At 59.7% G+C, this 52,488-nt stretch carries 69 protein-coding genes (2 of these 69 cut by a window edge); 17 read left to right on the forward strand and 52 right to left on the reverse strand.

Annotation, left to right across the window (positions count from 1 at the left end; translation table 11 throughout):
* From K3F44_RS09610 to K3F44_RS09625, 4 genes are all read left to right on the forward strand, one after another.
* Positions 1–370: the final stretch of an IclR family transcriptional regulator gene (locus K3F44_RS09610; RefSeq protein WP_101320711.1), read on the forward strand. The gene continues 440 nt to the left of window position 1, outside the view; only the last 370 of its 810 coding nucleotides appear in the window; the start codon falls outside the window, past its left edge; the stop codon is at positions 368–370.
* 250 nt (positions 371–620) lie between these two features.
* Positions 621–1,964, forward strand: a complete 1,344-nt coding sequence (locus K3F44_RS09615; protein WP_220633892.1) for an aromatic acid/H+ symport family MFS transporter — start codon at positions 621–623, stop codon at positions 1,962–1,964.
* Positions 1,965–1,987: 23 nt separating this feature from the next.
* On the forward strand, positions 1,988–2,797 hold the full coding sequence (locus K3F44_RS09620) for a sugar phosphate isomerase/epimerase (RefSeq protein WP_101320716.1): 810 nt from the start codon (positions 1,988–1,990) through the stop codon (positions 2,795–2,797).
* Positions 2,798–2,910: 113 nt separating this feature from the next.
* Complete coding sequence (locus K3F44_RS09625) at positions 2,911–4,620, forward strand: FAD-dependent oxidoreductase (RefSeq protein WP_259407050.1); 1,710 nt, start codon at positions 2,911–2,913, stop codon at positions 4,618–4,620.
* A gap of 69 nt (positions 4,621–4,689) precedes the next feature.
* On the opposite strand, the gene K3F44_RS09630 is transcribed toward K3F44_RS09625, so the two are convergent.
* The gene (locus tag K3F44_RS09630) at positions 4,690–6,150 is read right to left on the reverse strand and encodes an L-lactate permease (RefSeq protein ID WP_220633893.1); all 1,461 of its coding nucleotides are present in this window, start codon (positions 6,148–6,150) and stop codon (positions 4,690–4,692) included.
* Between the two features lie 131 nt (positions 6,151–6,281).
* Between K3F44_RS09630 and K3F44_RS09635 the strand changes: the two genes are divergently transcribed.
* The 3 genes from K3F44_RS09635 to K3F44_RS09645 all read left to right on the forward strand — a co-directional run bounded on the left by K3F44_RS09635 (position 6,282) and on the right by K3F44_RS09645 (position 8,776).
* Positions 6,282–6,770: an Lrp/AsnC family transcriptional regulator gene (locus tag K3F44_RS09635; protein WP_150571736.1), complete on the forward strand. Its 489-nt coding sequence runs from the start codon at positions 6,282–6,284 to the stop codon at positions 6,768–6,770.
* A 180-nt stretch (positions 6,771–6,950) separates the two neighbouring features.
* Positions 6,951–8,369 (forward strand): ATPase domain-containing protein, encoded by a 1,419-nt coding sequence (locus K3F44_RS09640; RefSeq protein WP_150568824.1) that lies wholly within the window; start codon positions 6,951–6,953, stop codon positions 8,367–8,369.
* Between the two features lie 44 nt (positions 8,370–8,413).
* Positions 8,414–8,776 (forward strand): response regulator, encoded by a 363-nt coding sequence (locus K3F44_RS09645; protein ID WP_101320727.1) that lies wholly within the window; start codon positions 8,414–8,416, stop codon positions 8,774–8,776.
* A gap of 540 nt (positions 8,777–9,316) precedes the next feature.
* On the opposite strand, the gene K3F44_RS09650 is transcribed toward K3F44_RS09645, so the two are convergent.
* A complete protein-coding gene (locus tag K3F44_RS09650) occupies positions 9,317–9,967 on the reverse strand; it encodes a TetR/AcrR family transcriptional regulator (protein ID WP_220633894.1) in 651 nt (216 codons plus the stop codon).
* Positions 9,968–10,078: 111 nt separating this feature from the next.
* Here K3F44_RS09650 and K3F44_RS09655 point away from each other — a divergent pair, with 111 nt between their 5' ends.
* Positions 10,079–10,972 carry an NAD(P)/FAD-dependent oxidoreductase gene (locus K3F44_RS09655; protein ID WP_220633895.1) on the forward strand — a complete coding sequence of 298 codons (894 nt, stop codon included), beginning with the start codon at positions 10,079–10,081 and terminating at the stop codon, positions 10,970–10,972.
* 21 nt (positions 10,973–10,993) lie between these two features.
* Entirely contained in the window at positions 10,994–11,467 is a 474-nt protein-coding gene (locus K3F44_RS09660) for an isoprenylcysteine carboxylmethyltransferase family protein (RefSeq protein WP_220633896.1), read from the forward strand.
* Between the two features lie 397 nt (positions 11,468–11,864).
* Here the strand turns inward: K3F44_RS09660 and K3F44_RS09665 are convergent, their stop codons facing one another.
* The 26 genes from K3F44_RS09665 to K3F44_RS09790 form a co-directional block, all read right to left on the reverse strand.
* Entirely contained in the window at positions 11,865–12,158 is a 294-nt protein-coding gene (locus K3F44_RS09665; RefSeq protein WP_220633897.1) for a hypothetical protein, read from the reverse strand.
* Complete coding sequence (locus tag K3F44_RS09670; protein ID WP_220633898.1) at positions 12,146–12,520, reverse strand: LexA family transcriptional regulator; 375 nt, start codon at positions 12,518–12,520, stop codon at positions 12,146–12,148. The genes K3F44_RS09665 and K3F44_RS09670 overlap by 13 nt, the downstream gene beginning before the upstream one ends.
* The gene (locus K3F44_RS09675; RefSeq protein WP_220633899.1) at positions 12,508–12,723 is read right to left on the reverse strand and encodes a hypothetical protein; all 216 of its coding nucleotides are present in this window, start codon (positions 12,721–12,723) and stop codon (positions 12,508–12,510) included. Before K3F44_RS09675 ends, K3F44_RS09670 begins: the two co-directional genes overlap by 13 nt.
* Before the next feature lie 67 nt (positions 12,724–12,790).
* Positions 12,791–13,294 carry a DUF2514 domain-containing protein gene (locus K3F44_RS09680; protein WP_220633900.1) on the reverse strand — a complete coding sequence of 168 codons (504 nt, stop codon included), beginning with the start codon at positions 13,292–13,294 and terminating at the stop codon, positions 12,791–12,793.
* Positions 13,291–13,734 carry a structural protein P5 gene (locus tag K3F44_RS09685; RefSeq protein WP_220633901.1) on the reverse strand — a complete coding sequence of 148 codons (444 nt, stop codon included), beginning with the start codon at positions 13,732–13,734 and terminating at the stop codon, positions 13,291–13,293. Before K3F44_RS09685 ends, K3F44_RS09680 begins: the two co-directional genes overlap by 4 nt.
* Before the next feature lie 56 nt (positions 13,735–13,790).
* Complete coding sequence (locus K3F44_RS09690) at positions 13,791–14,384, reverse strand: tail fiber assembly protein (protein WP_310794634.1); 594 nt, start codon at positions 14,382–14,384, stop codon at positions 13,791–13,793.
* A complete protein-coding gene (locus K3F44_RS09695; protein WP_220633902.1) occupies positions 14,384–15,175 on the reverse strand; it encodes a phage tail protein in 792 nt (263 codons plus the stop codon). Before K3F44_RS09695 ends, K3F44_RS09690 begins: the two co-directional genes overlap by 1 nt.
* Positions 15,176–15,188: 13 nt before the next feature.
* Entirely contained in the window at positions 15,189–16,061 is an 873-nt protein-coding gene (locus K3F44_RS09700; protein ID WP_220633903.1) for a hypothetical protein, read from the reverse strand.
* Positions 16,061–16,375, reverse strand: coding sequence for a hypothetical protein (locus K3F44_RS09705; RefSeq protein ID WP_220633904.1), 315 nt, complete (start codon positions 16,373–16,375; stop codon positions 16,061–16,063). The genes K3F44_RS09700 and K3F44_RS09705 overlap by 1 nt, the downstream gene beginning before the upstream one ends.
* Entirely contained in the window at positions 16,372–20,346 is a 3,975-nt protein-coding gene (locus K3F44_RS09710; RefSeq protein ID WP_220633905.1) for a phage tail protein, read from the reverse strand. The genes K3F44_RS09705 and K3F44_RS09710 overlap by 4 nt, the downstream gene beginning before the upstream one ends.
* A gap of 59 nt (positions 20,347–20,405) precedes the next feature.
* Positions 20,406–21,008 carry a tail assembly protein gene (locus tag K3F44_RS09715; RefSeq protein ID WP_220633906.1) on the reverse strand — a complete coding sequence of 201 codons (603 nt, stop codon included), beginning with the start codon at positions 21,006–21,008 and terminating at the stop codon, positions 20,406–20,408.
* 458 nt (positions 21,009–21,466) lie between these two features.
* Positions 21,467–21,907 (reverse strand): superinfection immunity protein, encoded by a 441-nt coding sequence (locus K3F44_RS09720; protein WP_220633907.1) that lies wholly within the window; start codon positions 21,905–21,907, stop codon positions 21,467–21,469.
* 925 nt (positions 21,908–22,832) lie between these two features.
* Positions 22,833–23,588 carry a C40 family peptidase gene (locus tag K3F44_RS09725; protein ID WP_220633908.1) on the reverse strand — a complete coding sequence of 252 codons (756 nt, stop codon included), beginning with the start codon at positions 23,586–23,588 and terminating at the stop codon, positions 22,833–22,835.
* 2 nt (positions 23,589–23,590) lie between these two features.
* On the reverse strand, positions 23,591–24,340 hold the full coding sequence (locus K3F44_RS09730) for a phage minor tail protein L (RefSeq protein WP_220633909.1): 750 nt from the start codon (positions 24,338–24,340) through the stop codon (positions 23,591–23,593).
* A gap of 9 nt (positions 24,341–24,349) precedes the next feature.
* On the reverse strand, positions 24,350–24,688 hold the full coding sequence (locus K3F44_RS09735; RefSeq protein ID WP_220633910.1) for a phage tail protein: 339 nt from the start codon (positions 24,686–24,688) through the stop codon (positions 24,350–24,352).
* Complete coding sequence (locus K3F44_RS09740) at positions 24,688–28,128, reverse strand: phage tail tape measure protein (protein ID WP_220633911.1); 3,441 nt, start codon at positions 28,126–28,128, stop codon at positions 24,688–24,690. Before K3F44_RS09740 ends, K3F44_RS09735 begins: the two co-directional genes overlap by 1 nt.
* A gap of 3 nt (positions 28,129–28,131) precedes the next feature.
* On the reverse strand, positions 28,132–28,398 hold the full coding sequence (locus K3F44_RS09745; RefSeq protein WP_259407051.1) for a DUF1799 domain-containing protein: 267 nt from the start codon (positions 28,396–28,398) through the stop codon (positions 28,132–28,134).
* 47 nt (positions 28,399–28,445) lie between these two features.
* On the reverse strand, positions 28,446–28,829 hold the full coding sequence (locus tag K3F44_RS09750) for a phage tail assembly chaperone (RefSeq protein WP_220633912.1): 384 nt from the start codon (positions 28,827–28,829) through the stop codon (positions 28,446–28,448).
* Positions 28,830–28,838: 9 nt separating this feature from the next.
* Entirely contained in the window at positions 28,839–29,498 is a 660-nt protein-coding gene (locus K3F44_RS09755) for a phage tail protein (protein WP_220633913.1), read from the reverse strand.
* A 39-nt stretch (positions 29,499–29,537) separates the two neighbouring features.
* Positions 29,538–29,966 (reverse strand): phage tail terminator-like protein, encoded by a 429-nt coding sequence (locus K3F44_RS09760; RefSeq protein ID WP_220633914.1) that lies wholly within the window; start codon positions 29,964–29,966, stop codon positions 29,538–29,540.
* The gene (locus K3F44_RS09765) at positions 29,963–30,637 is read right to left on the reverse strand and encodes a hypothetical protein (RefSeq protein WP_220633915.1); all 675 of its coding nucleotides are present in this window, start codon (positions 30,635–30,637) and stop codon (positions 29,963–29,965) included. The genes K3F44_RS09760 and K3F44_RS09765 overlap by 4 nt, the downstream gene beginning before the upstream one ends.
* A gap of 1 nt (position 30,638) precedes the next feature.
* Positions 30,639–31,031, reverse strand: a complete 393-nt coding sequence (locus K3F44_RS09770; RefSeq protein ID WP_220633916.1) for a hypothetical protein — start codon at positions 31,029–31,031, stop codon at positions 30,639–30,641.
* Between the two features lie 3 nt (positions 31,032–31,034).
* Positions 31,035–31,412, reverse strand: coding sequence for a hypothetical protein (locus K3F44_RS09775; protein ID WP_220633917.1), 378 nt, complete (start codon positions 31,410–31,412; stop codon positions 31,035–31,037).
* A gap of 3 nt (positions 31,413–31,415) precedes the next feature.
* Complete coding sequence (locus K3F44_RS09780; RefSeq protein WP_220633918.1) at positions 31,416–31,856, reverse strand: hypothetical protein; 441 nt, start codon at positions 31,854–31,856, stop codon at positions 31,416–31,418.
* A gap of 47 nt (positions 31,857–31,903) precedes the next feature.
* Positions 31,904–32,881, reverse strand: coding sequence for a major capsid protein (locus K3F44_RS09785; RefSeq protein ID WP_220633919.1), 978 nt, complete (start codon positions 32,879–32,881; stop codon positions 31,904–31,906).
* A 3-nt stretch (positions 32,882–32,884) separates the two neighbouring features.
* Positions 32,885–33,658, reverse strand: coding sequence for a hypothetical protein (locus K3F44_RS09790; RefSeq protein WP_220633920.1), 774 nt, complete (start codon positions 33,656–33,658; stop codon positions 32,885–32,887).
* 123 nt (positions 33,659–33,781) lie between these two features.
* Here K3F44_RS09790 and K3F44_RS09795 point away from each other — a divergent pair, with 123 nt between their 5' ends.
* The gene (locus K3F44_RS09795) at positions 33,782–34,306 is read left to right on the forward strand and encodes a hypothetical protein (RefSeq protein WP_220633921.1); all 525 of its coding nucleotides are present in this window, start codon (positions 33,782–33,784) and stop codon (positions 34,304–34,306) included.
* Positions 34,307–34,312: 6 nt separating this feature from the next.
* Here K3F44_RS09795 and K3F44_RS09800 read toward each other — a convergent pair whose 3' ends face one another.
* From K3F44_RS09800 to K3F44_RS09820, 5 genes are read right to left on the reverse strand one after another with little or no spacing between them, the layout of a single operon-like run.
* A complete protein-coding gene (locus tag K3F44_RS09800) occupies positions 34,313–35,404 on the reverse strand; it encodes a minor capsid protein (protein WP_220633922.1) in 1,092 nt (363 codons plus the stop codon).
* Positions 35,322–36,785, reverse strand: coding sequence for a DUF4055 domain-containing protein (locus tag K3F44_RS09805; RefSeq protein ID WP_220633923.1), 1,464 nt, complete (start codon positions 36,783–36,785; stop codon positions 35,322–35,324). Before K3F44_RS09805 ends, K3F44_RS09800 begins: the two co-directional genes overlap by 83 nt.
* Complete coding sequence (locus K3F44_RS09810; RefSeq protein ID WP_220633924.1) at positions 36,785–38,113, reverse strand: terminase; 1,329 nt, start codon at positions 38,111–38,113, stop codon at positions 36,785–36,787. Before K3F44_RS09810 ends, K3F44_RS09805 begins: the two co-directional genes overlap by 1 nt.
* A complete protein-coding gene (locus K3F44_RS09815; protein WP_220633925.1) occupies positions 38,088–38,564 on the reverse strand; it encodes a DUF2280 domain-containing protein in 477 nt (158 codons plus the stop codon). The genes K3F44_RS09810 and K3F44_RS09815 overlap by 26 nt, the downstream gene beginning before the upstream one ends.
* 31 nt (positions 38,565–38,595) lie before the next feature.
* Positions 38,596–39,219, reverse strand: coding sequence for a putative metallopeptidase (locus K3F44_RS09820; protein ID WP_220633926.1), 624 nt, complete (start codon positions 39,217–39,219; stop codon positions 38,596–38,598).
* A gap of 74 nt (positions 39,220–39,293) precedes the next feature.
* On the opposite strand from K3F44_RS09820, the gene K3F44_RS09825 reads away from it, so the two are divergent.
* Positions 39,294–39,500: a hypothetical protein gene (locus K3F44_RS09825; RefSeq protein WP_220633927.1), complete on the forward strand. Its 207-nt coding sequence runs from the start codon at positions 39,294–39,296 to the stop codon at positions 39,498–39,500.
* Between the two features lie 31 nt (positions 39,501–39,531).
* Here K3F44_RS09825 and K3F44_RS09830 read toward each other — a convergent pair whose 3' ends face one another.
* From K3F44_RS09830 to K3F44_RS09915, 18 genes are all read right to left on the reverse strand, one after another.
* Positions 39,532–39,780: a hypothetical protein gene (locus K3F44_RS09830; protein ID WP_220633928.1), complete on the reverse strand. Its 249-nt coding sequence runs from the start codon at positions 39,778–39,780 to the stop codon at positions 39,532–39,534.
* Positions 39,777–39,959, reverse strand: a complete 183-nt coding sequence (locus K3F44_RS09835) for a hypothetical protein (RefSeq protein ID WP_220633929.1) — start codon at positions 39,957–39,959, stop codon at positions 39,777–39,779. The genes K3F44_RS09830 and K3F44_RS09835 overlap by 4 nt, the downstream gene beginning before the upstream one ends.
* Positions 39,960–39,968: 9 nt before the next feature.
* Positions 39,969–40,160, reverse strand: a complete 192-nt coding sequence (locus K3F44_RS09840; RefSeq protein WP_220633930.1) for a hypothetical protein — start codon at positions 40,158–40,160, stop codon at positions 39,969–39,971.
* Between the two features lie 48 nt (positions 40,161–40,208).
* Positions 40,209–40,526 carry a hypothetical protein gene (locus K3F44_RS09845; protein ID WP_210015046.1) on the reverse strand — a complete coding sequence of 106 codons (318 nt, stop codon included), beginning with the start codon at positions 40,524–40,526 and terminating at the stop codon, positions 40,209–40,211.
* Positions 40,526–40,897: a hypothetical protein gene (locus K3F44_RS09850; protein ID WP_054915223.1), complete on the reverse strand. Its 372-nt coding sequence runs from the start codon at positions 40,895–40,897 to the stop codon at positions 40,526–40,528. Before K3F44_RS09850 ends, K3F44_RS09845 begins: the two co-directional genes overlap by 1 nt.
* 62 nt (positions 40,898–40,959) lie before the next feature.
* On the reverse strand, positions 40,960–41,469 hold the full coding sequence (locus tag K3F44_RS09855; RefSeq protein ID WP_220633931.1) for an acyloxyacyl hydrolase: 510 nt from the start codon (positions 41,467–41,469) through the stop codon (positions 40,960–40,962).
* 231 nt (positions 41,470–41,700) lie between these two features.
* Entirely contained in the window at positions 41,701–42,387 is a 687-nt protein-coding gene (locus K3F44_RS09860; RefSeq protein ID WP_220633932.1) for a hypothetical protein, read from the reverse strand.
* Entirely contained in the window at positions 42,384–42,533 is a 150-nt protein-coding gene (locus tag K3F44_RS09865; RefSeq protein WP_220633933.1) for a hypothetical protein, read from the reverse strand. The genes K3F44_RS09860 and K3F44_RS09865 overlap by 4 nt, the downstream gene beginning before the upstream one ends.
* Complete coding sequence (locus tag K3F44_RS09870; protein ID WP_220633934.1) at positions 42,530–43,129, reverse strand: recombination protein NinG; 600 nt, start codon at positions 43,127–43,129, stop codon at positions 42,530–42,532. Before K3F44_RS09870 ends, K3F44_RS09865 begins: the two co-directional genes overlap by 4 nt.
* The gene (locus tag K3F44_RS09875; RefSeq protein WP_220633935.1) at positions 43,120–43,434 is read right to left on the reverse strand and encodes a hypothetical protein; all 315 of its coding nucleotides are present in this window, start codon (positions 43,432–43,434) and stop codon (positions 43,120–43,122) included. Before K3F44_RS09875 ends, K3F44_RS09870 begins: the two co-directional genes overlap by 10 nt.
* Entirely contained in the window at positions 43,431–43,901 is a 471-nt protein-coding gene (locus K3F44_RS09880) for a hypothetical protein (RefSeq protein ID WP_220633936.1), read from the reverse strand. Before K3F44_RS09880 ends, K3F44_RS09875 begins: the two co-directional genes overlap by 4 nt.
* Positions 43,898–44,053: a hypothetical protein gene (locus tag K3F44_RS09885; RefSeq protein WP_014859807.1), complete on the reverse strand. Its 156-nt coding sequence runs from the start codon at positions 44,051–44,053 to the stop codon at positions 43,898–43,900. The genes K3F44_RS09880 and K3F44_RS09885 overlap by 4 nt, the downstream gene beginning before the upstream one ends.
* Positions 44,053–44,778 (reverse strand): replication protein P, encoded by a 726-nt coding sequence (locus K3F44_RS09890; RefSeq protein ID WP_220633937.1) that lies wholly within the window; start codon positions 44,776–44,778, stop codon positions 44,053–44,055. Before K3F44_RS09890 ends, K3F44_RS09885 begins: the two co-directional genes overlap by 1 nt.
* Positions 44,775–45,536 (reverse strand): DnaT-like ssDNA-binding domain-containing protein, encoded by a 762-nt coding sequence (locus K3F44_RS09895; protein WP_220633938.1) that lies wholly within the window; start codon positions 45,534–45,536, stop codon positions 44,775–44,777. Before K3F44_RS09895 ends, K3F44_RS09890 begins: the two co-directional genes overlap by 4 nt.
* Positions 45,536–46,264, reverse strand: coding sequence for a Rha family transcriptional regulator (locus K3F44_RS09900; protein WP_409077669.1), 729 nt, complete (start codon positions 46,262–46,264; stop codon positions 45,536–45,538). Before K3F44_RS09900 ends, K3F44_RS09895 begins: the two co-directional genes overlap by 1 nt.
* A gap of 167 nt (positions 46,265–46,431) precedes the next feature.
* Positions 46,432–46,611, reverse strand: coding sequence for a CopG family transcriptional regulator (locus tag K3F44_RS09905; protein WP_220633940.1), 180 nt, complete (start codon positions 46,609–46,611; stop codon positions 46,432–46,434).
* A gap of 18 nt (positions 46,612–46,629) precedes the next feature.
* The gene (locus K3F44_RS09910) at positions 46,630–46,818 is read right to left on the reverse strand and encodes a hypothetical protein (protein WP_084966458.1); all 189 of its coding nucleotides are present in this window, start codon (positions 46,816–46,818) and stop codon (positions 46,630–46,632) included.
* A 32-nt stretch (positions 46,819–46,850) separates the two neighbouring features.
* Positions 46,851–47,087: a hypothetical protein gene (locus tag K3F44_RS09915; RefSeq protein WP_220633941.1), complete on the reverse strand. Its 237-nt coding sequence runs from the start codon at positions 47,085–47,087 to the stop codon at positions 46,851–46,853.
* A 113-nt stretch (positions 47,088–47,200) separates the two neighbouring features.
* Between K3F44_RS09915 and K3F44_RS09920 the strand changes: the two genes are divergently transcribed.
* The 3 genes from K3F44_RS09920 (at position 47,201) to K3F44_RS09930 (ending at position 50,812) form a co-directional block, all read left to right on the forward strand.
* Positions 47,201–48,040, forward strand: coding sequence for a S24 family peptidase (locus tag K3F44_RS09920; protein ID WP_220633942.1), 840 nt, complete (start codon positions 47,201–47,203; stop codon positions 48,038–48,040).
* A 146-nt stretch (positions 48,041–48,186) separates the two neighbouring features.
* Positions 48,187–49,899, forward strand: coding sequence for an AAA family ATPase (locus K3F44_RS09925; protein WP_220633943.1), 1,713 nt, complete (start codon positions 48,187–48,189; stop codon positions 49,897–49,899).
* Positions 49,900–49,933: 34 nt separating this feature from the next.
* Complete coding sequence (locus tag K3F44_RS09930) at positions 49,934–50,812, forward strand: DNA adenine methylase (RefSeq protein ID WP_220633944.1); 879 nt, start codon at positions 49,934–49,936, stop codon at positions 50,810–50,812.
* 50 nt (positions 50,813–50,862) lie between these two features.
* On the opposite strand, the gene K3F44_RS09935 is transcribed toward K3F44_RS09930, so the two are convergent.
* On the reverse strand, positions 50,863–51,189 hold the full coding sequence (locus tag K3F44_RS09935) for a DUF1654 domain-containing protein (RefSeq protein ID WP_220633945.1): 327 nt from the start codon (positions 51,187–51,189) through the stop codon (positions 50,863–50,865).
* 565 nt (positions 51,190–51,754) lie between these two features.
* Between K3F44_RS09935 and K3F44_RS09940 the strand changes: the two genes are divergently transcribed.
* The 3 genes from K3F44_RS09940 to K3F44_RS09950 all read left to right on the forward strand — a co-directional run.
* Positions 51,755–51,994 carry a hypothetical protein gene (locus K3F44_RS09940; protein WP_220633946.1) on the forward strand — a complete coding sequence of 80 codons (240 nt, stop codon included), beginning with the start codon at positions 51,755–51,757 and terminating at the stop codon, positions 51,992–51,994.
* A gap of 116 nt (positions 51,995–52,110) precedes the next feature.
* The gene (locus tag K3F44_RS09945; RefSeq protein WP_220633947.1) at positions 52,111–52,266 is read left to right on the forward strand and encodes a hypothetical protein; all 156 of its coding nucleotides are present in this window, start codon (positions 52,111–52,113) and stop codon (positions 52,264–52,266) included.
* Positions 52,263–52,488 carry the 5' portion of a hypothetical protein gene (locus K3F44_RS09950; RefSeq protein ID WP_220633948.1) on the forward strand. 26 nt of this gene lie beyond the right edge of the window, so the window shows 226 of its 252 coding nt (coding positions 1–226); the start codon lies at positions 52,263–52,265; the stop codon falls past the right edge of the window. The genes K3F44_RS09945 and K3F44_RS09950 overlap by 4 nt, the downstream gene beginning before the upstream one ends.

Raw genomic sequence — 52,488 nt, forward strand, 5'->3', positions numbered from 1 at the left:
CAACGAGCGCGCGCTGGAGTTGGTCTACCGGCAAGGCCTGGCTAAACCGGGCGAATATGGCCCCAATGCGGCCACCACCATCGAACACCTGCTCGACAACCTGAAGATCGCCCGTGAGCAGGGCTATGCCAGCGTCGACGAGAGCTTTGAAATTGGCGCCGCCTCGATGGCTGCAGCAATTCGCGATTCGCAGCAGCAGGTCGTCGGCGTGATCAGTATCGCCGGCCCCAGCGTCCGCCTCCCTGCCGAGCGCATGCAAGCGCTGAAGGCAGCGTTGCTGGACGCCGTAGAAGAGATCACCGCGATCAACCTGGACAGCCTCCCAAAGCTGTCGCTGATGACCTCCCACATCAGCGAACACACCGCCTGATCGGCACCTCGCTTGACCGCGGCCTGGCTTACTGACCTGGCCGCCGCTCCCTAGCAATTGCTCGACAGCAGGCCCTTCACAGGCCGTGGATTGCCAGCGCCCAAAAACGAATTGGAATCCAATATGAATATGGAATGGATTTCCAATTATGATAATATCGGCTTACCGACCCTGGTAATGCCTTGGCGCCAACCTGCCAGCCCATCACCGGAAAAGGCATTTTCATAAAAACAAAAAGCAGGAGTTATCCATGGCGAACCCTCCAGAAGTAGATGTGAGCACCTTCATGGATGCTCGAAAGATGAGCACCCGACAGTGGCTGGTGCTGTTCCTCGGTTTCATGGTGCTGGTGTTTGACGGCTTCGACACCACCGCGATCGGCTTCATTGCCCCGGCACTGGTCGACGACTGGGGCGTGCTGCGCCAGGACCTCGGCCCGGTAATGATGAGCGGGCTGCTCGGGCTGGCATTCGGTTCGTTGACTGCCGGGCCATTGGCCGACCGCTTCGGCCGCAGGCCAGTCATCATCGGCTCGGTGCTGTTGTTCGGTTTCTGGAGCCTGGCCTCCGCCTGGTCGAGCGGGATCACCAGCCTGACGATACTGCGCTTTCTGACCGGGGTTGGGCTGGGTGCCTCGATGCCCAATACGGCGACCCTGATCTCGGAATACGCCCCCAAGCGCTACCGCTCTCACATGGTCTCGTTCATCTACTGCGGCTTTGCTTTTGGTGCGGCGCTGGGTGGTTTGGGCAGTGAGTGGCTGATCGAAAACTTCGGCTGGCGGTCAGTGTTGGTGGCCGGCGGCGTGCTGCCGATTGCGTTCGCCCTTCTGCTGCTCTTGAGCCTTCCGGAGTCCATCCGCTTCCTGGCACAGAACAGTGCCTTGAAGGACCGCCTGATCAAGGAAATCAACAAGGTTGCTCCGGGCCTGGCCAACGCCCAGACGCGTTTCCATAGCAGCGAAGCGGCGATCAAGGCGACAGGCAAGGTCAGTGCCCTCTTCGCGCCCGGTTTCACCCTGGGCACCTGCATGATCTGGATCACTCTGTTCATGGGTCTGCTGACCATGTACCTGCTGTCGAGCTGGCTGCCGCTGCTCAGCCGCGATGCTGGTCTGAGCATGGGTCAGGCGGCGCTGCTGGGCTCGTTGCTGCAGATCGGCGGCATGCTGGGCAACTTCACCGTCGGCATGAAGATGGACCGCTGGGAACACCACAAGGTGGTCGGCGCCACGGTGTTCTGCGGCGGCGCCTGCGCAGTGCTGATCGCCTTGCAGCAGCCGACCATGCAGGTGCTCTGCCCGTTGATACTGCTACTGGGCTACTTTCTGAACGGCGTAAACGTCGGCGGCTACGCGCTGGCCGCCTCCTTCTACCCCACTCAGATCCGCGCCACCGGCGTTTGCTGGGCCACTGGCATTGGCCGGCTGGGTGCGATCAGCGGCGCCGGGATCGGTGCACTGATGCTGGCCTCGCAATGGAATTTCAGCCAGGTCTTCCTGTTCCTCGCCATCCCTTCCCTGATCGGGGTTACAGCGCTGTGGATCAAAAGTCGCAAGCGCGACGCGTCGGCAATCCCCGCTGCCATCAACTGAAGCCAACTGTAGGTAGACATGCCATGCAAGCCAGCTATTCCATTGCACAACTGACCGCGCTCGCGTTAACCCCGCCGGAAATGATCGAACTGGCTGCACGCACCGGCTATGACCAGGCTGGCGTGCGTTTGCTGCCGGTGGCGCCAGGGGCAGTCGCCTATTCCTTGATGGACGACAAACCGATGTTGCGCGAAACCCTCGCGCGCATCGACGACACCGGGGTCAAAGTCTTTGATCTGGAATTGATCCGCCTCGACGGGCAATTCGACGTGCAGCGTTATCTGCCGTTCCTCGAAGTCGGCGCGCAGCTCGGCGCCAAGGCCGTACTGGTGGCAGGCGACGACCCGGAACCCAACCGGCTGATCGAACACTATGCGCGGCTATGCGACGCCATGCAGCCCTTCGGCCTGTCGGCAGACCTGGAGTTCATGCCGTGGACGGCTGTCCGCGACCTGGCCAGTGCACTGCACATCGTTGAACAGGCCGACCGCGCCAACGGCGGCATCCTGGTCGACGCGCTGCATTTCGACCGTTCCGACAGTCGCTTCGAGGACTTGCAACGTATCCCCGCGCAATGGCTGAACTACGCGCAGATATGCGACGGCCCAGCGCTGCGACCGAACACCCGTGACGGCCTGATTCAAGCAGCGCGTGGCGAGCGTCTATTGCCGGGCGAGGGCGATATCGACCTGGCGAGGATCTGGCGCAGCCTCCCGGCTACGGTCCCGGTCAGCGTCGAAATCCCCCATGACCGCAGGGTTGCGCAAGTGGGCGTCGAAGCCTGGGCAAGACAGGCGCTGGCCGCTGCCAAGGCAATTATCGAACCGCTCTGATCCGTTTGAGCACACCACAGCAGGCAACTGCTGAATGCTGCCGACACTTCACCTGCACAAGGGCGGGCTGCCAAACCGCCCATGAATTACCACGCCATGAAGGAGCAACCATAATGAGCACCATCGCCCCCCTCCCCTGGGACCAGGAAGTCGACCTGCTGGTATTCGGCGCAGGCGCTGCAGGCATGACCAGCGCATTGATGGCCAGCCACCACGGGCTGGACGTGCTGCTGTGTGAAAAGACCGCCGTAGTGGGCGGCATCAGCGCGACCTCAGGCGGCACCACCTGGGTACCCGGCACCCACCAGAGCCAACGCGCAGGTGTACCGGACAGCGCGGCAGAGGCCGCGACCTTCCTCAAGGCGGTGGTTGGCGAACGCGGCGGTGAAGCGTTGCGCGAAGCTTTCCTTGCCAGCGGGCCACAAGCGATTGATGAACTTGAGCGCATCAGCGAGGTTAAATTCGTTGCAGCCGCCGCTCATCCCGATTACGTCAGCGGCCCCGGTGCAGCGTTCGGTGGCCGCGCCCTGGCGCCCCTCGCGTTCGATGGCAGGCTGCTGGGCAAAGACTTCGCCCGCGTGCGCCCACCTCGGCGCGAGTTCATGGGTCTGGGCGGCATGATGGTGCCACGCGCCGATCTGGATGCGCTGCTTTCGCCCTTCGCTTCGATGCACCACCTGACTCGCACCCTGAGCACAGTCGGCCGCTATTGCATCGACCGCCTGAGCTACCCACGCGGCACCAACCTGGTGATGGGCAACGCCCTGGTCGCCAGGCTGTTCTACAGCTTGCGCCAGCGCAAGGTGGCGCTGCGCTTTGAAACCCCTTTGCACGAACTCATTGTGGAAAACGGTCACGTAATGGGCGCTGTGGTGCTGCACAACGGCGAGGCCATGCGCATCCGCGCGCGTCGTGGCGTGGTGCTGGCTACCGGGGGCCTGACGCGCCATCCAACCCTACGCAAACAGCTGTTCCCGAGCGCTGCCCAAGCCCTTTCACTGTCGCCCCTGACCCACACCGGCGACGGCATCGATCGCGCGCTGAAGGCCAATGCCCAGCTCGACGACGGCCACGACAGTCCAGGCCTGTGGATGCCCTGCTCGATCCGCACCGCGAAGGACGGCTACCAGGCCATATGGCCACACATCCTGCTCGACCGCGCCAAGCCTGGATTGATCGCCGTGAATGCCCAAGGCAAGCGCTTCGTCAACGAGTCGGACTCCTACCACGACTTCGTCATGGGCATGCTTAACGACGGCAGCGCCACTGCTCACCTGATCTGTGACCAGACCTTCCTGCAACGCTACGGCCTGGGCCTGGTCATGCCGCTGCGCAGCGCCATCAATATTGCCAGGTTTGTCAAAGCCGGCTACTTGATCAAAGGCAGCACCCTGGACGAACTTGCCAGCAAGCTCAAGGTTGATGCCGAGGGGCTGGCAAACACAGTCAGAACCTACAACGCCGCCGCTGCAAACGGTGACGACCCTGCATTCAACCGCGGTAGCAGCCACATGAACCGTCACAATGGCGACCCGCAGCAACTGCCCAACCCCTGCGTGCGCCCTCTGGGCGATGGGCCCTACTATGCCGTCACAGTGCAACCGGCCGATCTCGCCTGCAGCGCAGGCTTGAGTGGTAACGCCGATGGCCAGGTGCTGGACATGCAAGGCCAAGTGATCGAGGGGCTATACGCTTGCGGCAATGACCTTGCTTCAATCTTTCGCGGCACCTACCCAGGCCCAGGCACCACGCTGGGACCTGCGATCGTATTCGGCTGGCGAGTGGCGCGGCATGCTGCGCGAGTTGCTGATCGCCAGTGTTGAAGCTAGCGACCAGTGAGCGCCTGCTTCGGGTTCAGGCTGTGTGAAAAAGTGCCATCCGCCAACACCAGGCTAGCCAAGCCATCCACTCAGCATCGCGGCGCCCAACGCGACTAACGCGGTATTGAGGCAGACCAGCATGAAGCCGAACCTTATCAGTTCGCCTTCCTCCTTGGCCTGGGTTTTGGCAAGCCCCAGAATCAGCATGACAACCGATAGCGAGCCCAGCGCCGCATGCCCCGCCGAGCTGTTCTGGACGGCAGCCAGCAGTAGGCGGGAGGACTCGGGCAACATCGCGATGGCCGGCATGAAGATCGCATTGCCGCCAACATTCGACCCGGTCATGTAGCCAGACAACGCGCCAAACAGGGCAACCAACGACGTCGCGGCGGTGGGCGACAGCCCAGCCAGCAGTTGCATCAACCCCGCAAGGAAGCCGGCCTTAACCATCATCTGCGACATTGCGAGAAAGAAGAAAATAGTCAGCAATGGCCGCTTCGCCCGAGCCAACAGCGCAGCAGGCAAGTTAACGTCGTGTGCGGTCCAGGATTGTATGTTGCGCGCGTGAGCGCCTAGCACGATCAGCATCATGACCAACGCCAGGCCTGGTGAGGCGAGTGGCTTCCAGTTGACCTGAACGCCTTTTACAACCCAGTGCTCCTGCCAGGAGGTGATCGCCCACAGCATCTTCAAGCCGACAATGCAGACAATCAGCACCAGATACGGCCATGCCTGACGCGGCCATTGCACCGGACCGCGCTCGCTGTCGTTGCGGCGCAGGCGCCACAGCCCAACAGAGAGTATCGCTGCTGCCGTCACCAGGCCCGCAGCAACGCCGGCTACTTCCGGCCCCAGCCACCGACTTGCACTGTAAAGAACGCCCACAAACAGCAGCCAGAAAACGCCCAACGCCCCCCATCCCCGCGAGTCACGAACGCCTGCAAGATAGAGCGCGAGTGCACTGAGGGCGAAGAAAACCGGGGCGCTGGTCAATGCCGAGGTCGATGCCAGCATGGATGCGTCCAGGTGAACCAACGAAGCACCAATGACAGATGCCAGGCCCAGCGTTCCCCAGGGCATGATGGCCATGCCGGCCAGTGCGATCCGTAACGCGACCCGACGCTCGAAGAGACTGAGCAGCAGGGGCACTGTAGCGATCAACGACACGCCGAAACCAGTCATCGCTTCGAGCAACGGTGCCAACCCAAGGACAATTAACACGACTTGATCGCCGCGCCCAAGCCCCAGTGACCGCACCCATTGGCACAGCGCCAGATTGACACCCATGCGCTCGATAAAAATCACGAAGAGCAGACCTGGGACGATCACGAAAGCGGTACTTGCAAACAGCACGGCGGTATCTTGAGCGGCGGCCACCATACTGCTCAGACGCCATGCGTCTGCCGCGCCGGCGAGCCAGAGCACAATGACTAACAGAGTGCCTGCAACGGCGGCGTGAACGGGCGGCCGGCGCAATACCACGAGCATGGCTGTAACCAACAGGACCGGGGAAAGATGGAACAGTGCGAGCATGCCAACAATATCCTGTGTATGTTCCCGAATAGGCTGCGTACGCAGACTGCTGGCAAGATAATATTGCTCTTACCTAGATAAAGGGCCGCAGTTTTCTGGTAGTTTTCGAGAAAATTTCTCACGGATTTACAATGGCGAAAAACGACGCTGCACCTGAATCGCTGGACAAATTTGACCGTGCCATCCTGGACCTGGTCCAACGTGACAACACCATGCCACTGCGGCTTATGGCCGAGCAGGTCAATCTTTCCACGGCCGCCGTTCAGCGCCGCATCAAACGAATGGAAGACGGGGGAGTCATCACGGGCAACGTAGCAATCGTCGATCCCACCGCCGTAGGCCGGCCGATCACGATCATCGTGGAAGTGATGGCTGAGCGCACCAGCATCGAGGCGCTGGAGGCGATGAAGGCACACTTCGCGGTGCCCGAAGTTCAGCAGTGTTACTACGTCACCGGCGAAGTGGATTTCGTTCTGGTACTCACCGTTGCCAGCATGAAGGAATACCAGACTCTGGCGCGGCGACTGTTTGCTGAAAACTCCAACGTTACCTGGTTCAAGACAATCGTCGCGCTGGACCGGGTGAAAGTCGGACTTGATGTACCAAGCATGGCTGGGTAGAGGCTCATGCAAAAGCCTCTGGTGGCTCGCGCCATGGCAGCAGATTTGCGGCCCAGGTCGCCAGCTCAACAAAAGCCACGACTGCTGCGCACTAGTCGGCAATAGCCCCTGAACGAATTTGGCGTTAGCATCACACCCTTAGTCGGCTTAACAGCCTGTTTTTCAGATCAGGGTCGCATCGTGGAAAAGCTCAAACGCCTCCAAAGTGGAATAGAAGGACTGGACGCTCTGCTCAAGGGCGGGCTGGTCGCAGGTGCCTCGTACATTATCCAAGGGCGCCCAGGTTCCGGCAAAACGATCCTGGCCAACCAACTTGGATTCCATCATGCGAACAATGGCGGCCGCGTTTTGGTTGCCACGCTGCTGGCCGAGTCACATGACCGTCTTTTTCAGTTTCTTTCCACACTGAGCTTTTTCGACTCATCCAGGATTGGCGAAGAAATTCAGTTCGTCAGCGCATTTGACACGCTGGAAAACGAAGGTCTGGATGAGGTAGTGAAGCTGCTGCGTCGCGAGATCAGCCGTCGCAAAGCCACCGTACTGGTCGTCGATGGCCTGCTCAATGCGCGCTCCAAAGCCGACTCACACATCGACACCAAAAAGTTCATCTCAGAGCTGCAGGGCCACGCTGCTTTTGCCGGTTGCACCGTGCTGTTTCTCACCAGTTCACGGCTGGACGACGGTAGCCCTGAGCACACCATGGTCGATGGCGTCATTGAGATAGGCGAAGAGCTGTTCGGCACCCGCTCGGTACGGCGCATTCAACTGCGTAAAACGCGCGGCAGTGCTGCGCTGGCAGGCCTTCACGAGTGTGAGATTACCGACAACGGGCTGGTGGTTTATCCTCGCCTGGAAAGCCTGTACAGCCACCCGTCCGCACCCGACAGTGCTGACATGACGCGCATTGGCAGTGGGATTGCCTCACTGGACATGATATTGGGAGGCGGCCTTTACAGTTCCAGCGTGTCTTTGGTCATGGGCCCTTCCGGCATCGGCAAAACGACGCTGGGCCTGAAGTTCTTGGCGGAGTCGACGGTGGACAGCCCAGGGCTGCATTTTGGTTTCTACGAAAGCCCGCAACGGCTACGGCTCAAGGGCGACTCACTGGGCATCGACATCAAAGGCATGGAAGACAGCGGCGCCCTGACCATCGCCTGGCAGCCAACAACCGAAGGTCTGCTGGACGGGCTCGGTGCTCGACTGCTGAGCATTGTCGAAGACAAAGGTATCAAGCGCGTGTTCGTCGACAGCCTTAGCGGCATGACCCGAGTCGCGACCAATCCGGCAAGGATTACTGACTTCCTCAGCGCGCTGATGAACGAGCTGCGCGCCCGAGGTGTCACGGTACTGGCAACGTGGGAAATGCGCGATCTGCTGGGCTCCGAGGTCAGCGCGCCCAACTCCGACCTGTCGAGCATCGTCGACAACCTGATGCTGATGCGCTTCGCCGAGAATGACTTTGAACTAAAGCGAACGCTGTCCGTTCTTAAGGTCCGAGACAGCGCTTATGATCCCTCCCGATTCGAGGTCGTCATCCAAGCCCACGATGTTTTACTCAAAAAGGCTTCAAGACATGAACCATCAGTCCCAACTGAGTGATGTCCTGGTTCTATCTCTTAGGTTTTTGAGTGGATTAAAATAAAGTGACTACCATCTTGGTCGTCGACGACGAATATTTAATTGCTGACATTCTCAGCTTCGCGCTGGAGGATGAGGGGTTTTCCGTGGTAACGGCCAGCAATGGCCGAAAAGGACTCGATGCTCTGGACAGAGTCAAGCCTGCCCTGATCATCACCGACTTCATGATGCCGGCCATGGACGGCCTGGAATTCGCTACCGCCGTGCGAGCCCTGCCATCGCTACATCAAGTACCGATTATTCTGATAAGCGGCGCCCAGGCACATATCGGTATGCAGCGACCGGATTTATTCGACGCGGTATTGCCTAAGCCCTTCAATATCGACGCAATTATCGCCGAGGTCAGAAAACTGCTGCATTCAGCGTAGCCGTGCCCGCGCGGCTAACACTGACTGCACCGGCTACAGCCGAGTCATCGCCCGAGCCCGCTCGGTTGCGCAGCTGCCTCATCGGTGATTTCTGCCTGTTCGGCACCCACCAATAAACATTGGACTTCAGCTGCTTCACTCCATACTTTCCGGCCCACAAAGAAAAACCCCGCAGACGTTAATCTGCGGGGTTTTCAAATATGGAGGCCGAGGTCGGAATCGAACCGGCGTAGACGGATTTGCAATCCGAGACGCTTCCCCTTAGATTTCAGTAGCTTAGGAGATGAACGATTCCGCATCAATGTTTTTTTGCATGCGCCACAGCCCTTTAGAATCAAGGGGCGTAGGTCGAGTTGCGGAATTGATTTTGGCTCTTGGTCAGCGGTTTCAAAATCATCAGGAAACTTGCGTACCTATGCCGCCACCCTTTGATGGTGTGATTCTTGAGCACTCCCCATTCAGACGCAGCCTGTGATTCCGCTGCGAACCCTGAAGCGCAAACCCAAGCCTAGGCCAAGCTGCCCTGGAGCAATCAAATGCTTATCCACATGCGCGGTCGCTGCGACCGTGCGCGGCTATGAACATGGCGACGGCCGACCAGCAGTAGGATTCGATTTCGTCTTCGTCCTCTGCTCTCGCCTGATCGAAGCGGGCTATCATCAGTAGATCGGACCCTTTGAAGAGCGCGGCAAACAAGCGGGCGGCTTGGAGGGAATCGGGCACATTGAGAAGCGCCTTCGCGTGAAGTTGGCGCAACAGGGTCTCGATGTCGGCGATGACATGAGCGGCGCCGGCTTCGTAGTGGCGCTTGCTCAAGGCGTTTTGACTCGTTTTATCGGCCATGACCATGGCTTCGATACTGCTGACGTCTGGTCTCAACAGCGTGCGCAGCAGTGATGTTCCCACCGCCATAAGTTGGTCTTCGACCGAGCCTTCTGCATCTTCAAGCAGGGCCTGTGGTGCAAACGACTTCTGGCAACCAGCCGTGATGGCTGCGCTGAACAGCGCCTCTTTGTTCTCGAAGCGCCTATAGATGCTGAGCTTGGATATCTTCGCCCGCTGGGCGACCTTGTCCAACGTCGTCGCTTGAAAACCCAGTTCCACAAAAAGTTCGCTCGCGGCGTTGAGTATCGTTTGGGCAAGCGCCTCGTTGGTGGGCCGGCCGCGCCGGCCCTGTGTGGTCTCAGTCATGGTATTGGTACTTGGCAGTATCTTAATTTAAGGTATACGATACCACTCGGTATCTTAAATTTGCAATCCAAAGGCTAGGTTTCAACCTACCCTCCAGCGGAGCCCATCACCATGAATGACGTCATCATCATCGGCGGAAGTTTTGCCGGTCTCGCCGCTGCTTTACAACTCGGCCGTGCCCGTCGCAAGGTCATCGTTCTCGATACCGGCTGCCCGCGTAACCGTTTTGCAGGCCATTCACATGGTCTGCTTGGTCACGATCACACACCGCCGCTGGAAATCCTGGCCGCGGCGCGGCAGCAGTTGGCGCGCTATCCAACGGTCAGGCTGGTCAATGCCCGGGCGGAGAAAATTTCTGGCGTAATCGACGATTTCTGCGTTGTCACTGACGATTACGAAAGCCTCAAGGCCCGCCGCGTGATCCTAAGCTATGGCGTCGCAGATCAGATGCCTGATGTTCCGGGCTTTGCCGAGAGCTGGGGCACGTCCATCGTCCCCTGCCCCTATTGCGACGGGTTTGAAGTCGCCGGGCAACATTGGGGCCTCGTGTGGTCCGGCCCGCAATCTCACAACCAGGTCAGGCTATTCCTCGATTGGACCGACAGATTGACTGTCTTTGCCGATGGTCACGACATTGCGTCTGATATCCAGGCCGATCTCGCTCACCGCAACATATCTGTCATCGACGGGCGGATCGTCGAGATCGCCCATCACCAAGGGCATATCGCTACTGTCAATCTCGACACTGGCTCCACTGTTGCGGTCGACATCCTGTTTGCTCATCCGCGCAACAAGCCATCCGCAAACCTGCATGAATCGCTGGGCCTCGCCATGATGGATACGCCAACTGGCGTCGTCCTCAAGGTCGACGAACGCCGCCAAACCAGCACACCCGGCATCTACGCCGCCGGCGATCTCACCACGCCCATATTGCCCTCGGTCACCCAGGCATCATCGCAGGGCGCGATGGCGGGTATTTTTGCCCAGCAGTCGATGCTGGCTTGAGCGCTTACAGAGGAAATGAACATGGCCGTCGAACCGGACAGCGCGGGGGTGCGCTTACCTCCGCCCTTCATCTATCTAGGAGCGTTGCTGTTGGGGCTGGCGGCGGATCGGTTCGTCGCCCTGAGCTACTTCGGCATCGACCGGTGGTTGTTGATCGCGACGGGCGCGCTGCTGTTCGCTACCGGCGCGGTGATGATGCTTGCGGCGGCGGGGCTGTTCCGGCGCCTGGGCACCAACATTCCGCCGTCGCGACCTACGACCCTCATCGCAACGACCGGCCCTTATCGGTGGACCCGCAATCCCATGTATCTCGGCATGGCGCTTGTCTATGCCGGCATTGCGGTCGGCTTCGACGGAGCAATTGCCTTGGCTTTGCTTCCATTGGTGCTGATTGTGATCCAGAAACAGGTAATCGCCCGAGAGGAGCGCTATCTCGAATCCAAGTTCGGCGACGACTACCGCCGCTACAAGGCCGAGGTTCGCCGCTGGCTCTGACTATTCCGCAACTGCTGCCTGCGGGATTTTCTGATAACCAACACCGACTTTCTTGCCACGGCTACTGAATGGGCCCTGATTTCGTAGATAATCAAGGGTCGCTTTTGGCCGTGAACTGCGTCGCAGCTTTTGGGTCGATTTCTGCCCTGGGCGAGAGACCGCTTTGGGTCGATAGCGGCCCGCCAGTTCGTGGGGCGCCGGGCTCTTGCGCAAGCAACGGTTTTCAAGACCTTGATACAAACGCCCGATCCATGTGGCTTAGACGCCAAAATCGATTCCAAAACAAACACGAAATAGCACGGCTACAGGCCGCATACCGCAAGGGTCGCTGTTTCAGTTTTGGAATCGATTTTGGCCGTTTCCTCCGGCGTCCTGCCGACCGAATCCCCAACCAAAACTACACCGTCCGACACCACCACGACTGCGCATACAGCACGCCGTCGACCTCCTCTACACCATTGATGTTGATGCCGAGCTGGGCCATGCCATTCACCTTCGCATCGTGCAGACGCGGGATGACGTCGGCGCCGGGCGAATGGGTGAAGACCCAGGCCTGCGTGGACACCCTGCCCAACGGCGCGCTGTGGTGATCGCCGATGTGGATGTCTGCCTTCAGGGCCTGGATCTTCGCTAGCTGATCGCTCGGGATGGCCACGCCCAGCTTGCGCCGCCGGACGATTAGGAAGTACATGACATCGGCCCGTGGCTGCGCAGGCTGTAGGTGACCACACCCCAGACAGAGAACTCGTCACCCTCCATGATGAACCGCGGCGCGTACCGAGGATTCTCCGAGCGCAGCACGATCTGCCGGCCAACATAGTCGAGCCGCTTGCAGACTGGCTCGCCGTTCACCGCCGCGATGACGATGTGGCCGGCGCGCGCATCGATCGCCTTGTCGACGATCACCACGTCCTCATCAAAGATCCCGGCACCCTCCATGCTGTTGCCGTCTATCTTGACCAGGTAAACGCTGGGTGCGCGCACCTGCAGCAGCTCGTCGAGGGATATGGCCTTCAGGTCTTCGGCTGCCGCAAAAGCACTCACGGGCTGCATGGCTGGCCAGCCTCAAGGCCATAGAGACGAGCCGCCTCTGCCAGCTCGAGCATGTCGGCGAGCTGGTCGGCGTTCACCTCCTTTCTGCGGTGAGCGGCCAGGGCCATGACCTCCAGCACGGCCGCTCTTCCCTCGGGGTCGTCGGTCAAGGCAGCGACATCATCGAGCTCAGCGACCCAAAGCGCAGGTAAGTGTTGTGACATGGCGGCACCCGATACTGTATATAAAAACAGTATCGTAATGCCGAGCTGCTTCTCCGGCAATCGCCAGTCAGCGGATTACGCTCATGCCGGAGTACTCCCGCTCGCATTGACGCCCAGCTATCAGGGCACGGTCATAAGCCGCCGCCAACTCTCCCGCTCGAGCATCAGCCCGTGCGAGCAGGTCGGAGAGCACCATGGCGGCGCGGGTGGCTGCCTGGCCTCTGGCGATAGCGGCGGTATCCGTGCCGGGGCAACTGACGGTGGCGGCGAGATTGCCGGCTTCGTTGCGCAGCCGCTGGCCAGCAGCATCGGCGCCAACAGCGCCAACATCAGCAATGGTCCTTTCTTCGTGTGCATTGGCTCTCGCCTCCTCCTGCGCCTGGGCGCGCCGTTGTTCTTCTGCTCGAGCATCACGCTCACCCAGCACTTCGGCCAGGCGATCGCCGCTGTCACGTGTTGCTGTAGCCGCGGTGGCACCTGCTCGCTCTACTGATCGACCGTGCTGGTAGACGCCCCAGTACGAAGCGAGCAGCGCCAGCAGCAGAGCCGCCCTGATGACCCATGAATTCATGCCAGCGCCCTCCGCACGCCCTCATCGATCACCGCCGGCGCGTAGGGGTTGCCGCCGTTCTCGTGGATGATGATGCTCACCACCATTCCCCGCAGGACCGCTGGGTCTTTGATGTTGATCGGGTCAGTGGTGCGCACGCCGATGCGCTTGGCCACGGCCAGTGCATAGGCCTGGGTGTCGTTCTCGTTGCTCGGCGCCCAGCGGTTGACGGTCTCCAGCACCGTGTCGATGCCCTTTCCACCCACGCCAGGCATGCCGTCCTTGCCGCGATAATTGATCAGCAGCTTGCCCAGGGCGCGGATGCCGTTCTCTGCCGAGTCGAAGCGGGCAAAGCGGGGCTTCGCTGTGCCCTGCTCCAGGCCAAGCTGGCCTACCCAGTCATTGCGAGGGTTGAAGTCGATGTTCCCGGGGTTGTTATTGCGTACGCCGCGAGCGGTCATGGGTTTTCTCCAGGCAAAAAAATACCGCCAGGCGGCGGTCGGTGGATTCGGGTGGATCAGGCCGGCGGCGCGGGCCAGTCGATAGTGGCCGGGTAACCTGGCTGGTCAGGCAGACGGTTCAGCGCCACGCGGTATTTCTTCCACAACTTCAGTCGCCCCTCTTCGTCAGTCGTCGCTTCGTCGATATCGACGGCGTCCTGCAGCGGAGCGATGGCAGCATCCGCTACAGCGCGGCGCTGGGCGAGGTCGGCAACAACGGCGGCAATCAGCTGATCGGCTGCGGCCTGCGCCTTCGCTTCGGCAGTGACTACCTGCGACCAATCGATGACACCGGCAGTGGCGGCAAGGCTCTCACCCAAGTCCAGGCCGGGAAGCTGCACTTGGCCGTCGGCTGGGTAAAGGTCGACCGGGAAGCGGGCGGCCTGCGGCGCATCGGCGGCGTGCGGCAGCATCAGGGTCAGCACCAAGTCACCGTTGATGCGCTCCACCGGAGCGATCACGAACTCACACCCGACCGCCTCCGCCGGCAAGGTCGCGCCATCGGCCAAGCTGGAAAAGTTCAGGGCCACGCCGTTTACTTCAAGAGTTTCGCCAACCTTAACCACTGCAAGCTGCAGGCCAGACCGAACCGGTGAAAGCTTGATGATCATCAGAACCACCTCCCAACTGCCTTCCAAGAGAACACCACGTCCGCAGTGCTCGAGATGTACATCTGAAACGTCAATGTGCCGTTAAGCGCGTTAGCTCGGTAAGGCACGCAAATCACACGGTACGAGCCCTCAGTGACCCCGCCTGAAAGCTCAACGGGCGCGGAACCAGCAAAGGCAACAGGCCATGTGATGGCCGCCCCTCCGGGTGAAATGAACGTGCTGCTATTTGCGCTGGTTGCCACGCCGCCCGTGTACGTTCCAGTGCCCCAGCAGATCATGAATCCGCATGCGAACTTGGCGTAGTGCCCGTTTGCGTTGCTGCCCATCTCCATGATCGCGCCAGTGGGGGTGCCGCCGGCTTGACTGACCGTACCCAAGATCGCTGCCACTGCGGCAGTACCCAGCTGCAGACCGGCGCGAGCCAATGCCGGCGTAGTACCACCCGTACCTCCCTTGGCCACTGGAACTACGTTCTCGGTTGATACCGCACCCAGGCCTGCCAAAGTCGCCCCGAACTGATCGACTAGTTGCCTCAACCGGTCGGCCGACTCTTTGACGTAGCCCTGCATGGGAGCGAGTGCATAGGTCCCACCAGATACCGTGGCTCCTTGATAGGCCGGCAGGATGCTCAGCACGGTCCCGCTGGGGATGTTGGTGACCTCGTACCAGCGCCCGTCCGGGCCGAGGAACGCATCCCCCACCCTGCCGTTCGCTGAGAAATTGGTGCCAGTGCCGGTCACCGTTGTTTGGCCAGCCGTGATCGCGACTGTGCCTACTCTGTACCAGGGCATATGTTGCTCCGATTTAATTGAATGGAAATGGAAGGTTGTCCGTGCGTATTACAAGCGCTTCCGGGTATCTATCCGTGGGTATGCTGTAGTAGGCGTTGTAGGTAAATTGCGCCCCCCAGTACATCGTTGTCCTGGCTGCGTCACATGACATGAAGTAGATCCCTCCTTCTGCTCCATAGGCACCGTCCATATGCGCCTGCTGATTTCCACGCGCTGGGAATGTCCCTCCAGCAGACATGCTGTCCATCGCTGCCTGACCAAAACTTCTCGAGAACGTAGTCGCCGTCGCGAACTCTCCCGAGCCAATAGGGATGAACACCCTGGAGACGCAGTAATAGACCCCTGAGCTGATGAAGCGCGTGGCAAGCCTGGATGCCCCAGCGAAAGGCACGCTGTAGGTGGCCACCCCGCCTGAAGAACCCGGCGGGGGCGGGGCCGGGGCGCGAACGGTGCTCACAATGTTCAGCGGGTACTGCAACGAATTGAATGTCAGGGTGCCGTCTTCGCTGTAGCACTTCAGCCCCGCACCACTGAGCGTGTTCCGCATGGTGTCGAAGTAGTAGAACTTCGTCGAAGGACTCGCACCGATGTAGTAGAAGGTCGTCGTATTTCCGGTTTTGCTGGACCCGCACGAGATGCCGGTGCCCACGATGAACACGATTGGCGCCACCGCCCCATCCACACTGAACCCATGAATGGCATCCACTACTGACGACTCGCTGTAACTGCTTCCTTCGTTTGGCGGAAGGCTGGCCGAGCGATACTCAAGTCGCGGCCAGTTCAGCAGGAAAGCCAAGTTGCCGCTCTTCAGTAATCCGTAAGTGATCTTCTCTGTGTCAAATAGGAGAGAGCCGTCCTCCTTCCATGCCTTCATTCCTGCAGACATCAGTAATACCCATAGTGGATTCGACAGTTGAGCGAATAGAAACCCCAGCCTCCGGCGTAGGAGTACTGCCAAGACAAGGTTGCCGTGGTCGAGCCGGGCGTAAGCGTTACGCCTGGGCGTTTGCCGAGGTACTTGTTTTGCGCAGACAGTTCGGTAATCGCGTAGAAAAGCGTCTTTCCCGGCGGCGCCAGCGGGATCGAGAGCGACCCACTGGCCGCCCCCGTGTCCACATAGCCAAGCATCTGGCTGATCGAGCTTGTCATGTCGAGCATCAGCAGGCCGCTTGGGTCGTAGATCTTCAGCCCGGTGCTCATACGTTTATCCCCAGATCGATCGCGAGATTCCCGTTCGGGTAGAAGATCCGCAGGCGCTGATTGTTGAAGGTCAGTCGCCCAAGCCCGGCGACCGTGCCGTTGATCTCGAACGTGCCCGCCTTGTTCAGGATCCAGCCCTGCTGCCCCGCCACGTAGTTGGTCGAGCTGATGAAGCTGCCGATCTTGGCGTTGGTGATCGTCCCGTCAGCGATGAACGCCTCGTTGATGAACACCTGCCCGCCCTGCACCGCGAATGGCGAGGCCAGCACACCATTGATGCCGTTGACCACGGCGAACCGGTCTGCCGACACCAGGAACTGGCTCTGCAAACCTGCTGGGCCATTCTCGATGCCAAGGCCGATGCCGGCGGCGACGTACTGGTTTTGGGAGTTGAGCTGCATCTTGACCGACCACATGGTGCTGGCTTTGCCGTCGAGTGCGGCCTGGGCCTGGCTGACCGTCTGCACTGTCGCATTGGTCTCGCCGATCGATACTTCCAATGTTTCGGAGCGGCGCGCCAGGACGTCGACAGCGGTTGCCCGCACCTTCGATTCATCGGCGATCTTCGCAGTGCTTTCCCATGACTTGAGCGCGCCGGCCAGATCGCCTTCGCCATTGTCGTCACGCTCGCCCTGAGGAGAGGTGAACGACGCCTCCATGATCCCGAGGCGTTGACCGAGCGACTCATCACCGGTTACCCGCGCCAGCTCTTCCTCGCTGATCGCCGTCTCAGCATCATCAACTCTCGCGTTGACCGTCTGCAGCCGAGAAGCTGTAGACGTTTCGTTGTCGGTAACGGCTTTCTCCAACTGCGAGATGCCAGCCGTGTTGCTGCCGACCTTGGTGTTGACGTCGTTGAACCGGCTTGCCGTAGCCTGCTCATTCGTCACCACGGTCTGCTCAAGGCTGCGAATGCTGCCGGTGTTCTCACCAACACGCGCCTCGACCGTGACCATACGACTGGCCATCGCTTCGTTCTGAGTTGCCCTGGTGCGCGACTCTTCCGACACCTTGGCCAGCGTATTCCAACCCCGCATCGCATCGGCAAGGTCACCCTCGCCATTGTCGTCGCGGTAGGCGGACTGCACGGCCTGCAGCATGGCTGCTGTCACCGTGATCTTGCCGTCCACCGCGGCGATGTCGGTGGTGTTCTTGGCCACAGCCTGCGCCAGCCCGTTGGCCGTCGCGGCAATACTGCCGATGTCTACCCAGTAGGTCGGATTCGGCGGAGCGTTGCTGCCGTCGGCTGCAGCCGGCACAGGGACGATGGCCATGTACAAGCGCCGGCCGCTGCGCACTGCGTCATCCTTGGCGTAGGCGTCGGTTGGCACGTACTCGAGCGGGTCGGTCAACTCGGTGATCAGTTCCTCGAGCTCCTGCTTCGCTTCGTTGATCCGGTCATTGACCGAGCCAGGGAAGTCGCCTGAGATTTTCTCGATTTCCTTCAGCAACTCCTGGCCAAGCTCGCTCTCGGTCACCTGGCCACTGATCAGCTCCAGCACAGGGCTGGCATCCGATCCAGACTGGCCCAGCACGCCGCCGCCAACCGGGTACCACGGTCCAATGTTGCCGGTTCGGTCCACCAGGCGAGCCCAGAAGAAGAACGACACGCCAGCCCTCAAGCCTTGCATCACGTACTCAGCCTGCGGGTAGGCCAGGTCGGCCAGCTTGGTTGCCGTCTCCAGGTTGTTGCTCTGGCTGTACCAGAGTTCAGTGCGCTGGGTGTCTTCGGCACCCGGCGGGATACCCCACCTGATAGCGATGCTGAGCAGGAGTGATTCGGCAGCCAGGAAGGTGACCGAGGGCGGCACGCCATCCTTGCCTTTCAATTCCGTCAGCAATGAATCCCGCCAGATCGACGTGATATCGAATGCGCTCACCGCTCGCACGCGCGCCAGGTAGGCGCCAGCGTAGATGCCAGTGATGTCGACGGATGTTGCGCCGACGCGCTGCAAACGGATCCAGTTGCCGTTGTCCTTGCGCCACTCAACGTCATAGGCGACCGCACCCTCAACAGCCGGCCACTCGATCGTCATGGTGCTGACCGCAATGCCCTGGTCAACTGCATACCCGGAAGTCAGCGTAACGCTGGCCGGCGCGGGCACCGTGGTGATCGGGATGACGCTGATCGGGCGCTCTTCCAGCTTGGCGCCGTTGTCGATCGCTGCAAACTTGCTCGGATTGAACTCCAGCGCGGTGAACTCGTACTCGCCCTCGGCGGTGCGCTTGCGCTTGAGCACCCGGAATAACTGAACAGCCAGGTCCTCGTAGTCAATCGCCCACTGCAGCTGCGGCTCGGGCTGCAGGGTATACGCCGTGGTCACCGTCACGGCGCGGCCAGCGACAGATTGCACAGTCCGCGCCTGGGCGGTGCCGTTCGGCAAGTTGACGATCAGGCGGTCGCCCGCCTTCACTGGCGTGTCACGGTCCAGAGTCACGGTACGGCCCGCGACAGCGGAGATGCGCCCGCCATTCGGCCTGCCGGCGACCAGCTCGTCAGCCACCGGAATGACAAAGCCCGGCAACACGTTCGCCCCTTCCATGCCGGTCTTGAAGGAAACGGTTCTGTCCTGATTGTTGCTCAGCAGCGCCCACTTACCGCGGCGCTGGGCCTCGCTTGCGCGAGTGCAGCCGATTGCCGATATCTCGATGGGCCGATCCCGGTACCGGCGTTGCAGCGCGTTGTCGGTGACGGGGATCACGTCGGTGTCGTAGTTGTTGGCCGGGTTGTCGTAGCTGATCAGCGCTCGGCTGTAGTGCGTGTCGCGCCCCGCGCCGCCGTAAACGAAGTCGCCGTCAATGACGTTGGAGCGGGTGAAGGTGTAGTCAATATCCTGCGCGCGCGGCATATCCGCCTGCATATACAGCGAGCCCTGCGCCCAGTACACCATCCCGCGATAGATTGCGGACAGGTCGCGTAGCAGCGTCCAGGCCTCAGCCTTGCCCTGCAGGTTCAGGTCGCACAGGTAGCGCGGCTCCATGCCGCCCACGCCGTTCGACACCAGCTGATCGCAGTACTGGCCGATCCGGTACATCTCCCACTTGTCGACCATCCATGACTGGATGCGCTTGCCCAGCCCGAAGCGATCGTTGACGCACAAGCCGTAGGTGGCCCAAACCGGATTGTTGGTCCAGGCCAGCTTGAAGGTGCCGTCCCAAACACCGGTGTAGGTCCGGGTCACTGGATCGTAATTGCTCGGCACCGGCCAGCGCTGGCCATTGCAGTTGACGGTCACAGCCGGGATGTTCTGGAACTGCTCGGCATCGAACTCGATGTAGAGGAGCGCGGTGTTGGGATAGCGGATCTTCTGGTCGATGATCTCGGTGTAACCCGCGATGGTCATCGTGTCCGCGATCAGGCCGTCGTTGGCATTGGGGGTCAGCCGGCGCACGCGAAAGGACCACCCTGCAGTGGCCGGCGGGAGGGTCACAGGCTCGGAGCGTTGATAGCCACTCGTGGTCTTGCCATCTACTGCGCCGCGCAGGGACTCGACAAACGCACCGCCATCAGTGGCGATATCAATCGCGTACTCGATGCGGTAGCCGTTTGTATCTCCGCTGCTCTTGTCCTGCTTTGCCAGGCGCGGCCAGGCGAATCGCAGACGCAACCTGGAAAGCTGGGTGTTGCTCAGCGATCTCGTGAAAGGATTATCGCTGCGCAGCTCGACGTTGACCGTGGTCTCGTTCTCGATCGATGGGATGCCCTTGATGTACTCCTGCTCGACACTGCCTGGCCGCCACTCCCACTTCACGCCCGGAAAGTTGAGGTTGCCGCTGGCATCCATGATCGGCGTGTTGTCGAGGTAGATGTCGCGATCAGTTGGCGTGCCGTCGAACTCCCCCTCGCCCACTGCCAGAAGGATCTTGGCGATGTTGGTCGAGCGCAGGCTGTCCGGCGCCTCTACCGGGGTTTTCGGCTTCTTCTCGCCACCTTTTTCCCCGGCAATCACCAGGTGAGCTGCTGCGCCCATGCTTTCCTCCAGGCGTAAAAAAACCGCTCGAGGCGGCTGATGTTGTTTCTTGCGGGCTGCTACGCCTTGTCTTGGGCGTAGATCGAGGCGGAAATGATCGCCCCGCCCCAGCGGCGCCTGCCGATGCAGATCGGTACCGGGTTGCCGCTGGCAGTGGTGTTCTTGGCTGAGCCAAAAGCGTAGGACGGCATGTTCGCGGGGCTACCACTCTGGGAAAGGCCTTTGGCTTGGGGGCTGAGCATTTGAATGACACCACCTGCCACGAGCCCTATGCCCGCACCAATAAGCGGCGCACCAAACGGAGTAGCGGAAAGGAACAGGCCCGCAACAATCATCACTGCGCCCAGTATCGTTTGGATGATTCCGCCACGCTTGCTCCCGCCAATCACTGGCACAATGCGAATTTCGCGGGCTCCCCCTCTTGATAGATCACCCTCGCCGACGTTCCTCTTGTTGCGAAAAATAGCAAACCGCATGCCCAGGCCGCTGAGCCGTTTAATTTCCTCCTCGAACCCTGGCACCGTTGCCTTCAGGGCGCGGAAAACCTCCAGCACGCTTCCCTCTTCGAGCAAGCGGCGATGCAACCTCCCGAACTTCTGCGCGAGGGATCCCGACAGCTTGATTGAGGTAAAAGGCTGGTAGTGAGCTGCAGTCGCGATCATGATCTCTCCAAAATAAAAAACCGCCCGAAGGCGGTTCTGTCAGCGGTACTCAATAAACGGTCCGATGTAGACACCACCGGCATCGCCACTTATTCGATACAAGCTTGAATGGTCGGCCTCCACCTTTCCGGTTATCGAACGCACAGCCATTCCGCTGCACAGCCCTGACTCCGCAAGACCAATCCCGATGTTCGGTTGACCTGGTGGCAGGTAAAAGCTCGCCCGCTGCCCGGGGCCAACTTTGGCCGATCTGCGGCCATCGATGTACACCACGACATCACAGCCTGATCCAAGAGCGCCTGAATCGCGTACTACCGTCAAAGTCCCACTATCCCCGGCTGGCTTCTGCTGATAAGCATAAAGCTCGTCGAGAGGAACGGGTTCGGCCTCCCCGACAGGAGTAGCAGACGTCGCACACCCTGCCATTAGGGTAAGCCCAACGCATAAGAGAAAAAACTTCATGCGACACCCTCCGCAGCTAGGTCGCTACCACAGTGCTTGCACTTGATCGCCACCGCCAGCACCTCTTCCCCGCAGAACGGGCAGTCTTTTTTAGGTCTCTGGCCATGATCAGCAGCTGGTTCGATAGCAGTCTCGATAGGATCAACGGGCTGTGCCGTGATAACCACCGGAGATGGATTCTTGAATGCCCAAATAAGCGCGGCAACCCAGCCAAGCAGGCTCCAGCCCAAGAAGAAATTGAGTGCAGCAATTGCTCCCAAGTTATTGCTCTTGCGCAGCGATGCCTCAATTGTGGGCAGCATGTATAGGGCAGGAATGAAGATGATCCCGCTGAAGGCCATGAGCGTACCGAAGGCATTCAGCCCTCCCCGCTCGGTGCCCATGGCGTAGCTGAAGGAAGCGAGAAACCCCAACACCAGCAATCGAACGACAAACATTTGAACTCCATGCTTACTGGCCACGGCCATTCCATGACAATGACAGGATGCTATCACCTAGCGCTGGGGGTTCGAAATGCCAACTCCAAAACCCCGCGCTGGCGGGGTTCAGCTCTTTATTTCCTTGAAACGCAGGACTGTAGAAGCCGGACTGGCCAAGCATCCAGCGTGGATGAAATGCCAGTAACGAAATTGGATTGAGCCGTAGTAGCGTTAGGCCGCCAATGAAAGGAGGCGCTATGGCTTTTGTTACGCAATACACCAGAAGATTCATCACTGAGACCACATCGCCCGGTCATGATCACTGGAACACGTTTTATGAGCCAGGGGATCGCGTACCTGTCTCTGGGATATACCGCTGCGAAGGCTGCGGCGACGAGATCACTTCGAATGCTCGAGATCCATTTCCGCCGCAAAACAGGCATCAGCATCAGGATCAATCGGTTCCGATTTTGTGGCGTCTAATCGTTCGAACCAAAACTAGCTGATCCCAAACGAACCGCCCCGGTCCGTTGCCGCAAAGCCCATGGACTGGGGTTTAAACTAGGAGGAATAGGAATGGCCTTTAAGCTAAACCACGTGACGGTTACGCACATAACGGGAGGCGAAATTATCTCGGTGAGAATCTCCGATGTGGAGAGGCATGCCGAAGTGACTGTCCAGATTAAACCAGGCAAGCCATATGAACAGCTATCCCTGGGTGAGGCCTTGGCACTCGCCATTCAGGAGGCCAACAAGCTCAGTCACTGCTAGGTGGTTCTATCTTGGCGCTCCTGTCGCAGGGGGCGTCATACTGGTGGCTCCTCAGCTCACTGCGCAGAGCACCTACCTCTGCCGAAAGCGTACCGACCAGGGACCTCAACTGATCTATTTGCAATTGAAGATCTTGATTTGTAGGCATAATTCCTCCTGTAGTGCTTCCATATTACTTCGCGTCCCGATGACGCAACACAAGGCGCGTCCGGTCGAGCCAAGGCCCGCCGAAAACGATGATTTCTGATGGCCTGCCGTACAGGTGGTGCAGCAAGAACGGGCCGGGGCCGAACACCTCGGCCTGCTCCCCTGGCAACGCGGGATCAGCGCCCAGGAAAATACCTGCGTGGTTCGGGTGCGCCGTGCGCCCTATGGCCATAACGACCAGATCGCCTCGCTTTGGACGATCAACCTGGTAGAAGCCTGCAGCCTCGTAGCAGTCCTCGTAGTGGCTCGGCCCATCGGCATTTTCCCACCACCCGTCCTCACGGGCATAGGTTGGTAGTTCCAGCCCCAGCTCGCGCTGGTACCAGTCCGCGCAGACCTGCCAGCAATCCCATACGCCGTGCACGAAGGGCCGGCGCAGCAGCGGCGTTTCGCCCGTTGGGGTGATGGTGCGCAGGTCGCCCTCCGGCCAAGACAGGATGTGCCATGGCAGCCCCGTTGCCTCGCACATGGCCAGGTCACGCGGCGACGGCCTGCTGGTCGCATCAGGATGCGAGTGCACAATGCCGATCACTTGGCCTTGGTCTTCTGCCTCGGCGTATTGCTCCGGCGCGATCCGAAACTCTTCGGTCGGCTCGGTGGCCACGTTCGCGCACGGGAAGTAAACCTGCTTGCGGCCCACGGCCAGCAACAGCCCACAGCACTCGCGCGGGTACTCCGCCGCTGCATGCTGCTGCACTGCGGCAAGAATGTGTTTGCGCATGGTCAGCTCCTGGCGATCAGGGACACGGCTGGGAAGCCGCCGAATGGGATTTGATTGCCTTGGCCGAACCGCACAACGCAGCCTGAGTCCAGACAGCCATTGCACTCGTCCTTGGCGGGGTCGTCCGTGGGCTTCCCGTCGAAATCGAAGTACGGCCCGGTGTAACCGCAGTCCGGACCACGGTAGCCATTGGTCATTGCCCAGTGGCACAGCGTCGTCATCTGCCGCCCGATCGTCTCGCCGCCTACATCACCCGGGCTGGCAAGCTCCCAGGCTACGGTCTCGCCGTTCTCTTGGGTCTTCTGGTCAATGAACCAAACCTCAATGCTCTCCTCGGAGGGAGCAGCATTGGGGTTGCCCGCCGGGAAATTCTCGGCGTCCAGGTACTGCGTCAACGTCAGCCGAAGGGTGAGCCTGAACTCAAGCAGGTCGTCGAATGCCAGGCACAGCGCGGTTATCCGCCCATTGACGTTGCCCACCTGGAGCGTCGGCCTTACCGCGGTGCCGTCGGAATTGGCCTCGATACCATCGATCTGCATCGGCCAGGCGCTGTACTCGTTGCCCTGCCACCAGATGGACTTCGCTGGCAGCTGGTCTGCATCTGTGCCGGCAGCGGCCAACTCCTCGGGCGTATGGGGGATTGCATGCCCATGGAAGCGCAGCACATCCGCGCCGTAGTCGGAGCCGTCCAGCTCGAACAGCAGTACCTCGTTGCCAGGCTCGAGCAACTGAATATCGCGAATCAGTGACATGAGGTTTTCTCAGGGGTGGTATGCGCGTTGGAATGTGGCGGTGAGCTTGAATACCCCACCCCCGACAGGAGTAGGCTTTGGGTCAGCACAGGTGAACAGCCCCAGATCCCCCATTGGCGTTTTCCAGAGAAAGGCTTTGGCACCCCCGTGCCGGTCCAGAAAATCAGATGCCTGCTTGATCTTCGCCTTCGGACCGGTGACCGTGATCGGGTAGCTGTCTTCCTTGTTGTTCGGACCATCACCGACCGTTTGCTTGTAGCCACCGCCAAACTTGGACTCGCGCACCCGGTATGTGATTTCTGGCGTTTCGCCTCGCTGGGTAAGCCAGCGGAATGTCTCAATGGCCATCAGCTTCTCCTTTGTGCGTTGCGATGGCTGATTCCACCTGGTCGCCAAGAGTCAGCCACGGCTTTCTCCCCTGCTGCCTTCATCTGAGCCTGCATGTTCTGCTGCAGGGCCTGCTGGTCCAGCTGCATGCCTTCGCTGCTCCGGTCCTCTGTAACGAGGGTGAGCGACATCGGCATGGATATGGAGGTGCCTCCCCCGCTACCTACGGCCCGCACCCCCAACTGCCCGCCGGCGGTGCGCGTGAGCGGCATTACAGCCTCGTCACCTGCCTCACCCATCACACCCAGCTTGCCTCCAGCCATACCGAAGGCCGTGGGCGTGCTCACGATCGAGTTGGTGAACGTGCCTCCATTGGCGAACATCTGCACGCCGTTGGCCCACGCGCCACCCAGCGCTTGCGGAAAGTAAGCGCTGGAGTAGCCCGCCTGCGAGGCGCCGAGGTTGGACGAAGTTGCGCCAGCCGACCCAGCGGCCATACCGTTGCCGGTGCCGCCACTACCGAAGTAGGCCGACGCGGCAGAGACGCCGAGGTTCACCAGACCCCCGAGCAGCCCAGAAGAAGCCTGTCTGGTGGCAATCCGCGCCATATCGGCAAGGATCGACTTGGTGAAGTCGGCGAACGAGAATTTCCCAGTCAGTGCGAAGTTCACGACCGAGTCCTCCATGCTGGAGAACGCATTGGTGAACAGCGACCTCGTTTGCCCGGCTACATCGCGTGCTTGGTCGAGGTAGTTCTGGAAGGCAGACGAGGCGCCTTTGCGCCAGTCGCCTTGGGCCTCTGTCATCAAGTTGTAGTTGGCGACCGTCGTTTCCTGCAGGTCCCTTTCGGTTTTGTTGAGCCCAGCCAGCTTTTGGTTGTACTCATCCAGGCTCATGCCGCGCGAGCCATCGCCATATTGGTTGGCCAGATCCAGGCGCTGCTGGTTCATGCGATCAGTGATGCCATTCTGCTGGTCCTGCAGGCCGCGCTGGCGGTCACCAAGACCAAGACCTGCTGCAGAGCGCTGTCCTTGCAAACTCAGCGCCTTAACCTGCTGGTCGAGTGCATCGGTGTACGTCTGCACTGCCCTGGCCTGCTTGGCCAGCCGCCCCTGCTCATTGGTCGCTAGCACCGACAGCTCAGTGTCAGCGTCTTTTTGCGCCTTGACCATGCCAGCCCGAGCGTCAGCGATTTTCTGATCCAACTGGATGCGCTGCTGGACGCTGGTGCTGCTGCGCCCTTTTGCCTCCTCCAGTGCACGGATCTCTGCCTCGTAGGCGTTGGTTACCTCGGCCTTCTGCTGCTCAACGATTGCCGCGCGCTGCGCCGCATACGACTCCTGCGAGATCAAGCCTGCTTTCTGTGCTGCATCCAGTTCCTTTTGGTGATTCTTGTATTCGCCCAAGATGGCTGCGAGGGCGTTTTTCTGGTCGTTGAATCCGGATAGGTCCACAGACCCCGTGCGGCCTGCGGGATCTTTGTACTTCTGAGCAATGTTGCTGCGGACCCTTGCTACAGTTTCTGGATTGAGCCGAGCATCGTCTGGATTTTTCTTCCTGATTACATCCAGCCATTTCTCATATTCTTTATTAGCCTCGCTGCGTTTCTTGGCGTTGGTCCAAGCCGATTTTTCTAGGGCATCGACCTTGGCCATAGCATTGATGGTTTTCTCGTTGGCTTCCGCCTCCTGGCGGTCGAATGCAGCGATATCTTCTTGAGCTGCTTTCTTATCTTTCAAAAACTGAAGCTGGTCGGTATAGAACGTGACCATTTCCGTCTGATTTTGGAAGGCCCCAACATCGCCCCGCTGGGCGCTCGCCAGGTTTTCCTCCATACGAGCAATATCGTCATCGATGCTTGATCGACCGATGTTTTTCAGGTTGTCCGCCGCCTTTGCGACAGCGTTGTAGCCCCGCTCCCACCAACTGAGATTCTCGATGATCTTCGGAGTGCGCTCGTTGATGGCGTCCGCAAACGCTTCGGTGGCCAGCTTGACGGCGTCTGCGTGCTTGCCCTGCTGCTCAAGTGCCGTAATCTGCGAGTAGACCGAGCTCGTCAGGTAGTTGTACTGGGTATTCAGAGCTACCGATGCTTTGACTGGGTCGTCCGCCAGCTTGACGAACTCGGCAATGGTCTCGGAAACCGCCTTGCCTGTTGCCTCCTCCATCGATACAGCTGCCTGCGCAACATCCATGAAGCTGTCGCCGGCGATCTTACCGCTACCCGCCAAACTAGCCAGAACCGATGCAGCCGCCCCAGTGGTGCCAACAGTAGCACTCACCTGCTTGGCCATACCGCCCAGCTGGTCAGCAGTCAGCCCGGCAGAGTTACCCGTCAAGATCAGGGCGTTGCTATAAGCATCGGTCTCTTCAGTCCCCTTGTAGAAGGCATATCCAAGCGCTGCCGCAGCAGCAGCCGACACGGTTAAGGGGGTGATCAGACCAAGGATGTAGCCGCCCAGGGCACGCGCTGCCGGGCCAAGCCCGCCGAACATATCCTTGAGCTGGCCGCCCTGCTGCAGCGCGACCATGGTGATAGGCTGGCCTGCTGCGATCGATGTGAAGATATCCGTGAACTGAGCAGGAACGCCGCGCAGAGCCGCAGCAGTAGCCTTCGCGGTCATGCCGGTCTTGCCGAGTGCACTGTCTGCACCGCCAAGCGCGGTACGCGCCTGGTCAATCTTCGACTGGTACTCGCCAAAGGTCTCAGCATCGAGCGCACCGCTTGCGCGGAATCCCTTCAGCTTCTGTTCCATCTGGTCGAGTCTGCCCATGGCAGCCACGGTCGGATCGATCTTGCCAAGCAGCTCATCCAGCGCCTGGCCTTCCTCACGGTGGGCACCTGCGGCCTTTTTCGCCGACTGCGCCAGGCGCTCCTCTGTAGCGAGCAGAGCCTGTGCGCGGCTGTTGATGGCCGCTTGGCGACTGGCGCTGTCCGACAGCACCGCATTCGCTTGAGAGGTCACCTCCACCGTGTGCTCGGTGGCCCGGTTGAGCGACTGAACGTACTGGCTGGCCTCCAAAGAGGCTTTGGCCACAGCCAGGAGCCGAGCTTGCTGCTCGTCTGCCGACTCTGCGGCGCGTCGCCCTGCCTGCGCGCCGGCATCAGTAGCGCCGGTGAGCGCCTCTTGCGCCTTGCCAGCCTGCGCTGCCTCAGCCCGGAAGGCGCCCATGTTCGCGGCGGCGCTGCTGAACGCCGTTGAAGCGGTCGTGACAGCGCGCCCCACAGTGGCCATCTGCTGCGCCAGCTCGGCCTGCTTGGCGTTGAGATTCTGCAGCTCTTGCACGATCTGCCGGGTGTCACCCTGCAGGCTGCCAAGAGCTGATTCCCATGCGCGACCGATCTTGCCAGCGGACTCTTCACTGCGCTTGCCGGCGTCCGTCAACTGATCGAGGTTGTCCTTTGCCTCAACAGCGTCACCTGAGTCGATCTGGAGACCGAGAGAGGCAATGGTAGTCATGATCTACTCCAGCGATTCGGCCATGACGGCCAGGGCCTCAACCTCCATCACGCGGAAGTCGGGGAAAATTTCAGTGAGGTCGCGGCGCTTGATGCCGAGCATCGAGGCGGTAGCAGGGATGGCGGTGTAGTCCAGGCCAGACGCACCGCCCGGGCCTACCCGCCATTGAGTGCCCATCGCGTCGAACAGGCGGAAGGCTGGCCAGGCATCTGGCCACACCTCCACTTCCTCTTCTTCCATGTCACCTGGGGTCAGGCCAAGAGCAGCCAATTGCTCGGCAGATGGCCCTTGCTCATAGCAAGCCCGGGCGGCCGCCCTCAGTTTCCCAGGCGTGCCGGGCTGTAGGCATTCTGGAAGGAGTCGATCACCGCTTTCGGCGCGCCGGTGCAAGTGCGCACAAGATTGACGATCGCTTCCTGGCTGAACTCGTCCTCCAGATCCCAGCCGGTGACAATTTCACTCAGTTGCTCGGCCTGCAGGGCGATCTCGCCGGCGGTCACCTCTTCCCAGGTGGCATTGTCGGCCTTGGCCTTCTCCGCCCAAGCGTCACGGGCCTTGTTCCAGCGGTCGAACATGCCCGCCAAAGTCACCCGATCCATGTAGCGGAACTCGAACTCCACTGGCACCGCCTCGCCGCCGATGCGCGGCACCTGCACCTCGGCAGTGAACGTCGGGTTCTGCGCGATTTTGATCTTCGCCATGAGAGCCCCTTACACGCCGGCCAGATAACGAAGGGAGCGAGCCGAAAGGCCCACGCTGATGGTTCGGGTCATCACGTTATTTCGCTCCATGGTTGGATCTGGGGTGATGCTCACGAAGCCCGGGTAGAGGATCTGGTCGCCGTTGCGCAGCTTCATGCGAATTACGGCCAGCTCCTTGGAGGCGTCGTAGCCCTCGACGGTCACGACGTAAGGTGAGGTGGGCTGGTCCTCGACCACAATAGTGAGCGTTCGCGGGTTGCGGTTGGCTGGATATTGCTTGTCATCGTCGTCCTCCAGGTAGCCCACCGTGGTGTACTGCTGCTCACCGCCGGCAGAGGTGAATGAAGTCACCTTAGAGATTTGCACCCAGTCGGAGACAGGCAAAACCGAACCGGCGCCAGCCCCTGCCGTGAAGTATTCGGCATCGCTGGTATCCAGGCCGGCCAGCGCAAAAACGTCTTCTGCGACTCCGGAGGCTTTGACCGCGCGGTCATTGATCTGCGCCCAGCCAGAGTTAACCAGCAAAACGTCGCCGTTCTGGATCGTGTGATCTGCGGCAGTAGCAACCGGGGGCTTCGCATTGGTCAATGCAGTGAAAGGGACAGCAGCACCGATGACGCGTGCGATCTCCAGCACGGCGCCGTTAGGCAGCGGGAAGCGTGCGGCCATGGGGTATTTCCTCTTGAAGGTCCGCCAGGTGGCGGATGGTTATGCCCCTATGGGCGATTGGTCCGCGACGCCGCGGTAGGTGAAGCTGGTCGGCACCATATAGGTCGCCGATTCGGTGATGGTTGGGCCCTGCTCTACCGGCTCGGTGATCATTCCCTCGAAGCCGTTACGGCTGAGCGGGGAGTCGACCTGGAAGAGCGCGGACAGCTCATCGACCAGCGCTTCGGCTGTGGCCAGGGCTTGGCCTGCAGGGCAAGTGATGCTGACTTGGTAGACACCGGTGTACTCGTAAGCTTCGCCGCCCAGGTATCGGCAGGTAGTCGCCCCGGGGAGCTGGAAAGCTTGCAGGTAAGTTTCATCCTGCTGCGGCTCGAAGCCCTCTTCGAAGTTCGCAACGCGGGTCGGTCGCGACGCCGCCCAGGCCATCAACATGATTTCGATGGCCTGGCGGGCTCGTGCATGGCTCATACGCTGTTGTTCCTGATGGCTTCGTCGACGATGCGTTGGAAGTTGGCCAAGGTCACCCGGACCATGCCGGCTGGGGCTTGTGTTGAGTGGCCGTACTCCAGCGGAATGGCGTATGGCAGGTTGTTCACGATGTACGCGGTCTGGCCGATGCTCAGGGCCTGGACCTGCGCCAACAGCGCGGCGATCGCCTCGCTGCCTGACGGGTCAACACGCTCGAGTTCTTCGGTTGCAGGTGAGTCGATGGAGAATTGCCAGTTTCCACGGAACCGCCCACCGACGTAGCCCTGGCCCGCCACCAGGCCATTGGTGGCGAAGTTCTGCTCGCGCTCGGTCTTGGTCAGTGGCTTGGCGTACTTCACCCCCTTGCGCAGATTGCCGGCTTTGGTGAAGTTGTCCTGGTTCAGGTTGATCAGGGTGTTGCGGACCGCGACCTTGAAGTCGTAGTCATCGGCGGCTCTGGTTGCCTTGGCCCGATGGGCCACGTTAGCCGCCCATATCTCAGGGTTGCCTACCGGCGACATGCGGATAACGCTGCTGCCGATCTCGATCACGATTTCGCGGAAGGTAGCGTCCAAGGCTTGCTCCGCCTGCTCGGCGAATGCCCGGATAGCTTCAGCAAACCCGCCCTGCTGGCCACCGTATCGCTGGGCCATGTGTGAGCCACGCGCCATATCACTTCCTCAACTGGATGGTCCAAGTCGCCTGGACAGGGTCCTGGGACACGTTGAGTGCGCGGTAGCCGCTCACCTGGTCGCCGATCTTGGGCAGCGCCGGAACATCGGTTACAGCGCTTGCCTGCCCCTCGAACAATTCGTTCTGCAGCACCAGCAGCTTCACGTCCTCGGTTTGGATGCGCGAGCCGTCGATTTCCTTGGCCAGGTAGCTACCGAACACACCGCGCCCGGCGTAACTGATGGTCGAGGCCGGGACAGTGCCGCCGATCTCGGGGTCATATCCGCCCTTCAGGGTGCGGGATCCGGCTACAGGCTTCACCGCGTCGCCAAGGCCGTCTGGATCATCGAACGCTTCCGCCAGCTCCGCTTGGAGTTCTTCGCGCATGCCCATGGGTCAGATCCTCTTGAGCATTACGGTGCCGGCGCGGCGGGTCCAAGGTGCGATGAGGTCGAGAGCGAAGTTCTCGCCGGTCGAGCGATCAACAGACCCCGCGACGTAGGTCTTGCTAGTCGACGTCCCAGCCTGCGCTGATACAGTCTTGCTCTGCACCTCTCGCTGGGTGTCCTTGTACAGCTTGCCGTCAGCAGCCAGCTTGGCCACCTGTACGCCGGCAGTGATGATCGCATCCGGCACCACCTTGGGCACCGCACGCTTTATCTTAGCCGTGAGCCAGGCGTTGGCCATGGTCACGGCAAGGACCCCATCAGCCTCGCCAGCCCACCCCTGCCCCAGTGCCTGGTCGACGTCGGCGACGGTGATGAAGTCGGTCATGGCTTATTCCTTCGGCGGGATGAGGGCCTGCAGCTCGGGCTTGTTGAGAGCGGGATCGAAGGTGATGCCCTGGGCCGTCAGCCACTCTTTGAGCTCCGGGACCTTCATCTTGTGAGGATCAGTTTCGGGATCGCCGCCACCCTCCTCCTCAATCGCCTTGTCGATCTCCGCTTGGCTGCTGACCGGGGCGTAGCCGCTCGGTGGGTAGGCCGACGCCTTGTAACCCTCTCCCACCCATTGAGCGACGGTAGGGCCATCCAGGCGCAGACCTTCCTCGATCTCGCTCACGCTGATGCCATGGCGCTGGTAGGCCTCGCCGATGTGCGGGGCACTCCCCTGCACGGATACCGAGGTAGCACCGTCGATCACGCCGAAGAACTGATCCAGACGGCGATAGCACGTATCGCGCTCGCTGCCCGGGTTGTTGGTGTAGATGACTTTCATGCTGATCTCCTGCGCAGGGCGCCAGGCAGGCGCCCTGCATCATGGGGTCAAGGGGTGGCGGTGCCACTGATGACCGCGGCGAACGGAACCTGTTTGCGATCGAACACGCGCTTCCAGTTAGCCGCGGCAGCGTACTGGGTGGCACTCGGGCTCAGGTTGCGGTTCTCGCTGCCCTGCCAGCTGAAACCGGCCGGCTGGAGGATGTAAGTCTTGCGCTCCCACAGCACCTCGGCACCGCCACCGTTACCGCCGTCCGGCTTGCGCTGCATCTCGACAGGCATGTGCGGATCGCCCTCGCCATAGCCGAAGGCGCCTTGTCCGAAGAACAGCGACAGGTACTGGCCCGGGGCGTAGATCAGGCCGTCATCCATGAACACCGGCTTGCCAAGGTAGGTGGCCAGGATGACCTTGCCCTGCGAGTCGCGCAGGTACTCGATCATGTCCTGCTTCACCATCTGGTTCATCACGACCGAGTGCACGCCGATCGCGGCGAACATGTCGGCGGCGTCACCAGCGGTGAAGGCAGCGTCTTGGAAGGCGTTTGCGCTGATGGATGCGCCCGCATCTTTCACCATGTCCCCGCCGTTGTTGGCGATGTTGGACGCAATCACGCCGCGGGCCGCCCCCATCAGGTAGCGCTGCCATTGGCGGGTCCAGTAGGTGCCGAAGCGGTTGCGGATGTGCTGCATCGGCTCGGAGTTGGCCAGCTCAGCAGTCAGGTCGGATACGCCATAGCCCTTGTTGAGGTACAGGGTGCGGGCGCGCATGCTGCCCTGCTCGGCCTTGCCGACGGCGCCCAGGTCATCAGGGTCGTCGTTGGAGATGTTCGGCGCCTCATCGGCGTCCAGATCCTGCCAGTAGCTGATCTCGGAAGTGCCTTGGCCGTTCTTGGCGATGCCGTCCAGAGTCGCGGAACGGGTGATGATGCCCGACTCATAAACGGCGGTCTTCTCTGGGGAGTTCACCGGCTCCAGAGTGCCGTAGTAGTCGGCAACGAAGATGTCCGACAGTTGGGTAGATGCCATGGGTTAGGTTCCTCGGGTGGCTTGGAGTTTTTTGAAAGCGTCGGGGTTGTCACGAGCCATCGCAGCACGCTCGGTCTCGGTGTACTCGCCCCATTTCTTCGTGGCCTTGCCACCGTTGTCGCCGGTCTGCCCGGCACCCTGAGCCCTTGGCCACAGGTGGGTAGCGGTTTCGCGCAGCGATTCCGCCCATTCGTGAGGAGACAGTGGGCTTTTGCCGTCCTTGCCGTAGATGACCTGGCCATCTCGGTCAGTGGCGATCGGCTCACCGTCTTCGCTCAGTTTGAAAGTGCCGCGGGCGCGAAGGATGATGTCCTCGGCAGCCTCGGGCAGCGCGCCAGCCTTGATGGCGGCAGCGCGGATGGAGTCGGCCAGCACCTTGTCACTGTATTTGGCAGCGAAGGCTTCGGCCTTCTCGGCACGGTCGTTCGCGGCCTTGATCTGCTTGTCGAGATCGCAACGCAGGCGCTCGGTGCGGCGGCTGACGACCTCGTCCAGCTTGCCCTCGGCGATCAGTTTGGTCTCTTCGTCCTGGCCAGCCTTGGTGAGTAGGCCTTTGACCGCCTCGATGTCTAAGCCGTCGAACTGCCCTTTGAGCTTGTCCAGTTCGGTCTTGATGGTCTTGTTAGAGCCGATCAGCTCCTGATTCTTGGTCTTGAGGCCCGAGACCTCACCGTCCAGGAATTTCTGTACCTCGCCGCCCAGCGCTGCCTTGAGTGCTGCGGCCTGAGTGTCATCGAGGGTGAGGCCGTGAGCGGCCGGGTCGAAATCAAAAGGCATGTCAGTATCCCCTGGGGATTAGATGGGCCCGCCTTGCGGGCAAAGAAAAGCCCGTGGATATGGGCCTAGGTAAATTTCATCGAGTAGAATCGCCGCCAATTTCAAACACCGAGATCCAGACCAATGCAGCAAGAGAAGAACAACTCGGACGTAAAGCCAAAGAAGCGATTTCAAGTAAGCGACGTCATAGCCGCAGCAGCAATCGCGGCTTTAGCTACGCTTGCCGTCGCCGGACTGAGCGTGATTTCAGGAAAGATCACTACGAATCAAGCAAGGGAGCAAAGCTGCATCAGCCGGATCGATAGCCAAGAGGCGATTTTTCGTGAGAAAGCCGCGATAGTTCTCGGGAGCCTTGGAGATATGATTGGAGTTGCAACAGCGACACAGGAAGATCGAACTGCATATAACTCCGCCGCTCAGCGAGTCATCAGAGCTTCCTACGAGCTAACGGCTTACACCGGCGCTACGAAACTTGGGGTGAATGTGCTGAAAATTGCTGCCTTGGCCAAACGTGCAATGTCTGTGAAAACCGAGGAGCAAAAACAGCAGGCGCATCAAGAAACCGGATCGACGTTTGCTGACTGGCCAGCTCTCTATGACGAAGTATTGAGTGATTACGAGCATAAAAGAGAGCTTTGCCGGGCCTGATAACCTCTAAAGACCTGCCTTGGAGAAAGCCAAAGGCTCCAACTCCTTGAGCTGGTCGAGCGTCAGCGGTTTGAAATTTTTGTCCAACTGCAGCGAGGCGAATCGCTCGGCGCTCAGCCCACCAGCGCGGAAAAGCTTGGCACGCGCCGGGCCCAGCGCGGCGTCCTGGAACGACGCTGGCTGCGTCTTTAGCCACTGGTAGTAGCTAAGGCTGGCCGAGACCTGCGCACCGCCAGAGGCGCCCACAGATGCGCGGGTGGCGCCCTTCGCGAATACCGCAAACAACTTGGTGATCGGTGTGATCGTTGTTCGGCAGTTGACGTGGAGCGGCGGCACTGGCCCCTTGCCTAACTCGAACTCCCGCCCATCGAGGCTCTTGCACTGCTGGCTGGTCTTCCTGTCGAGTGTGGCCACGATCCGGTAGCCCGGGACGAACTCGGCATTCGCGGCCAGCGTCTCCATGCGGGCCGTGGCGGAAACGTGCTGCACAGCGGTGTGCACGACCGACCTGGCATTGCGGTTGCTCACCGCGAGCACGCCATCGGTGAAGTTCTGCGCCGCGGTACCTCGTATGGCCTGGGTGATCTCGGCGTTGGTCTGGCCCTGCAACACCCCAAGCCGGATCGCATTGGTCACTCGCGTCGACTCGGTGCGAGTCCAGCCATTGAGGAATGGCTTCAGCAGCGTTCCGCCATCGATTCCCGACACCTGCAGCGGCTGAGTGTTGATCGCCGCCCGGATGAGCGAGTCACTCGGCATGATGGCGTTAATCAGCAGAGCCTTGGCCAGGCTTTTTCCTTCGAAAGCCGCCTCGTAAAGTGCGATGTCGACCAGGTCGGCCTGCATGCGATCGCCGAAAGCCTGGTAGATGCCCAGCAGCTTGCCGCCCACCCGTCCGAGGAATTCCTCAAGCCGGCTGCGGCTGTAGGTGGTCAGCTCCTTTCGCGTGAGTTGGTCCCGAACCTGCGTATCCACTTGGCGCAGGACCGTCTCGAACTTCTTGATCTCACCCGCCTTAAGCCTCTCCAGCAGCACCGCGTGCCGACTTACCTGCTCCAGCAGCACCTCGTCCGCTGTCTGTGTCGGTTTCGTCGCCATCATCTTTGTCCAGGTTGAGGCCGGCTGACTCGCGCTCGTCGCTGATCAGCCCGGCCTCTTCGTCGTAGGCTCGCTCAGGCAGCTTGCCGGTGGTGAGGTACTGCCAGTAGGTCTCGGCGCTGATCGTGCCGGCCATGACGCTCTTCTGCAGCTCGGCCAACACCTGAGCGTTGACCTCAGGAATGACGAATTCAGGTTTGACCGTGAAGACGACCTCATCAGGGTTGTAGCCAGTCCATTCAGCTGCATATCGAAGCGCCTGCTCAATCGCGGCGGCCGCGGTGATGACGATGCTGTGCAGCGTGGCATGCTGGTCGTTCTGCCGCGTCTTGCGCGCCTCGCCCGATTCGGTACCGGACACGTCCATGACCTTGGCGCCAGCCTCAAGAGCTGCGCTTTTCTGGTCAGACATCGCAGTACGCACTGCCTCGACACCCGCACCTTGAAATTCGAGGTATCCGCATTGCCCCTTAGGGCCTAGGTCCCATGCCGCTGACGGCCCTGTAACGCTGAGCTCTACGCTTTCGTCCAGGCCCGATACCCACGGCTGCGGGTGACTGGTCTGGTGCAGCGCGGTGAAGTAGTCGGCGCTGAGCTGGTAGGACTTGAGAGCAGCGCGTGCCATGGTCAGCAGCGGAATCTCGTCCACGTCGGGGGAGTTGTCGGTCGATCCGCAGTAAATTACCGGGATGTACTCGAGACCTCGCACCAGCCGGTTGTCGTTGCCCACCGTGCCCAGTGGCCGGGCATCTTCGATCATCTCGCCAACTTGGTTGCGAACCGACGTGTAGCAGACCTCGCCCTCCATGTAGAACTCGCGGAAGACCGTCACGCACTCATGGCTGTACCGGTCCTCAGCGTCCTTCTTCCGAAACTCCCGGAACACGGCCAGCACCAGGTCCTGACGCCCGCCTTGGTCAGCAGTGTCCCAGTTGATCGCGTTGCGCACGGCGTAGGTGGCAAAGTATGGCTGCCCAGCATCGTCGACATTGACCACCAACGGCACCCGGCCGTGCGAGATCGCCTGCCGCACGATGCGTAGGAAGAGCTGGGCCAGGCCGAAGCCGTCGGCGGTAGCGTTTTCTTCCAGATCCTTCAGCCCACTGGGCAGCTTCACCTCTGGGATGAGCCGTGACACCAGCCCCATCATTGAGCGCAACGAGTCCCGCACCCAGTGCTCGTACTGCGCCCGCGCCGTGTAGTTCTGGTACAGGTAGGCATTGCCCTGCCCGTCCAGCTTCTCCGCCTCGACCATGCCGCTGGGCTTGGGTAGGTTGCGCTGATTGCTCTTGATGGCGCCCTCGCCCTCAAGCGCGTCGTCCATCATCCGCCACTCATCAATGTGAGCGTCGTAGTCTGGGTTGGTTGATTGAACAGGCATTACGCCAAACCTCCGATGCGGCGAGTGCCGGCCGACTGGCTCTTGATTGGGTACCGCTTAGCGATGAAGTAGCCGGCGGCGTCGTTCATGTGGTCGTGACCCTTCTTGGGGTCTTTGTCCGGCTCGCCCTTGTCGGTGTACGTCTGCCGTTCGAGGCACTGCGTGAGCTGCGGGCACTGGTCAATGTTGACCTTGAGGCGCCGCTCGCCGTAAGTGTTCAGGAACATGGCGTTAACCGCGTTGACGCGATCCTTGACGCCCGGGTTCTGCGAGTCGACCACGACGGTGAAGCCCGCCTTCTTCAGCAGGGACAGATCCGACTCGCTGGCATTCTTGCTACTGGTGTTCTGGCCGCTGGCGTCCGGGTAGACCGAGATGCTGTGGCCCTGGAAACGCACTTTGATCTTCTCGATCATCTCCGGCGTGTCCCTTACGGCGTGGAACTCATCCAGCGCCAGTGGCAAGCCGTCACGCACGACATACACCACCGCGCTCATCTTCATGACGTTGAAGTCCATGCCGATGTGCAGCGCTTCGCCGGGCTGAATTCGCTCAGTAGTTCGGCACTCGGTTCGGTCGAAGGTGTAGTAGACGACCCCGGCGTAGTTTTCGAAACCAGCCTCGTATTCTTGCCGGAAGGTTCGCGGGTCCATCTTCCGGCGGGCGGCGTCCAGCTCTTCCGCCGGGACGTTGCCACCTTGCAGTGAGGTGTATTGCCAGCTCTTGTGGTCAGGCTCACCACCTGATTGCCCGTCGCGGTAGGTGTCGTAGCAGTGATTGAAGCCTTTGGGCGTGCCGATCCGCAGCGCGTGGCCGCCCTTTCGGCTCTCACCAGTGCTCGCGATGGTGTACTGACAGGTCGACAGCATCGGCCGGAGCACTTCCTCCCAAGCAGCCCACGGGCAGTCGGCCCACTCGTCCACCAGCACGAAGAACAGGCCGGAGCCGCGTAAGTTGTCGTAGTTGTCCAGGCCGACCACGCGCATGATGTGGCCGGACTTGAGGGTGATCGAGCATTCGGTCTCGTTCGGGCGTACCGCGCGCCAGGCTTCCGGTATGGCCTGCTTGAGGCGGCGCCAGAAAACGCGCTTGGCTTGCTTGAACGTCGGCGCGCCGTACCAAATTTCGTCCTCGACGCTGACGCCCCACTCCGCAGCAAGTCGGGCCGCACGGCGCATCTCAGCCTTGCCGAGGAAGGTCTTGCCAAAGCGTCGGCCGCACACCGCATCACGGAAGCGCGCCTCTGGCTGAAACCCCCAGCAATAGATGTTCGCCTGCTTCGGCGTCAGCTTTACCGGCGCGTCATAGGTGCGGGGTAGTCGGGACATTCTCGTCTGGCTCCAGCGTGTACTCAGCAACTGCGTGCTGCTGGTCCGCCTGGGAGCCCAGGGGTTTGTCGGGTTCGAGCTTGCGATTGACGTACATGTCGCCGCACTCCTTGGCGGCCTGCTCGTACAGCTGGGCTGTCAGCGCCAGGTTGCGCATGGTCTCGGCCTTCTCGGCCATCCGCCCTAGCCCGCGCAGCCGGAACGCTCGGTTGGCGATCGGGATGTCGCTGGTTTCCTCCCGAAAGCGCGCTCGACACTCGTGAAAGTAGTCCTTCCACTTCTGGGCAAGGTCACGGCCCGAATACTTCGTCGGGTCATACCGCTCGCACAGCTGGCGAGATACCTCGATCCCGTATTGATCCTTGACGGCCTGGGACACCTGAGTCGGTGTATCGAAGCAGGCAAGGGCCTGAACGATGAAGGCCTTCACCTCATTTTTCAGGGCTGCCATAGATTTGGGTTCCGTCAAGGGCTGTCAAGGATCAAGCCGACTTGAGCAGACAGGTTCCGCAGGCCCTCGAAATGTTGATCTTGGCCACCTCAGGCGGCCTGCTTGCAGCGTCGATCAGTTGCTGTACGTCGTCGCTCGGACCATACCGTCGAACCACCCCGACGAACTCTTCGACGTCATGGCCCTGCAGCTTGATCTTAGGTGCGCCGTCTTGGGTGAATGCTGGTTGGCCGTACTTGTCGGTCGCGTGAGCCAGGTGATACAGCTCGTGCTCCAGGAGTGCACAGAACTCAAGGTCGCTGCACTGGGCGCAGTAGTCAGCAGCCAAGGTGATGATGAAGGCCGGCACATCGCCGAACCAATCACGCATCTGTTGCTCCATCCGAGCCTTCTGCCAGCCGCCAGCGCGAAACGCTACCTGCTCGGCCTGGCCCAAGACTGTACGACCCTGCTTGGCGAAGCTCGAAGACGCCCACATAACCCGGATGTCAGCATCCAATAGGTGGGCATGGTCTTCGTTGTGAATGCTGCCGGTGTCAGCGAGAATCTCGGCTTGGATCCACTCCCAAACTTCGGGGGCCGGGGTCAGGCGGATAACCAAGTCGGATAGGTCGGACAGCTCAAGCAGTGACGATGGAGGGTATGGCCTGTCCATAGATCACCTTGAGCTTGAAATAGTGGCGCGCTGCCGGTATTGGTGAATTCCCAACAAACTGCAAGGAAGTAACCATGTCGGAAAACTTCAAAGACCTTAAGCCCACTGACGATTTTGGCAATGACGATCCGGTTAGTGCGCGAGAGGCGGCGGTCAACGCCGCTCTCACTCTGATCCAATCAAAAGTACTCAACTCGACTAACAGTGCCCAATTGCAATGGGAACTTGCCAACCTCGGTAAGTATGCAGATCAGATCCAAGAAGCGCTGAAAGTGAAGTGACCAACCCGTGCCGTACTCAACTGCGGCACACCTACCCTTCCCCGCCGTCAAGCAGCACATCAATCAGTTTCTGCTCGGCCAGCCTGAACATCGCAAGAGCCTGCAGGTCGTCGGCTACCGGGCCGAACCCGAATACCTCCACCTGACCCTCAGGACTGCGCATAGCCAACGTGCCGATACTGCACTGGGGAAGCTCACCGCTATCAAGCTGGTCTGCGATCTTGCGCAAGGTGCGTGCAGCGTCGCGCCACTCTTCGCGCTGGAATTGGACGACCTTCATCGTGTTAGCTCCAGCCACTCTTCAATGATTCGCCGGATTACCGGCTCGGTGAGGATCGCTGATGGCTTGGCGCCCTTGGCGACATCCTCCAGCAGAGACACGGGCAGGACATGCGCAGCATCGGCGGCGTGCACGACCACATGGGGTCGCATGTCTTCCAGTTGAACGACGTCGCCCATGGCTGCCCCCTATTCGCTGACCATCTTGTGCGTCTCGGCGTGGGCGTGACCATGCAGCAGGCCAACCAGCAGCCCCTGCGGAAGCCCGGCGTCCTTCGCGGAATCGATCGCCTTCGCCAGGGCAGCATCGAGCTCGGCAACCGCATGGACGATATCCATGCTTACCGGCAGCTCATGGCGAATGCGTTGGACGTTGCTCATGCTTACTCCCGCGCCACGAAATCGCAGCTCTATATTTTGTGGCGCGACCTAAGGCGATACCCGATTGAGGGCCTCATCAGCCTTGTCGGCGGCCTTGGTTGCGGTGGTCGCCGCCTTGGTTGCCTTCTCTGCTGCTGTGCTGGTCTTGCGGGTCAGCTCATCCAGGCGGTGGTCACGTTGCCGGGTGGCCTCGTCGTATGCGGCGCGGATCTCGGCGACCTGCTGCCGGTATGAATCTGCCAGAGCCCACTGACCGAGCTGGAAGCCGAAGAACACCCCGCCGGTCACCAGCAGCATCGCGATTAACCACACCTCGACACGGCGCCACCAATGGCGGGCCATAAACTGGATTGCGCACTTGTCCATCAGGTTGTACCTCCCAGCTTGATGCGCAGGCGGGCGATCTCGTCGCTTTGAAGCGTCACCCGCTCTGTGAGGTTGGCGACCTGACTGGTCAGGGCTTCGATCTTCCCTTCCATGCGGCCGACGGTTGCGGCCAGGTCATTGCGCTCTTTGGCGAACTGGTCGGCGCGGGCCTCTGCAAGCTTGCGGGCCTCGCGCTCGGAGTCGAGCAGTTCGTTCAGGCGGCGCACGGTGCCGATGTCGGCGTTATCCATGGCGCGGTCAGCAGCATCCTTGGAGAGGAATTTGCGCAGCCAGAGAAAGCCGCCCAGTAATACGGTGCCCGTTCCGCCCAGCCAGGTAGCTGTGCCTGGGCCGAGGTCGGTGGGGTCCATCCAATATCTCCAGAAAAGAAAAAGCCCGCACATGGCGGGCAAGGGGAGCTAAGCAGACAAAGTTAAATCTGGTGGCTATAGAAGAGCGAGTACGATTCGATACCGTCATTCGGCTGCTTGATACCGGCGTTGGAGTAGTGCATCGCTCGGATACCAACCTTCTGCGTCTCGCCGATCTTCAGACCTGCGCCAATACGGTCTTCAAAGTTGAAGGCCGAACCAAAATTCTGGTCGCCCGCGGAAGTGCCTGAGAACACCGCCACACCGATACCGGCTTCGATGAAGGGCTTAAGGTTGCCGCTGCCAAACTCGTAAACGAACACAGGGGAGAAGGACAGCGAGTGAGCTCCTCCGGAAGCGTCTCCAGCTTCCCAATAGGTGTAACCTGCATCCCAATAACCGGTTAGGCGACCGGTGCTGGTTTCAAACCAGCTCTTGTCCCAGTCAAACCCTACGGCAGCACGAGCAGTCAAACCGCCCTGACTTGTTGCACCGATTGCACCGGACAGATTAGCTGCCTGTGCGCCGGTTGCCAGAAGGGAGAACATCGCAGCAGCGATGATTTTTTTCATAATCACGAAATCCTGATAGGTTTTTCTTAGCCAGCTATCAGAATCATAGTGCCATCAAATCGTTCCGTGTGTTCTGAAAAAATTTGAAAGAATCGAAGCCGCAAGCTGAGGCACTCTTGAGGCCCTCTTGCGGGCAATAAAAAACCCGGCTTTTTGGGCCGGGCTTGTATTTGTTCGCCTAAGGCGAAATTGTGACGATGGCGAAATAGTGCCAGATCACTCCTCAAACGGTCAAGCTGCTATTTCACGCTCATCGCTATCGCGCTCACGAAGCCTTTCCACCACCCGAGCAACTGGCTTGAGAGCTTGCTTGTCGAGCTTGTCGACGTGGTTGCAGAGGGCGTCCCACACATCCTGCCAATCTCTTGCCCAGTTCTGCGGGTTCATCTTCTCGCCGGTGCGGTCCTCGACGAACATGCATACAGCACCAGGACCCATCGCCTCGCCGTCGTGGACGAGGATCTTGTGCGATTGGAGGGCAGCCATAGCCATCCAGTAGGCTCGCTGCTTCTTGCGGTCTGTGAGCGCTTCCAGGCCGCTTCCAAGCCATACCAGACCATGAGAGATACTCAGGTCGTTTCCGCTGGCCACTGGTGAGTACAGGAAGTGCCCAAGGTGACGCAGCGACTTCGGCAAGGAGTCGATTGCTTGAATCACCAGGCCGGCAGTTAGCATGTGCGCGCAGCGGTCGTTGGTGAGGCGTCGACCCGGGCGGGTCTCCTGCACTCCCTCCTTGCGGACCTCGTAAATCTTGCACACCTCCTGCCCGTCATGGTCCTCCAGCATGACCATGATCTTCACATCGCCAGAGCCACCCTTCTTGCCCAGAGCAGCTTGCTCGGCGGCTACAGCCAGGGCGGATGCGCGGTTCTCGTGCAGTGCGTCGTGCCAAACTTGGCGAGCGCTGATTACTTTCATGGCTTTTCCCCCTGGATTCGATTGTTTTTCTTGAGCAGAAATTCTTCGTAGCTGAGCTTGCGGCGGACCGCGCCGGCCCATGACAGCGCCAGGCCGCTCACCACCATGAGTACGGCCAAAATCAGAAAACCCCATGCTGGTGTCATGCTGCCCCCTTGAGCGCTTTGAGCTTGGCCCGGTACCGGGCTGCGATTTCTTTCAGGTCGTCGATGGTGTACTTGCGGACAGATTGGTCCTGCTCTAGGGCCTCAACTTCGGCCAGGCCAATGCGGCGGATGAGGCCAATGCGGTAGTCCGTGGCGTTGCCAGACAGGTAGCGGTTGTCCTGCTTGCTCTGGGCGTGCACGTTGCGCTCGTCGAACCTCAGGTGCGGTGCCGCGCCGACGCTGCGGTAATGGCCTGCATCTACCGCGTTGCCGCTCCAGTCCAGCGGGCGACCGCTCGAGATGCAGACGTGCCCGGCCAGCTGGTCGCGCATGCGGATGAAAGCGTTGAACGCCTGCTGCGCCTCCCGAAGGTAGTCACCGCGGCTCTTGAGCTTCTCCTTCCGCACCTTGAGCTCTCGGCGCTCGCGCTGGGCTATGGCCTTGCGGGCGACCTTCTGATTTGCCGGCTCCTTGGCGATGGCCAGGCCGCACGCCATGCCGCAAACCTTCTGCCCCATTCGCGTCGGCGTGAACTTCACACCGCACGCAGGGTTGCCGCAGGCCTTCTGCCGGCGCTGCTTGATGGCTACAGGCATGGCTCGGCCTCCTTGGCTTTCTGATGCTCGGGGGCGAAGTCGTCGCGCAGGGGCATCAGATGGCGCTCGACGGCAAGAACCCACCCGATAGCCCCGCACCACGACGCCAAGCCATCACCAATGACAAGCCATGCTGGAGCGCCCGTGGTGTTTTGAAGGCGGCATCCATCACTGGGGTCAACCCAATTGCTGATGAAGCCATTGGGAAGGTGCTCGACCAGTTCGCACACCTGGCCGATGTTGCTCGTTACGTTGAAGGCGCCGACGATCAACGCCAGGTCGCCCGGCTTGAATTGATGGCTCATGCCGCCTCCTCCCCAAGCAGGTCAGCGAAGTGCACGCCGCGGGCGGCAAACTCCTCGACGATCCGGTCCGTGTACTGGCAGCCCTGAGCGCGGTTGAACAGGCGGGTAACCGGAAACCCATCCGGCCCGAACATGGCGCACGGCCCCATCCAGCGCAGCTTGATCTCATACGGCAGGTTGAGCAGCGCCATGTTGTAGCCGTCGCGGAACTCCTCGCAGGAGGCGCGCATGATGGGCACCCCGTGGTGAAGCTTGCAGTAGCGGCGCACCTCTTCCACATCGCCCATCTCGGTGCTTTTGGCGATCCGCTCGTACATGGCGAACCACAGCGCGTTCTGGTCCAGGGTGCGGTCCTTGCCCGGGCGCATGCTGACCACGACGAACTTCTTGTCGCGGAACAGGCGGGTCAGCATGGTGATGGCCTCGGACAACTTGGCCTGGCTGTTGACGCTGATCTTCTCGGTCATGGCCTGGCCCTCCCGATGGTGCAGTTGTAGGTCGTGTTGCCGATGTAGAAGCCACCGATGCGGTCGCAGTCGTTCTTGATGCTCTCGTGGGCGCCGACCCATCCGCCGAGCGCGCACAGCGCGAAGACGAAGGCCAGCCACAGGGAATTCATCACACCCCCTCCCCGGCCGACTGCCCGGCGCGCTTGATGTTCAACTTGGCCATCAGCTGCGCACGGCAGGCTGCGGCGGTGGTTGGGATCTGTTGGATCTCCAGCAGGCGGGCCTGGCGCTGCTTTGCGTGCTCGTCTGCGAGCTCCAGCAGGCTTTTCTGGCTGTCGTGGCCGATGCCGGTGGCAATCCTCCCATCGAGCGGTTCGCCCTCCTGAGCGCGGCGCAGGACGATCTGGTAGGCACGATCAAAGCGAGCCTGCAGGCCCTTGTCATTCTGCTGGGCTGCACGCAGGTCGAACAGGCCGGTGGCCACGGCGGCGATCTTCACGCCCTCGTGGCTGTACATGCCCATCAGGGCCTCGATCCAGGCGTCGGCCGGCGCCGGCATGCCGAAGTCCTCAGGCGTCGGCTGGCACATCGCGATGAACTCGCCCACGCTTGGCGCGAAGGGCTTCTTGAGCTTGCGGCACTTCTCGATGCCGAACTCGATCTGCTCGAGCGTGCGGATGCCCTCGGAGGCGAACTCCTTGATCCACTCCTCCTTGGCAGCGGCCAGGGCCTCGGTGGATGGCCATGCTTGGCGCCAGGCCGGAAAGATGCCGCGCAGGCGGCGGAACAGGTCGTTCACCACCTCGGCAGTCTCCAGCGAGACGACCACGGGGCCGCCGTGCAGCTCGGGCGGACGGTTGTTCATGGCTGCCATCATTTGGTTGGCTGATTTCATGGGCGCACCACCAGGTTGTTAGCCCACTCAGTGCTGTCGAAATCAGGCTCACTGCTCTGGCGCGCCGGGAACTGCTTCACGTTCGAGGCGGCAGCGCGGTTGCGGTCGCTCAGCACCCACTTGACCAGCATCTGCACCCACTCGGCCTGGGTGTTCACCTGACCGCGCGGCTCGTAGTGGGCAGTGAATGCGCGGCGCACCTCTTCGGTGAACAGGTCGAGCGCTACGCCTGAGTGCACCGCATATGTCTTGAGGAGCTTCGGGCCCGGCTGCCAGTCGAGGGTCATCTCGCTGGGCATTCGAGGGTCGACAGCGCCCCGCGCAGAGAGAGGGTTTTGATCTTCTCTTCTCTTCTCTTCTCTGGTCCGCGTTTTGTCCGCACCGCTTGCGGACGGATTGCGGACAGGATCGGACTTTCGAGAGACCCTTTTACGCTCGCTATCGTTAGCGCGGCGCTTTGCGCTGGCCCCGTTGTGCTCGTCAAAGCGAGGCATTACAAGGCTTCCGTCGTCATCGATGGCCGCCCATTCAACATCAATCATGGCCTGAGTGAAGCCGGGCCAGCCGATCACAGCGTCCATGGCATCTGCCGTGTAACCATGCAGTACGCCATCAGCAGAATGGGTGTCAAAGATGCTCCAGGCTACATGCAGTCCGCCGATCACCCGCAGTCTGTCCGCACGCAATGCGGACACAATGCGGAAAACTTTCGGATGGGTCTGAAGATCTACGCGCATTTTGATCCAGTCTCCGGCCATTACTTGGCTCCCACGCCGACCAGGTCGACGAGCTCTTCGAAACGATCGATGTACCAGTGCGGCTGCGTTTCTCGCGGGCACTGTGGGCTGGTGATGTTCTTGCCAAAGCGCAGGCCCTTATCAGTCACGGACCAGAAGCACACAGGCTCGCGCTTGCTGTTCTGGCGGGTTCTGGCATGGAGAATGCCCAGGCCGGCCAGTGCGCGATTGAAGGCAGGCGCGGACGTGTTCACGCCATGGCGCTTGAGCAGCGCTGTCACAGCCATAGTCGGCATTGAGCTGCCGCCTGTGGCATCCGGTGGAGAGTCGATGGCGTAGCTCGGCAGGAACTGCGGGTCCAGCCCGTTGTTCTCGGCGATTTTGGTCAGCATCGCCAATTGGCTCGATGGAGCCGGCTTCAGCAGGCGCGTGAAGCACTCCATGATGGCGATCTCTCCAATCACCTTCGTACCGCTGGCTGTCACGGCCTGGCGCGCTTCTGACTGACCTTCCAGCTCCCTCCAGCGGCGAATCACCTTCATGCGCAGTGCCGGGCTGTACCCGGTCAGGAGGCAATCGGTGTGTTCACGGTCGAGCAGATACTGCGACTGCTCACGGTTTCTGCCGTCGAGATAGATGTCCTCAAAACTGAGGGGATCGACCTTCAGGTCTTTGAGCATCGCAACGATGTCACGCTTGACGTTGTCATGGCGCTTGCCTGTCAAGCTGGCAATCTCCTTGGATGACATCGTGCGCGCCACGAAACTGTTGGCTGCATTTTGTGGCGCGGGCCTCTGGAGGCTCTGTACATCTGGTGGCTGTATATGCATAATCGACTCCAGTCATATGCAGTTGAAAAGGCCGGGCCGCGAACCCGGCTTTTTTGTGCCCGCAATTCGGGCTCATCAGGGCCTTATCAGGGCCTGACGTGGAACGGCTTCACATTGCCTCTCGGATTGCGAGGCTTCGTTCGGCTTGCCAGCTCTTTCCGGATCAGCTCTGCCGCGAGTTCTTCAGGGCTGACGCCCCGCCTCTTGGCTTCCTGCTCAAGCTGATTCGTCAATTCCTGGTCCAAGCCGATCTGTTCGATAGGCATCGGGCCTCCTGCGGGCCTTCAGGCCACGTTCTGATCGCCGGTATTCTCCGAAGACAGGGCGGCCAGCTGAGCCTCCAGCAGTTCCCGGCAAAGCACGGCTCGCTGAGTGCGATGAAACTTCGCCAGCGCCTGGATCAACTCAAATGTGTCCTCATCGACCCGGACCTTGATCTCACGGTCATGCAGGTGCTTGGGGTTGGCGTACATGCTTGGGTGGCTCCTTGCGGCTATGAAATAAGTTACGCAGCGCCCTTCAGCGCTTTGCGTGCAAAAGGAATGAGGTCAGGGCGCAGGCCGGCGATGGTGATCTCGCCACCAGAGGCGTCTTGCAGGCGTTCAGCTAGATCAACGGATGCCTTTCGATGACCACCTGCGAGCTGCCAGAGATGGCCGACTGTGGTCTTCGCTTCAGCAGCTACATCCCGCCGGCGATCGTTGGAGGCGGTGGCCAACCATTCACGGAGGTGATCATTCATGTGGGTTCTCCTTACACATATAGCGAAATTTAGCTCATGGCTAATGCTTGAGCAAGGAAAATTTAGCTTTGCGCACATTTAGCACTGGGCTAAAGGCTGGCATTCTTCGCGCCATGGATATCTATGAAATTCGCAAGCACAACTTGGTCAAGCTAATTGGCAACCAGAGGAAAGGGCTCTGCGCGGAGCGCTGGGGGATGGCGCCTGCGCATCTGAGCCAGATCCTTTCGGACAAGACGGCCAAGAACCTGGGCGACGACGTAGCGCGCCGGATTGAGGAAGTGGAGGATTTGCCGCGAGGCTGGTTCGACTCGATCCCCGCGAGCGAAGAAGCTCTGCCTCACGCTGAGTCCGTGGACAGCAAATGGTCAGCAGCGGACCTGGTTAAACAGATGCTCGCGAAAAGCGGGAAAGGCATTCCAGAGGAGACACGGCAGCGGTTGCTGGCTGCCGCCGAGGCACCAGTCGATGGTGAGCCTGGCGACCAAGGCTTGGTGAAAGCTGATTTGAATCGACCTGGTTTGGTGGGCGATGAGGTGTGGATCGCTCATTACGACGTGCGCGGCGCGATGGGCGGCGGCGAGGTGACGCATGATTTCCCGGAGATGCTCCAGGACGTCCGCGTCAGCCCAAAGCACTTGCGCGAACTGGGCGTCGAGTTCAAAGAGCACTACCACCTGAAGCTGGTCACCGGCTGGGGCCAGTCGATGGCGCCCACGATCAAGAGTCGCGACCCGCTGATCGTTGACGTGAGCATTCGCGAATTCGTAGGTGACGGGATCTACTACTTCTCCTGGGGCGGCCACGAGTACATCAAGCGCCTGCAGATCGCAGACGAGGATTACTTCGAGATGATCTCGGACAATCCGCAGCACAAGGACAGGATGATCAGGCGTGAAGAGACGTACATCCAGGCCCGGGTGCTACTCGTGTGGAATGCACATCTTGTATAGACGGACACACAGTGATGCGCGACAGGCACCCTCCAATGCTGGCGATGAGGCTAACAGTGGGCTCCTATAAGCTAATCACTTGCAGTAAGTCTCAGACCGCTAACTATATGAGCCATCTTTAGAATTCTCTAACGGATCTAATGCTTATGCCCGCCAAAAAACCCGCAGCCGAACCTGTCAATCAAATACCGCTTCCAACCGGAAAGTCCAAGAAAGACCTCGGACTAAACGACAACAAAAATATTCCAATATACTCAATTGCAGGAATTGACATCGACCTATTTCGATCAATTTCTAAGCAGCAAATCAAGCTAGGATCGAACATTACAGTTTTATCTGGCCGAAATGGCACTATGAAAACTTCGCTTATGGGCCTAATCGCTCATCCATTCACCAGCGAGGCAAGCGATGCTTTCGAAAAGCCGCTTAAAACTATGCTCAGCGAGGTTTTTAAACTATCTCCAACCCATGACACGGCAGATTATAACTACAACCTTATTCTGGAGTCCGGCAACGGCGAATACATCCGGGAACCCGTTAGAATATACTGGGTGGGGGATAAAACAAATCGCCATCGAGTCGTTGTTTCAGGCTCAGAAAAGGGCGATGGAAACCTGACGTACAACACTTCCTTTTTGAACCTCAAGAGACTGTACCCGCTCGTCGATGCAAACGCAAAACTAGATACAAACAATGTGTATGCCTTGAGTGCGCAAGAAGCCAAAGAACTCAAAGATTTCTATGAAACAATATTCCCTAGCTCTCAATACTCAAGCTTTACTGGTGTTTACAAAGCAAAATATAAAACGACATTTGCGCCTAGCGGGTCGGATGTCAAATATGACTGGCATTCTATATCATCCGGTGAAGACAACCTTGGGGCAATTTTCAATCGGCTTTTAGGTTTCCAACGGGCGTTTCAAAAAGGGCAGAAGACCGGAAATGGCATCCTTTGCATCGACGAATTCGAGAGCAGCCTCCATCCTGTCGCTCAGATCAGGCTGTTTAACTATCTTTACAGCTGGTCATCCCGATATAAAGTCCAAGTTGTCTTATCTACTCACTCCCTAGGGCTCATATCAGATATTTACTCGAAGCACGCCAACAACATGGCAGCGAACCGCGTATCTGTCAATTTCATCAGTAAATCCCTGGCAAGCAAGGGGAATATTCCAATACTGCACAACCCTCCGTACCATCTCGCATACAAAGAGCTAACCCTTGAAGATCCGCAGCAAGCAGCCGAAGCACGGAGAATTAAGATTTTTTGTGAGGATGAGATAGCTGTTCACTTTGCTAAAAAGCTTATATCTTCCCAAAGAATTCTCAAGGCAGTCGATTTCCACTCAACTCTGGACCCTCAGAATCCGACGCCTGGAATGTCTTACACGGAACTTAAGCCTCTAGTTTCCACGTGCGCACGCTTTCCGGTGTTGCTTGATGGATGCCTGGTCTTGCTGGATGCTGACGTGCCCAATGCTTTTACATCAAAAATTAGAAACAAGGATCTTTTCTTAGTCTTGCCAGATGACGACAATATCGCGCTTGAGCGTCGAATCATCGCTTGGATTATAAACATGGACAATGGTGATCCATTTTTCATCAAATTTGGCGAGCGCGATAAATTTCTTGACAGCTTCAAACAGTCAGGCTTGGAATCATTAACAATTTCCGATATAATGGACGAGAAAGTGGTTTCGATCTCCAAATGTAAAGCCTGGGCAGTTAGCGACATTTCTAAATTTAAACAATATATAACTCATTACTGCTCTAAACTTTCAAAAAAAGACGAATTTGTCAATTCCTTTCTAACTGCAGTTAATCGACTAAACTCACAGCTTGGAATTCCAGAAATTTAAGCTTCCAAACGAATGTGCGAATGGGGATCAATGGATGTATTCAAATAAGCTTTATTCCCCACTCCGCTATCCAGGCGGCAAGGCGCGTTTTGCGCCATTTATCGCTGAGGTCATGCGCACCAATGGTTTAGAGGGCGGCCACTATCTGGAGCCTTTTGCTGGAGGAGCGGGCGTAGCTCTTGAGCTTCTATTCGACGGGCATGCTACGCACGTGCATATAAATGATCTGGATCCAGCTGTGCATGCTTTCTGGTACGCAGCAACCAATGATCCAGAAGGACTGCTACGCCTGCTGCACAATACGCAGATCACGATGGAAGAGTGGTACCGTCTCCGCCAAGTGATGGCGGATCAAGATCCAAATTTATCGATAACTGAGAGGGGCTTCGCTACCCTGTTCGTCAATAGAACCAATCGCTCAGGTATCCTCAAGGGAGGGGTCATCGGAGGCAAAGCCCAAACTGGAGCCTATAAGCTAGACGCTCGCTTCAACAAGGACATGATCGCCGCTAGGCTTGATCGTATTGCCCAGCACGCGCTCAACATTACTGTGCACCAAGAAGATGCGTTCAGTCTGCTCAGCAGAGCATCGGAGCTGCTTCCAGATCGATCATTGATCTACTTGGATCCCCCTTACTATGTAAAGGGGCGAGATCTGTATAGAAACTTCTATAAGCATGATGACCATCTTGAAATTGCTCAGCTGCTCCAATCGCCAGGCTTCATAAGGCAATGGGTGGTTTCATACGACAGCGCACCTGAAATCTGCAAGATGTACAGTGGTTCAGAAGCGCTGAAGTACGGCCTCCATTATACGGCCCAAGCTCGGTATGTCGGCGATGAGGTGATGTTCTTCAAAGACGGCCTCAAGGTTCCTGATGCAAAAATCCCTAAGGCTTCGGCCAAAGGCTGAATCTTAGAAACTCAGCGAAACGTCCGCATCGGCGGGCTTTTTTATGCCCGTCAGAAAGGCGCTGCCTCCTTCTCTGCTTCCTCCTCTCTGTCTCGCCCAGCGAAGAAGTCATCCCGCTCCTCGTTTGCCTGAAGCTCCCACCTAACCGTCACGCTCCCGTCGTCGTTGAACGTCAGATCCAGCTCTGGCGTCTCCGCGAGCAGACCCATTACCTCCTCCCACTCAGCCTCCCCGTCCATATCCAAGCGATGGATCGTCACCCAGCGCTGCGTCTGCGCGAGCGGGTGGTTGATCATCGATGATACCCGCAGGCTCAGCCGCTCTACTCCGGAAATTTCCTCGTGCTGCTGTGGTGCCGCCTTCTTGTGTTTGGACATAGCTACATTCCCCATAGCTGTATATTCGTACAGTAATTTCGGAAGCATAGCTCAGTGCTAAATCCGAGGTAAAGACCCGCAAGGCGAATTCTTCGCCTGGCTACGACTTGTCGCCCAGCGAAATTTATTTAGCTCTGAGCTATTGACGAGGCTTTAGCTATTGGCTAAATTTTACCTCAAGCAGCGCCTCATCCGGCCCTGCAGAGGCCCTCAAGCCTCACCGCTCTTTAGCACTGATGGGAACCTCGCGGATCGATCCCGGCAACGGTACAGCGCGAGCAATAAATTCGATCCCCATGCCAGCTCTGGAACTGGCGAACAGACCGCATTGCCTCTACCGGCGACCGGCGATCAGACAGCCCCGGAAGGCTGCCCACGACAGGGACAACCCTGTACGGCTGACGAAGGTGAAACGCCTAAACCGAGAGAACGACCCGGGCATGCAATGCGCCCCGCCACCCCGGCGGTAATGGGACATAACGATTCACTGATGCCGTTTCTACGAGGCGGCATTGGGAATCGAGCATGCAATACTGCGCACATCGAAAACAGATAGGAGGTAAACGTGGAAGCCAGCGAATTCATGGAGCGCCTGATCAATACGGCTGGCGAGTTTGGCCAGTGGCAGATTGTGCGGATTGTTGAAGAGCATCGCGGCACTGAGGTCGTACCAGGCTTCTGCTGGAACGAGGTGCGCAACTCAGACGATGATCCAGGCCTCAAGGCAGGCTGGCTTTATTTCGCCATGGGTGATGGCAGGTACGTTTTTGTCAGTTACCTGGATATCCCCAGCAGCAGGCGATAAAGCTCAGCGTTGAATACACAGCCCGATTTCTTCGGGCTTTTTTGTGCCTGCGATTTCACTCGCAGCCATTACCACGAGTGGCTGCTGGGAAATCAACCGCCCTGGAGGGCAAGACGATGCCTAAGTACGAAGTTCAGATACAAGATTACTCGGGCGAGTGGGTAGGCTACGGGCGCTATGAGTTCTTAGGCAACGCGGTGTTTTACGCAGGGCAGCATAGTGGCGCGCAAGTGGTCGAGCTGGCTACCGGCAAGGTTGTCGGCCAACCATGAACACGCATCCTCAACTCGAAATCATGTACAGCGCCGCGTGCCGCAAGGTCGAGAAAGGCAGAGCCAAGTCAGCACAAGAGTCTTTCACGATCAAGACAGGACCTATATCAGACGCACGGATAGAGCTCATGGTCCGCCCAACGGCAAACGGCCTGCGCGGGACCTGGTCGCTCAACTACGCCCGCATCACTAAAGCTGACGCCGTGAAGCTTATGCGCGACC

Origin of the sequence: Pseudomonas sp. S07E 245, from assembly GCF_019599025.1 — a bacterium.
Classification (GTDB): Bacteria; Pseudomonadota; Gammaproteobacteria; order Pseudomonadales; family Pseudomonadaceae; genus Aquipseudomonas; species Aquipseudomonas shirazensis.

Bases quoted from the DNA above. Each gene is read 5' to 3' on its own strand.
- K3F44_RS09885 (WP_014859807.1), bottom strand. From the start codon at position 44,053: ATGAATTCCCTGTGGCTGGCCTTCGTCTTCGCGCTGTGCGCGCTCGGC.
- K3F44_RS09725 (WP_220633908.1), bottom strand. From the start codon at position 23,588: ATGCGCAAACACATTCTTGCCGCAGTGCAGCAGCATGCAGCGGCGGAG.
- K3F44_RS09785 (WP_220633919.1), bottom strand. From the start codon at position 32,881: ATGGCATCTACCCAACTGTCGGACATCTTCGTTGCCGACTACTACGGC.
- K3F44_RS09705 (WP_220633904.1), bottom strand. From the start codon at position 16,375: ATGAGCACCGGGCTGAAGATCTACGACCCAAGCGGCCTGCTGATGCTC.
- K3F44_RS09865 (WP_220633933.1), bottom strand. From the start codon at position 42,533: ATGACACCAGCATGGGGTTTTCTGATTTTGGCCGTACTCATGGTGGTG.
- K3F44_RS09700 (WP_220633903.1), bottom strand. From the start codon at position 16,061: ATGTCTGCAGGAATGAAGGCATGGAAGGAGGACGGCTCTCTCCTATTT.
- K3F44_RS09730 (WP_220633909.1), bottom strand. From the start codon at position 24,340: ATGTCACTGATTCGCGATATTCAGTTGCTCGAGCCTGGCAACGAGGTA.
- K3F44_RS09850 (WP_054915223.1), bottom strand. From the start codon at position 40,897: ATGGACCCCACCGACCTCGGCCCAGGCACAGCTACCTGGCTGGGCGGA.
- K3F44_RS09840 (WP_220633930.1), bottom strand. From the start codon at position 40,160: ATGAGCAACGTCCAACGCATTCGCCATGAGCTGCCGGTAAGCATGGAT.
- K3F44_RS09625 (WP_259407050.1), top strand. From the start codon at position 2,911: ATGAGCACCATCGCCCCCCTCCCCTGGGACCAGGAAGTCGACCTGCTG.
- K3F44_RS09910 (WP_084966458.1), bottom strand. From the start codon at position 46,818: ATGTACGCCAACCCCAAGCACCTGCATGACCGTGAGATCAAGGTCCGG.
- K3F44_RS09680 (WP_220633900.1), bottom strand. From the start codon at position 13,294: ATGAATTCATGGGTCATCAGGGCGGCTCTGCTGCTGGCGCTGCTCGCT.
- K3F44_RS09770 (WP_220633916.1), bottom strand. From the start codon at position 31,031: ATGGGCATGCGCGAAGAACTCCAAGCGGAGCTGGCGGAAGCGTTCGAT.
- K3F44_RS09720 (WP_220633907.1), bottom strand. From the start codon at position 21,907: ATGTTTGTCGTTCGATTGCTGGTGTTGGGGTTTCTCGCTTCCTTCAGC.
- K3F44_RS09620 (WP_101320716.1), top strand. From the start codon at position 1,988: ATGCAAGCCAGCTATTCCATTGCACAACTGACCGCGCTCGCGTTAACC.
- K3F44_RS09780 (WP_220633918.1), bottom strand. From the start codon at position 31,856: ATGAAAGTCATCTACACCAACAACCCGGGCAGCGAGCGCGATACGTGC.
- K3F44_RS09740 (WP_220633911.1), bottom strand. From the start codon at position 28,128: ATGACTACCATTGCCTCTCTCGGTCTCCAGATCGACTCAGGTGACGCT.
- K3F44_RS09835 (WP_220633929.1), bottom strand. From the start codon at position 39,959: ATGGGCGACGTCGTTCAACTGGAAGACATGCGACCCCATGTGGTCGTG.
- K3F44_RS09660 (WP_220633896.1), top strand. From the start codon at position 10,994: ATGGCCGTCGAACCGGACAGCGCGGGGGTGCGCTTACCTCCGCCCTTC.
- K3F44_RS09635 (WP_150571736.1), top strand. From the start codon at position 6,282: ATGGCGAAAAACGACGCTGCACCTGAATCGCTGGACAAATTTGACCGT.
- K3F44_RS09695 (WP_220633902.1), bottom strand. From the start codon at position 15,175: ATGCCCTGGTACAGAGTAGGCACAGTCGCGATCACGGCTGGCCAAACA.
- K3F44_RS09825 (WP_220633927.1), top strand. From the start codon at position 39,294: ATGTCGGAAAACTTCAAAGACCTTAAGCCCACTGACGATTTTGGCAAT.
- K3F44_RS09845 (WP_210015046.1), bottom strand. From the start codon at position 40,526: ATGGACAAGTGCGCAATCCAGTTTATGGCCCGCCATTGGTGGCGCCGT.
- K3F44_RS09615 (WP_220633892.1), top strand. From the start codon at position 621: ATGGCGAACCCTCCAGAAGTAGATGTGAGCACCTTCATGGATGCTCGA.
- K3F44_RS09630 (WP_220633893.1), bottom strand. From the start codon at position 6,150: ATGCTCGCACTGTTCCATCTTTCCCCGGTCCTGTTGGTTACAGCCATG.
- K3F44_RS09890 (WP_220633937.1), bottom strand. From the start codon at position 44,778: ATGAAATCAGCCAACCAAATGATGGCAGCCATGAACAACCGTCCGCCC.
- K3F44_RS09800 (WP_220633922.1), bottom strand. From the start codon at position 35,404: ATGGCGACGAAACCGACACAGACAGCGGACGAGGTGCTGCTGGAGCAG.
- K3F44_RS09750 (WP_220633912.1), bottom strand. From the start codon at position 28,829: ATGGCGAAGATCAAAATCGCGCAGAACCCGACGTTCACTGCCGAGGTG.
- K3F44_RS09795 (WP_220633921.1), top strand. From the start codon at position 33,782: ATGCAGCAAGAGAAGAACAACTCGGACGTAAAGCCAAAGAAGCGATTT.
- K3F44_RS09920 (WP_220633942.1), top strand. From the start codon at position 47,201: ATGGATATCTATGAAATTCGCAAGCACAACTTGGTCAAGCTAATTGGC.
- K3F44_RS09895 (WP_220633938.1), bottom strand. From the start codon at position 45,536: ATGGCCGGAGACTGGATCAAAATGCGCGTAGATCTTCAGACCCATCCG.
- K3F44_RS09880 (WP_220633936.1), bottom strand. From the start codon at position 43,901: ATGACCGAGAAGATCAGCGTCAACAGCCAGGCCAAGTTGTCCGAGGCC.
- K3F44_RS09860 (WP_220633932.1), bottom strand. From the start codon at position 42,387: ATGAAAGTAATCAGCGCTCGCCAAGTTTGGCACGACGCACTGCACGAG.
- K3F44_RS09710 (WP_220633905.1), bottom strand. From the start codon at position 20,346: ATGGGCGCAGCAGCTCACCTGGTGATTGCCGGGGAAAAAGGTGGCGAG.
- K3F44_RS09905 (WP_220633940.1), bottom strand. From the start codon at position 46,611: ATGCCTATCGAACAGATCGGCTTGGACCAGGAATTGACGAATCAGCTT.
- K3F44_RS09925 (WP_220633943.1), top strand. From the start codon at position 48,187: ATGCCCGCCAAAAAACCCGCAGCCGAACCTGTCAATCAAATACCGCTT.
- K3F44_RS09855 (WP_220633931.1), bottom strand. From the start codon at position 41,469: ATGAAAAAAATCATCGCTGCTGCGATGTTCTCCCTTCTGGCAACCGGC.
- K3F44_RS09685 (WP_220633901.1), bottom strand. From the start codon at position 13,734: ATGACCGCTCGCGGCGTACGCAATAACAACCCCGGGAACATCGACTTC.
- K3F44_RS09765 (WP_220633915.1), bottom strand. From the start codon at position 30,637: ATGGCGCGTGGCTCACACATGGCCCAGCGATACGGTGGCCAGCAGGGC.
- K3F44_RS09870 (WP_220633934.1), bottom strand. From the start codon at position 43,129: ATGCCTGTAGCCATCAAGCAGCGCCGGCAGAAGGCCTGCGGCAACCCT.
- K3F44_RS09665 (WP_220633897.1), bottom strand. From the start codon at position 12,158: ATGTACTTCCTAATCGTCCGGCGGCGCAAGCTGGGCGTGGCCATCCCG.
- K3F44_RS09675 (WP_220633899.1), bottom strand. From the start codon at position 12,723: ATGTCACAACACTTACCTGCGCTTTGGGTCGCTGAGCTCGATGATGTC.
- K3F44_RS09735 (WP_220633910.1), bottom strand. From the start codon at position 24,688: ATGGCCATTGAGACATTCCGCTGGCTTACCCAGCGAGGCGAAACGCCA.
- K3F44_RS09690 (WP_310794634.1), bottom strand. From the start codon at position 14,384: ATGATCATCAAGCTTTCACCGGTTCGGTCTGGCCTGCAGCTTGCAGTG.
- K3F44_RS09715 (WP_220633906.1), bottom strand. From the start codon at position 21,008: ATGATCGCGACTGCAGCTCACTACCAGCCTTTTACCTCAATCAAGCTG.
- K3F44_RS09775 (WP_220633917.1), bottom strand. From the start codon at position 31,412: ATGACCGACTTCATCACCGTCGCCGACGTCGACCAGGCACTGGGGCAG.
- K3F44_RS09935 (WP_220633945.1), bottom strand. From the start codon at position 51,189: ATGTCCAAACACAAGAAGGCGGCACCACAGCAGCACGAGGAAATTTCC.
- K3F44_RS09805 (WP_220633923.1), bottom strand. From the start codon at position 36,785: ATGCCTGTTCAATCAACCAACCCAGACTACGACGCTCACATTGATGAG.
- K3F44_RS09670 (WP_220633898.1), bottom strand. From the start codon at position 12,520: ATGCAGCCCGTGAGTGCTTTTGCGGCAGCCGAAGACCTGAAGGCCATA.
- K3F44_RS09930 (WP_220633944.1), top strand. From the start codon at position 49,934: ATGTATTCAAATAAGCTTTATTCCCCACTCCGCTATCCAGGCGGCAAG.
- K3F44_RS09650 (WP_220633894.1), bottom strand. From the start codon at position 9,967: ATGACTGAGACCACACAGGGCCGGCGCGGCCGGCCCACCAACGAGGCG.
- K3F44_RS09655 (WP_220633895.1), top strand. From the start codon at position 10,079: ATGAATGACGTCATCATCATCGGCGGAAGTTTTGCCGGTCTCGCCGCT.
- K3F44_RS09830 (WP_220633928.1), bottom strand. From the start codon at position 39,780: ATGAAGGTCGTCCAATTCCAGCGCGAAGAGTGGCGCGACGCTGCACGC.
- K3F44_RS09790 (WP_220633920.1), bottom strand. From the start codon at position 33,658: ATGCCTTTTGATTTCGACCCGGCCGCTCACGGCCTCACCCTCGATGAC.
- K3F44_RS09945 (WP_220633947.1), top strand. From the start codon at position 52,111: ATGCCTAAGTACGAAGTTCAGATACAAGATTACTCGGGCGAGTGGGTA.
- K3F44_RS09900 (WP_409077669.1), bottom strand. From the start codon at position 46,264: ATGTCATCCAAGGAGATTGCCAGCTTGACAGGCAAGCGCCATGACAAC.
- K3F44_RS09755 (WP_220633913.1), bottom strand. From the start codon at position 29,498: ATGGCCGCACGCTTCCCGCTGCCTAACGGCGCCGTGCTGGAGATCGCA.
- K3F44_RS09820 (WP_220633926.1), bottom strand. From the start codon at position 39,219: ATGGACAGGCCATACCCTCCATCGTCACTGCTTGAGCTGTCCGACCTA.
- K3F44_RS09760 (WP_220633914.1), bottom strand. From the start codon at position 29,966: ATGAGCCATGCACGAGCCCGCCAGGCCATCGAAATCATGTTGATGGCC.
- K3F44_RS09875 (WP_220633935.1), bottom strand. From the start codon at position 43,434: ATGAGCCATCAATTCAAGCCGGGCGACCTGGCGTTGATCGTCGGCGCC.
- K3F44_RS09810 (WP_220633924.1), bottom strand. From the start codon at position 38,113: ATGTCCCGACTACCCCGCACCTATGACGCGCCGGTAAAGCTGACGCCG.
- K3F44_RS09815 (WP_220633925.1), bottom strand. From the start codon at position 38,564: ATGGCAGCCCTGAAAAATGAGGTGAAGGCCTTCATCGTTCAGGCCCTT.
- K3F44_RS09915 (WP_220633941.1), bottom strand. From the start codon at position 47,087: ATGAATGATCACCTCCGTGAATGGTTGGCCACCGCCTCCAACGATCGC.